The organism is Bacillus sp. F56 (assembly GCF_001748205.1).
GTDB lineage: Bacteria > Bacillota > Bacilli > Bacillales > Bacillaceae > Bacillus > Bacillus stercoris.
This window is the reverse complement of the sequence record NZ_BDFC01000009.1, coordinates 173,014-230,684: the sequence shown is the minus strand read 5'-3', so window position 1 is coordinate 230,684 and position 57,671 is coordinate 173,014. Positions and strand designations below refer to the sequence as shown.

The 57,671-nt window shown below is 43.0% G+C and carries 39 protein-coding genes and 3 pseudogenes (2 of these 42 only partly in view); 37 read left to right on the top strand and 5 right to left on the bottom strand.

Annotated features, from left to right (window positions below; genetic code table 11):
- The 5 genes in view from BFW96_RS16560 to BFW96_RS16540 are tightly spaced (at most 17 nt apart) and all read left to right on the top strand, a layout consistent with a single transcriptional unit that may run on beyond the window.
- Positions 1–2,477: the 3' portion of a non-ribosomal peptide synthetase gene (locus BFW96_RS16560; RefSeq protein ID WP_069840050.1), read on the top strand. 193 nt of this gene lie to the left of the window's left edge; 2,477 of the gene's 2,670 nt are visible here — the last part of the coding sequence; the start codon falls outside the window, past its left edge; the stop codon is at positions 2,475–2,477.
- The gene (locus BFW96_RS16555; RefSeq protein WP_069840049.1) at positions 2,470–6,993 is read left to right on the top strand and encodes a type I polyketide synthase; all 4,524 of its coding nucleotides are present in this window, start codon (positions 2,470–2,472) and stop codon (positions 6,991–6,993) included. The genes BFW96_RS16560 and BFW96_RS16555 overlap by 8 nt, the downstream gene beginning before the upstream one ends.
- A gap of 17 nt (positions 6,994–7,010) precedes the next feature.
- Positions 7,011–14,564: a type I polyketide synthase gene (locus BFW96_RS16550; RefSeq protein ID WP_069840048.1), complete on the top strand. Its 7,554-nt coding sequence runs from the start codon at positions 7,011–7,013 to the stop codon at positions 14,562–14,564.
- A 1-nt stretch (position 14,565) separates the two neighbouring features.
- On the top strand, positions 14,566–20,994 hold the full coding sequence (locus tag BFW96_RS16545; RefSeq protein WP_069840047.1) for a type I polyketide synthase: 6,429 nt from the start codon (positions 14,566–14,568) through the stop codon (positions 20,992–20,994).
- Positions 20,987–21,988 carry a phosphotransferase enzyme family protein gene (locus tag BFW96_RS16540; protein WP_069149109.1) on the top strand — a complete coding sequence of 334 codons (1,002 nt, stop codon included), beginning with the start codon at positions 20,987–20,989 and terminating at the stop codon, positions 21,986–21,988. Before BFW96_RS16545 ends, BFW96_RS16540 begins: the two co-directional genes overlap by 8 nt.
- Positions 21,989–22,058: 70 nt before the next feature.
- On the opposite strand, the gene BFW96_RS16535 is transcribed toward BFW96_RS16540, so the two are convergent.
- From BFW96_RS16535 to putP, 3 genes are all read right to left on the bottom strand, one after another.
- Positions 22,059–23,438: an alkaline phosphatase gene (locus BFW96_RS16535; protein WP_069840046.1), complete on the bottom strand. Its 1,380-nt coding sequence runs from the start codon at positions 23,436–23,438 to the stop codon at positions 22,059–22,061.
- Positions 23,439–23,549: 111 nt separating this feature from the next.
- Positions 23,550–24,248: an MgtC/SapB family protein gene (locus BFW96_RS16530; protein WP_014663093.1), complete on the bottom strand. Its 699-nt coding sequence runs from the start codon at positions 24,246–24,248 to the stop codon at positions 23,550–23,552.
- Between the two features lie 106 nt (positions 24,249–24,354).
- Positions 24,355–25,833, bottom strand: a complete 1,479-nt coding sequence (gene putP / locus BFW96_RS16525; RefSeq protein ID WP_069840045.1) for a sodium/proline symporter PutP — start codon at positions 25,831–25,833, stop codon at positions 24,355–24,357.
- 413 nt (positions 25,834–26,246) lie between these two features.
- On the opposite strand from putP, the gene gatC reads away from it, so the two are divergent.
- The 3 genes from gatC to gatB are packed head-to-tail and all read left to right on the top strand — an operon-like array spanning position 26,247 to position 29,454.
- A complete protein-coding gene (gene gatC, locus BFW96_RS16520; RefSeq protein ID WP_003219442.1) occupies positions 26,247–26,537 on the top strand; it encodes an Asp-tRNA(Asn)/Glu-tRNA(Gln) amidotransferase subunit GatC in 291 nt (96 codons plus the stop codon).
- Positions 26,538–26,552: 15 nt separating this feature from the next.
- A complete protein-coding gene (gatA, locus tag BFW96_RS16515; protein ID WP_003233901.1) occupies positions 26,553–28,010 on the top strand; it encodes an Asp-tRNA(Asn)/Glu-tRNA(Gln) amidotransferase subunit GatA in 1,458 nt (485 codons plus the stop codon).
- A 13-nt stretch (positions 28,011–28,023) separates the two neighbouring features.
- Complete coding sequence (gene gatB / locus BFW96_RS16510) at positions 28,024–29,454, top strand: Asp-tRNA(Asn)/Glu-tRNA(Gln) amidotransferase subunit GatB (RefSeq protein WP_003219444.1); 1,431 nt, start codon at positions 28,024–28,026, stop codon at positions 29,452–29,454.
- Here gatB and BFW96_RS16505 read toward each other — a convergent pair.
- Positions 29,441–30,338: pseudogene (locus BFW96_RS16505) on the bottom strand (TetR/AcrR family transcriptional regulator). The gene gatB and the pseudogene BFW96_RS16505 overlap by 14 nt on opposite strands.
- Positions 30,339–30,469: 131 nt before the next feature.
- Here BFW96_RS16505 and srfP point away from each other — a divergent pair.
- The 16 genes and pseudogenes from srfP to BFW96_RS16425 all read left to right on the top strand — a co-directional run bounded on the left by srfP (position 30,470) and on the right by BFW96_RS16425 (position 49,378).
- A complete protein-coding gene (srfP, locus tag BFW96_RS16500) occupies positions 30,470–33,628 on the top strand; it encodes a surfactin resistance protein SrfP (protein WP_069840043.1) in 3,159 nt (1,052 codons plus the stop codon).
- Between the two features lie 151 nt (positions 33,629–33,779).
- Positions 33,780–34,691 carry a diacylglycerol kinase gene (locus tag BFW96_RS16495; protein ID WP_003233894.1) on the top strand — a complete coding sequence of 304 codons (912 nt, stop codon included), beginning with the start codon at positions 33,780–33,782 and terminating at the stop codon, positions 34,689–34,691.
- A gap of 256 nt (positions 34,692–34,947) precedes the next feature.
- Positions 34,948–36,324, top strand: coding sequence for a 23S rRNA (uracil(1939)-C(5))-methyltransferase RlmD (rlmD, locus tag BFW96_RS16490; protein WP_069840042.1), 1,377 nt, complete (start codon positions 34,948–34,950; stop codon positions 36,322–36,324).
- A 790-nt stretch (positions 36,325–37,114) separates the two neighbouring features.
- Positions 37,115–37,378: a PqqD family protein gene (locus BFW96_RS16485; protein WP_032726714.1), complete on the top strand. Its 264-nt coding sequence runs from the start codon at positions 37,115–37,117 to the stop codon at positions 37,376–37,378.
- Entirely contained in the window at positions 37,371–37,808 is a 438-nt protein-coding gene (locus BFW96_RS16480; protein ID WP_069840041.1) for a lasso peptide biosynthesis B2 protein, read from the top strand. The genes BFW96_RS16485 and BFW96_RS16480 overlap by 8 nt, the downstream gene beginning before the upstream one ends.
- Positions 37,805–39,601 carry an asparagine synthase-related protein gene (locus BFW96_RS16475; protein ID WP_234698043.1) on the top strand — a complete coding sequence of 599 codons (1,797 nt, stop codon included), beginning with the start codon at positions 37,805–37,807 and terminating at the stop codon, positions 39,599–39,601. The genes BFW96_RS16480 and BFW96_RS16475 overlap by 4 nt, the downstream gene beginning before the upstream one ends.
- Before the next feature lie 47 nt (positions 39,602–39,648).
- Positions 39,649–39,870: a hypothetical protein gene (locus tag BFW96_RS16470; RefSeq protein ID WP_032726712.1), complete on the top strand. Its 222-nt coding sequence runs from the start codon at positions 39,649–39,651 to the stop codon at positions 39,868–39,870.
- A gap of 209 nt (positions 39,871–40,079) precedes the next feature.
- Entirely contained in the window at positions 40,080–40,460 is a 381-nt protein-coding gene (locus tag BFW96_RS16465) for a hypothetical protein (protein WP_139123545.1), read from the top strand.
- Positions 40,450–40,878: a MauE/DoxX family redox-associated membrane protein gene (locus tag BFW96_RS16460; protein ID WP_353884534.1), complete on the top strand. Its 429-nt coding sequence runs from the start codon at positions 40,450–40,452 to the stop codon at positions 40,876–40,878. The genes BFW96_RS16465 and BFW96_RS16460 overlap by 11 nt, the downstream gene beginning before the upstream one ends.
- A 12-nt stretch (positions 40,879–40,890) precedes the next feature.
- Positions 40,891–41,424, top strand: a complete 534-nt coding sequence (locus BFW96_RS16455) for a MauE/DoxX family redox-associated membrane protein (RefSeq protein ID WP_083252913.1) — start codon at positions 40,891–40,893, stop codon at positions 41,422–41,424.
- A 16-nt stretch (positions 41,425–41,440) separates the two neighbouring features.
- Entirely contained in the window at positions 41,441–41,935 is a 495-nt protein-coding gene (locus BFW96_RS16450) for a hypothetical protein (RefSeq protein ID WP_069840039.1), read from the top strand.
- A gap of 15 nt (positions 41,936–41,950) precedes the next feature.
- Entirely contained in the window at positions 41,951–43,786 is a 1,836-nt protein-coding gene (locus tag BFW96_RS16445; protein WP_083252912.1) for an ABC transporter ATP-binding protein, read from the top strand.
- 1 nt (position 43,787) lies between these two features.
- On the top strand, positions 43,788–44,543 hold the full coding sequence (locus BFW96_RS16440; RefSeq protein ID WP_069840038.1) for an ABC transporter ATP-binding protein: 756 nt from the start codon (positions 43,788–43,790) through the stop codon (positions 44,541–44,543).
- Positions 44,540–47,032 (top strand): FtsX-like permease family protein, encoded by a 2,493-nt coding sequence (locus tag BFW96_RS16435; RefSeq protein WP_069840037.1) that lies wholly within the window; start codon positions 44,540–44,542, stop codon positions 47,030–47,032. Before BFW96_RS16440 ends, BFW96_RS16435 begins: the two co-directional genes overlap by 4 nt.
- A 651-nt stretch (positions 47,033–47,683) precedes the next feature.
- Positions 47,684–48,109: pseudogene (locus BFW96_RS16430) on the top strand (hypothetical protein); the annotation flags it as partial.
- Positions 48,110–48,217: 108 nt separating this feature from the next.
- Entirely contained in the window at positions 48,218–49,378 is a 1,161-nt protein-coding gene (locus BFW96_RS16425; RefSeq protein ID WP_069840036.1) for a lysozyme inhibitor LprI family protein, read from the top strand.
- Positions 49,379–49,422: 44 nt separating this feature from the next.
- Here BFW96_RS16425 and BFW96_RS16420 read toward each other — a convergent pair whose 3' ends face one another.
- A complete protein-coding gene (locus BFW96_RS16420) occupies positions 49,423–50,121 on the bottom strand; it encodes a YetF domain-containing protein (protein WP_069840035.1) in 699 nt (232 codons plus the stop codon).
- 194 nt (positions 50,122–50,315) lie between these two features.
- On the opposite strand from BFW96_RS16420, the gene rapH reads away from it, so the two are divergent.
- The 13 genes and pseudogenes from rapH to BFW96_RS16355 all read left to right on the top strand — a co-directional run.
- Positions 50,316–51,446 carry a response regulator aspartate phosphatase RapH gene (rapH, locus tag BFW96_RS16415; RefSeq protein WP_069840034.1) on the top strand — a complete coding sequence of 377 codons (1,131 nt, stop codon included), beginning with the start codon at positions 50,316–50,318 and terminating at the stop codon, positions 51,444–51,446.
- A complete protein-coding gene (phrH, locus tag BFW96_RS16410) occupies positions 51,436–51,609 on the top strand; it encodes a phosphatase RapH inhibitor PhrH (RefSeq protein ID WP_014663108.1) in 174 nt (57 codons plus the stop codon). The genes rapH and phrH overlap by 11 nt, the downstream gene beginning before the upstream one ends.
- 158 nt (positions 51,610–51,767) lie before the next feature.
- Positions 51,768–52,487, top strand: a complete 720-nt coding sequence (locus BFW96_RS16405) for a YebC/PmpR family DNA-binding transcriptional regulator (protein WP_069840033.1) — start codon at positions 51,768–51,770, stop codon at positions 52,485–52,487.
- Between the two features lie 137 nt (positions 52,488–52,624).
- On the top strand, positions 52,625–53,134 hold the full coding sequence (locus tag BFW96_RS16400; RefSeq protein WP_069840032.1) for a spore coat protein: 510 nt from the start codon (positions 52,625–52,627) through the stop codon (positions 53,132–53,134).
- A 113-nt stretch (positions 53,135–53,247) separates the two neighbouring features.
- Positions 53,248–53,832, top strand: coding sequence for a TetR/AcrR family transcriptional regulator (locus BFW96_RS16395; RefSeq protein WP_069840031.1), 585 nt, complete (start codon positions 53,248–53,250; stop codon positions 53,830–53,832).
- 79 nt (positions 53,833–53,911) lie between these two features.
- Complete coding sequence (locus BFW96_RS16390) at positions 53,912–54,355, top strand: nuclear transport factor 2 family protein (protein WP_069840030.1); 444 nt, start codon at positions 53,912–53,914, stop codon at positions 54,353–54,355.
- Positions 54,352–55,197, top strand: a complete 846-nt coding sequence (locus BFW96_RS16385) for an NmrA family NAD(P)-binding protein (RefSeq protein ID WP_069840029.1) — start codon at positions 54,352–54,354, stop codon at positions 55,195–55,197. The genes BFW96_RS16390 and BFW96_RS16385 overlap by 4 nt, the downstream gene beginning before the upstream one ends.
- Positions 55,198–55,343: 146 nt before the next feature.
- A complete protein-coding gene (cotJA, locus tag BFW96_RS16380) occupies positions 55,344–55,592 on the top strand; it encodes a spore coat-associated protein CotJA (RefSeq protein WP_003219489.1) in 249 nt (82 codons plus the stop codon).
- The gene (cotJB, locus tag BFW96_RS16375; RefSeq protein WP_014663114.1) at positions 55,576–55,839 is read left to right on the top strand and encodes a spore coat protein CotJB; all 264 of its coding nucleotides are present in this window, start codon (positions 55,576–55,578) and stop codon (positions 55,837–55,839) included. Before cotJA ends, cotJB begins: the two co-directional genes overlap by 17 nt.
- A 14-nt stretch (positions 55,840–55,853) precedes the next feature.
- Positions 55,854–56,423 (top strand): spore coat protein CotJC, encoded by a 570-nt coding sequence (cotJC, locus tag BFW96_RS16370; RefSeq protein ID WP_014663115.1) that lies wholly within the window; start codon positions 55,854–55,856, stop codon positions 56,421–56,423.
- 124 nt (positions 56,424–56,547) lie between these two features.
- Positions 56,548–57,090 carry a GNAT family N-acetyltransferase gene (locus BFW96_RS16365; protein WP_069840028.1) on the top strand — a complete coding sequence of 181 codons (543 nt, stop codon included), beginning with the start codon at positions 56,548–56,550 and terminating at the stop codon, positions 57,088–57,090.
- A gap of 22 nt (positions 57,091–57,112) precedes the next feature.
- Positions 57,113–57,417, top strand: a pseudogene (locus tag BFW96_RS16360) (YesK-like family protein).
- A gap of 114 nt (positions 57,418–57,531) precedes the next feature.
- Positions 57,532–57,671, top strand: the 5' portion of a protein-coding gene (locus tag BFW96_RS16355; RefSeq protein WP_083252911.1) for a YesL family protein. It continues 490 nt past the right edge of the window; the window shows 140 of its 630 coding nt (coding positions 1–140); the start codon lies at positions 57,532–57,534; its stop codon lies beyond the right edge, outside the window.

Sequence of the window (57,671 nt, the reverse complement as noted above, 5' to 3'; positions counted from 1 at the left end):
TAAAGGCATCCGGAGCTTCAGATTTGCGTATGTTTATGATTTTGATGACTGCGGCAGTCACATTGCTGCACAGGTACGATGGAAGAACGGATATCATGGCGTCGGCCCCTGTGTTGAGACAGCGGGAAACACAGCCGGTGATCAATGATCTTCTTCCGCTGCTGGTGAAAATCAATCCTTCTATGAGTTTCAGAGACTGTCTAGAGCATGTGAAACAAGCTTTTCAAGAAGTGTATGCCCATCAAAATTATCCTGTGAAAATCCTATTGGATGAGCTTCATCCTTTGCATAAAAAAGGGGAGCCCCGCTTCGGCATCTCCCTTGCTGTGAATGATCTTCAGCAGCCGGTGTCATTGAAAGCGCTGGACACGAATCTATTTTTCTCCATTCAGTGTGATGAAGGGAGATTGACTGGAAAGCTGAGCTGGAATTTGAAACATTACACATTCGATACTGCTGAACGGATAGCCGGCCATTTTTGCATGCTGGCAGATCAGGCTTTGTCGGCGCCTGAGACTCTGGTCTCTGAGCTGCAGTTACTTTCTCATGAGGAGAGAGAGAGAGTCATCACGACATTTAATCACACAAATCAACCATACCCGAAGGAAAAATCGATTGTCGATCTCTTCAAAGAACAGGCAGCTCTCAAACCTGATCAGCCTGCAATCGTGTATGAAGATGTCAGCTTCACATACGGTGAGGCTGATGAATTGTCAGATCGGATTGCTGCTTTTTTGACAAAAGAAGGCGTTTGTCATGAGGAGCCTGTGGGGCTGATGGTTCATCGCTCGGCAGAAATGGTTATCGGCATATTAGGCATATTGAAAGCAGGTTGTCCTTATTTGCCGATAGATGTAAATATGCCGTCCGAACGGATGGATTATATGCTGACAAACAGCGGGTCGCGGTTTGTGATCACGAACAAGGGTTATGGCACTTCTGCTGAGGATCAAAAAAGCTTATGTATAGAGGAAATGATGAAATTTGAAGGTGCGGCGGAGCATGGGCGCCTGCCGTCTCCTGAAAATCTCGCTTATGTGCTGTATACATCAGGGACAACAGGAAAACCGAAAGGCGTGATGGTGGAGCATCGTCAAGTCATCAATTTAGTATATGGCATAGACAGCCTTCATTTTCAGCCATTTTCACAAGAGCACCTCCGTATCGGCATGCTTGCTTCACATATTTTTGACGCATCCGTGCAAACGATATTTCCGGCAGTGCTTCTTGGACACACCTTATATATTGCGCCAGATCATGCAAGGATGGATGGAAAGCAGCTGTGGTCTTTTTATGAGGAGAACCGCATTCATATTTCAGATGCGACACCCTCTCATTTGCGCCTCATGATCAAAGCCGCTGAGAAAGAGCCGCATCACGTTGACGAATTGAAGTTAATAATGGCTGGCGGCGAAATGCTGCCGCCCCAATTGGTTCAGCAATATTTACAAACGTTTCGTGCGGGTAAGCCGGTGATGACAAATAATTACGGTCCGACGGAATGCGCTGTGCAGTCAGCGGCTTTTACCATACCTGAGTCTTGGAATGAACCCGTCGTACCGATTGGCAGGCCGATGCCGAATGAACAGATTTATATTTTGGATCATTGCGGACAGCCTGTGCCCATCGGCGTATACGGAGAACTGTGCATTGCCGGAGACGGGGTGGCAAGAGGATATATCCGTCAGCCAGAGCTGACGGCAGAAAAATTTACAGAACCGCAGCATATTCCTGCCGGCAAGCTTTATCATACCGGCGACTTGGCGAGATGGCGTAGTGACGGCTTCATCGAATTTTTTGGCAGGTATGATGATCAAGTAAAAATAAGAGGATTCAGAATAGAGCTTGATGAGATTAGAAAAGCCTTGCTTGATTACCGGGAGCCGGGACAAATCGTTCATGATGCGGTGATTATTCCAGTTCAAAAGGAATCAGATGATCCGTTTCTTGTGGCGTATCTCATTTCCGACCAAAAACTGAAAACTCGAAAAATGAGAGGGTTTTTAGGAGAAAAGCTGCCGGGTTATATGATTCCGAGACGTTTCATCCGCGTGGACTCATTTCCAATGAACCTGTCAGGGAAGCTTGATCTCAAGGCACTCCCAGACCCCTTTGAAGAGCCTGAATCTGACGAGCAGGTCATAAAACCGCACAATGAAACCGAAAAAAAGCTGGTTTCCATTTTTGCCGGCATTCTGAATATACCTGAATCTGATATCAGCATGGAAGATAACTTCTTTGATATCGGCGGAAACTCATTTCATATCGTAGAACTATCGAACAAATTGAAAGAGCAGTTTGGACAAGAGCTGTCTGTTGTTCAGCTGTTTCAGTATACATCTGTATCGGCAATAGCTGCCCAGCTCAGCCGGCAAGCGGAGTCTGAGGGTTGTCAGGCAAATGCAGAAAGTGAGGAAGAGGCAGCGGAAGATTTAGAAAATGTCGCACAACTGTTAGGCGGGATTTCTGATGAGTAAAACAACAGGCTTAGAAATAGCGGTTATCGGAATGGCTTGCCGTTTCCCCGGAGCCAAAAATATTGAAGAGTTTTGGGAGAACATGAAAACGGGCACGGAATCCATCACATTTTTCTCAAAAGAAGAGCTTATGGAAGCCGGTGTGCCTAAAGAACAGCTCGATCATGAGAATTATGTCAGAGCCAAAGGAAAAGTAGACCGGCATGACCACTTTGACGCGGCGTTTTTCGGCTACTCACAGCGAGAAGCTGAGGTAATGGACCCGCAAGTGCGCATGTTTCATGAAGTTGCGTGGGAATCTCTTGAAAACGCCGGCTACAATCCCGAAACCTATTCACAGCCTATCGGCTTATTCGGCGCTGCGTCTGCGAATTTGTACTGGCAGGCAAGTTCAATGCTGCTGAGAAATAGCAGTTCTTCTGAACAGTTTGCTGCTGTTCAGTTGACGGACAAGGATTTTATGAATACACAAGTTTCTTATAAATTAAATTTGAAAGGGCCGAGTATCGCGGTGGATACAGCCTGTTCATCTTCTCTGACGGCGGTGCATCTCGCGTCCAGAGCTTTGCTTACCGGCGACTGCAAAATGGCGCTGGCCGGAGGTGTAACGGTGACTTGCCCCCACAAAAAGGGCTATATGTATCAAGAAGGAATGATTATGTCGCCGGACGGCCGCTGCCGCGCATTTGACGCGGAAGCCAATGGGACAGTCGGGGGAGAGGGCTGCGGTGTTGTAGTGCTGAAAACCTTAAAGCAGGCGCTGAAGGATCAAGATCATATTTACGCTGTCATTAAAGGTTCCGCATATAACAATGACGGCAGCCGTAAAGTCGGTTACACCGCGCCAAGTATCGAAGGGCAGGCCGATGTCATTAGAAAAGCGCTGAACATCAGCCGTGTAGAGCCCGAAAGTATTTCTTATGTCGAAGCGCACGGCACGGGCACCTCGTTAGGAGACCCGGTTGAAATAGAGGCGCTTACACAAGCGTTTCAAACTGAAAAGAAGCAATACTGCGCAATCGGCTCTGTTAAAACAAATATCGGTCATTTGGATTCCGCCGCGGGTATTGCGGGGTTTATTAAAACGGCGCTGAGTCTCAAAGCGAGAACTCTGCCGCCAAGCCTTCATTACAAAAAGCCTAATCCTAAAATTGATTTTGAAAATAGTCCTTTTTATGTCAGCACATCAGCAAAGCAATGGACAGTAGCTGACCGGGTGTTTCGAGCGGGCGTCAGTTCCTTTGGGATCGGCGGCACGAATGTTCATGTTGTGATGGAAGAGCCGCCGATGAAGGAAAGACGTCATCAAGAGGATTATGAAGACTGCCTTATGCTTATTTCTGCCCGTTCTGAAAAAGCGGCAAAGAAGGCCGCGGATCAGGTCAAGCGATTTATAAAAGAGAATGAAGAGGTGCCGCTCCAAGACGTTTCATACACACTGCAAGAGGGCCGCAGGCATTTTCAATATCGTCAGGCGTTTACGGCTGGCCCTTTAGGGATAACAAGCGATATGGCAAGTACTTCAAAAGCGCTGGAGAAGCCGGCCGTTGTCTTTATGTTTTCCGGCCAAGGCTCTCAATACGTCAATATGGGGAAACAATTGTATGAACAAGAACCCATATTCCAGGAGGAGCTGCGCCGCTGTTTTGACATTCTGCAAGCTGAGGAAGGACTCAATATTAGAAGCATTATGTTTCCGAATAATGAGGCAGAAAGCGAGGAAGCTGAACAGCTTATCCATGAAACCTCGTATACGCAGCCTATTTTATTTTCTTTTGAATATGCGCTGGCGTCCTTCTTAATCAAAAAGGGGTTAAAACCGCAATACATGATTGGCCACAGCATAGGGGAATTAACGGCAGCCTGTCTGTCAGGCATTTGTTCATTGGAAGACGCGCTTCATATGGTTGTGATGAGAGGCCGATTGATGCAGGAAATGCCGGAGGGAGAAATGTTGAGCGTCAGACTGCCCGGCGTAGAGACAGAAATGGAATTGACAGAAGGGGTTGAGCTATCGGCTTCAAACAGCTCTGATTTATCGGTTGTATCAGGCCTTATGGAGCCAATCAATGCTTTTGCCGCGCGCCTTCAGTCGAAAGGAGTGGCCATTCAGCACTTAAAAACGTCCCATGCGTTTCATTCAAGCATGATGAAGCCGGCAGCATCTCGTTTTGCTGATATTCTGCAGGAGATAGAATTCCAAGCACCAGACCTTCCGTTTATTTCAAATGTGACAGGCGATTGGATACAAGCAGATCAGGCCGCAGATCCGAAATACTGGGCTTCGCAAATCACGGAAAAGGTTGATTTTCATTCAGGGCTGAGCACGCTTTTACAAATGAGTAATGTTGTATTTGTTGAGATCGGGCCAGGGAACACGTTGACGCAGTTTGTGAGAAAACATGAGGGTTTTATGGCGGAGCAACATGCTGCGGTTAATATCATCAGGCATCCAAAGGAAGTATCGTCTGATCGTGTCTATCTGTTAAACCGCATCGGCAGGCTTTGGACGCATGGTGTAAACATGAACTGGGAGCACTTTCGCCAGGGGGGCTCATATGAAAGGGTCCCGCTTCCGACTTATCCTTTTGAGCATCAAGTATTTCCCGATCCGCAACCAGCTCAGGGCGGCATGGAAGAAAAGATCAAAAACGAATTGAAATTAAACATTGCCTCCAGTGAAGAACAGCTTCCTTTTGATAAGTGGTTTTCCGTCCCGCATTGGGAACGAATGGAACCAGCCAATGAGACATTCACTCATCAAGGAAAAAGGATACTTGTCTTTGAAGAAAACAATAATGTCAGCCAATATCTCCTAAAGCAGCAAGCGGAAGCCGTGTCTGTCCTCCCAGGTGATTGCTTTGCGGAAATGGACAAAAACACGTTTACGGTAAACCATCGGGATACGGCCCACTTTCGGAAGCTGCTGGATGAACTGAATGCAAGGGGGTTTATCCCTGATGAAATCATCTGGATGCGGCTGCAAGACTGTGATTGTTGTGATGGAGATCTTGCAGAGCGCACAATAGCCGGTTATCTTCCCCTCCTTGATCTTGTCCGTTTACTTGGAACAGAGAGCAACAAAAGATTCAGCATGACCGTAGTGACCAATCAAGCTCACGATGTGACGGGAATGGAGGAGCTTCAGCCTCATCAGGCTGCGCTGACCGGAGTCTGTTTAACCATTCCGCAAGAGTATCAGCAGATCAGCTGTAAAGCTGTTGATCTTTGTCCGGACCCGCGGCACGGTCAATCAAACTGGCCTGAAATGATTTCTTATGAACTTAAAAAAGAGGATGATCAGCCTATTGTGGCTTATCGCGGAAACAGCAGATGGATTCGGCAGGCGAAGCAGCCGGGCAAGCAAGATGAGATTGATATGGCCGGCAATCTCAGGCATAAAGGAGTTTATATCATTACAGGCGGCCTTGGCGGGATCGGATTATCTCTTGCATCTCATTTAGCTGAAACAGTTCAAGCAAAGCTTGTGCTGCTAAGCCGGACAGGACTGCCCGATAAACTAAGAGCAAATGACGATGCAATCAAAAAACTCAAAGCTGTTGAAGAGCTCGAGAAGGCTGGAGCCGAGGTGTTGGTATTACAGGCGGATATTTCAGATGAGGCAGAGCTTCAAAAAGCCTTGCAAACGGCAGAATCTCGTTTTGGACAAGCCATTCACGGCGTTATTCATGCAGCGGGCATTCCTGATGGCAAAGTGATTCACGCAAGGACACTAGACGATGAGAGGCAGATGGCAAAAGCCAAAATAACAGGAACCGCTCTGTTAAGAAAAGCGCTTAAAAACAAACAGCCGGACTTCTTCATCATTTGTTCCTCTCTTGTTTCATTTTTAGGAGCGGGAGGCCAAGTCGGCTACGCTGCATCAAACGCATTCTTGGACAGCTATGCTCACGCATGCCGAAAAGAAGGCGAAAACATGGTGTCGGTTAACTGGGACCGTTGGGAACAAGTAGGGATGGCATATGAATCAGAAACGGCAGCCATTCTTTCGAAGATAGCGGACAAGGGAGAGCAACAAGGAATCCTGCCGGCTCAAGGTGCGAAAGCATTTATGAGAGCTTTGCAGCTGCGCTACCCGCAAGTCCTGATTTCGCTGCAGGACGTAAACAAACGAATAAAAGACAGCTATGTGAAAGAGGACAGACAAACCGCTGCGCATGTGCTGACAAAAGACCGCTTGGATACACTTGAAGAAAGATTAATGAATATTTTTAAGGATTATTTTCATGCTGAGACAGATGTAAATATGAATTTCTTTGAATTAGGAGCCTCTTCACTTGATCTGCTTCAGGTGAGCGGGAGAATCAAAAACGAGCTCGGTGTGGATATCCCGGTTGTGATGATGTATGCACACCCGACGGTTGCAGCATTAACCGAAGCCGTCAAAGCACAGCAAAGCGGTGATGACTTACACATAAAAGGAATAGAGCCAGATCGCCAAAAAGCCATAAATGAAGGGAAAAACCGGCGAAAACAGCGAATGAGACGAAAATAGATGGGAGGCTGATTTCCATGGCTGACGAGAAACAATGGACAGAAACAGGACTGGAAATAGCGGTCGTCGGTATGGCGGGCAAGTTTCCAGGCGCGGCAAATATTGATGAGTATTGGAGCAACATTTCAAAAGGAATAGAATCGGTCACTCAATTTTCCGATGAAGAATTAAAAGAAGCCGGGGTTGATGAGACGCTGCTTCGGCAAGAGGCATATGTAAAAGCAAAGCCGATCATTGATGAGGTTTCTGACTTCGACGCGGCGTTTTTCGGCTATTCACCGAGAGAAGCTGCCTTGATGGATCCGCAAATCAGGCTCATGCATGAATGCACCTGGGAAGCGCTGGAGCATGCGGGCTGTGACGCTGAACGGTTTAACGGGCTGATCGGGCTGTATGCTGGTGCTTCCAGCAATTTGTCTTGGATGGGCCGTCATATGTCTTCTCTTCATAAGAATGAAGACGCATTTCAAATCATGCATTTAAATGATTCATCGTTTGCATCACGAATCGCTTATAAACTTAATTTGAAAGGGCCGAGTGTATCAGTTCAAACTGCTTGCTCGACTTCTCTTGTCGCGATACATATGGCGTGCCAGGGCTTAATTGGGGGAGAATGTGACCTTGCATTAGCCGGAGGTGTTACCCTGAGCCTGCCGCATATATCTGGGTACCTTTATCAGGAAGGAATGATCTATTCAGCAGATGGTCATTGCCGTCCGTTTGACGAAAAGGCGAACGGAACCATTTTTGGTGAAGGAGCCGGAGTGGTGGCGTTAAAGCGATTGAAAGACGCACAAGCTGACGGTGATGTGATTTATGCGGTCATCAAGGGCTCTGCAATAAATAATGATGGAAACAATAAGGCAGGGTATACGGCTCCCAGTGCTGAAGGCCAGGCGAATGTCATTGCCACAGCTATGGAGATGGCGGAAACGGAACCGGAAACCATTGGTTATGTTGAGGCTCACGGGACGGGAACGCCTGTTGGAGATCCGATTGAAATTGAGGCGCTGACCCGTGCTTTCAATACAGATAAAAAAGCATATTGCCGCATTGGTTCTGTCAAAGCGAATATCGGGCATTTGGACGCCGCTTCGGGGGTATCGGGATTTATAAAAACCGTTATGATGCTCCATCATAAAATGCTCCCTCCCGCTTTTCACTATCAAAAATCGAATCCGCGCATCAAGTTTGAGAACACGCCGTTTTTTGTCAATACAGAGCTGGCTGAATGGGAATCTCAGCAAGGGCCGAGAAGAGCCGGCGTGAGCGCCTTTGGAATCGGAGGCGCGAATGCTCACGTTGTCCTTGAAGAGCCCCCATCTCATACTGATGAAATGCCAGTCGGCGGTCCTGAGCTTGTTGTTCTTTCTGCGAGAACAAGGCAGGAGCTTATCCGTTCAATGGATCAATTGGCTGATTTTCTTCGCCGCAACCCGGAAGCACCGCTGCCAGCCATAGCCCGTACTCTACAGCTTGGCAGAAAGCAATTCCAGTACAGAATCTCCTTTGTAGCTTCACATCAAAAGGATCTGCTTGATCAGCTTTCTGATCATCGGAGTAAAAAACAAATCAGAGAATCGGCGGTTGTTCCAAGCAGCACCATGTTTGTATTTGCGGGAGACGTTCAAGAGGGCTTTGGCCGATATACGCAGCTGTACCGCACGGAAAGCCTGTTCAAAAAAGAAGTCGATGCTTGTCTTGAAAAGGTGCAAAATGTGTTTCAGCAGGATGTACTCAGCTTCTTTAAAGCATGTATTTCTGCTCCAGAAACGTACCAGGAAGAGGAAAACCTGGGATTGGCCCATATGTTGTCGTTCATCATGGAATACGCCACAGTCCGTTTCTTACAGCACACAGGCATAACACCAGACCGCTTTATCGGGCGGGGGTTCGGGGAGTTTACGGCGGCCTGTGCGGCAGGAATGTTTTCCTTTGAAGAAGGGGCAGCAGCTGCATATAAACGCGGAGAGTTAATCAGCATGTCGCCGGCAGGAAAAATGCTCGGTGTCAGCCTGTCAGAGCCGGATATCGTTCAATACTTAGAGAAATCATTATCCCTTGCGCTGATTGATGAGCGGTATTGTGCCGTCTCCGGTTTGCCAGAGGATGTCTATCAGCTGAAGGCGCGGCTTGAACAAGAAGGGATAGCTGCTGAGTTACTTGATGGGGATATTGCGTATCAATCGGATCTGCTGGCTGACGCAGCGCAAGAATTCATGCACTTCCTTGGCACGCTGAACATGAAGTCACCAGACATTCCAGTCGTTTCATCTGTCACTGGAAAAGTGATAACAGATGACGGAGCAGCGGGTGCCAGTTATTGGGCCGGCCAAATCTGCAAGCCGATACGGTTTTTTGAACACATCTCGTCTTGTTTGCGGGAGGAACCTGCTATTTGCATAGACCTGCGTTTGAATCAGGGGGCATCAGTGTTTACAGAGCGCCAATCAATTGGCATGACAGGTGAACTCGGCACACAAGGACACACAGACGTTTTAAAGTTACATATATACGGAGCGTTGTGGAGTCTCGGGTCTGAGGTTGATTTCAGTATCCTGCATGAACCTCAGCTTAATAAAAGGTTAGCTCTGCCGACTTACCCTTTTACAAAGCAGCATTTCCCGTTGCCTGACAGCTTGGCACCGGCTGAACTTGAAAAAGATGAGCCTCACCAGCCGGCAGAACCGCTTCGTGCAATGCCGTTATCTGCTATTGAAAAGACAGTCAGAGAAATTGTCATTAAGCATTTTGGATTCAATGAGCTTAACGATGATGCACCGTTTTTTGAGCTGGGGGCTACGTCGCTTGATATCTCTCAATTAGCGGCAAAAGTAACAGATCAATTGAATTGGAAGGTGGAACCAGTTCTGCTTTATCAATTTGCCGCAGTTCGCAGCCTGGCGAAGCATCTTCATCAACAGGTTCAAACGAAGGCCGGGCAGCTGGAAATGACGCAGCATCAAAAGGTGTCGCAAAGCCGTCCGAACGGCCAGGGAACTGATATCGCGATTATCGGTATGGCAGGGCGTTTTCCTGGAGCCGGCAATTTGGATGAGTTTTGGAATAATCTCGTAAACGGCAAAGAATCTATCAGCTTCTTTACGGATGAAGAACTAAAAGCGTCAGGCATTGATGATCAGCTCTTGAAGCATCCTGATTATGTAAAAGCGAAGGGGATCATTAAGGACTCTGATATGTTTGATGCAGATTTTTTCCAATATTCCTCAAGAGAAGCGGAATTGATGGATCCGCAATTCAGGCTTTTACATGAATGTGCCTGGGAGGCCTTAGAAGATGCGGGCTGCGACCCGGAGCGGACAACAGGGAAAATCGGCGTCTACACTGGGACAAGTCCAAACCTCGAGTGGATTACACGTTTCGCAGGGAAATTGGATGGGACTGAACAGTTCAGCTCCATGCTGTTAAATGACAGAGAATTTTTCAGTACCCAGCTTGCTTATAAATTAAACCTGCACGGGCCAAGCATCACAATGCAAACAGCCTGCTCTACTTCTTTAGTCAACATTGGAGCGGCATGTCAAGCGCTGCAAAACGGAGCATGTGACGCGGCGCTTGCTGGAGGCGTAACTGTCAGCACCCCTTTAAGGTCAGGCTATGTTTATCAGGATGGCATGATTCAATCACCTGATGGGCATTGCCGTCCATTTGATGAGGACGCAGGCGGTACCGTTTTTGGCGATGGCGCGGGGATTGTCGTTTTAAAAAGATATGAGGACGCCGTTAAAGAAGGGCACTCCATTTATGCGGTCATAAAAGGGGTCGGAATGAATAATGATGGAAGCCGAAAAGTCGGTTTTACCGCTCCGAGTGTAGAAGGCCAGGCCGAAGTGTTAAAACATGCATACGAGAATGCAAGAATTGATCCGAACACCGTAGGGTATATCGAAGCTCACGGAACCGGTACAAAAATGGGCGATCCAATCGAAATGGAAGCGCTGAGCCAGGTTTTTAAAAGTGACAGGCCAATGTCAATTCCAATCGGGTCAGTGAAAAGCAATGTCGGACATTTAAACAACGCTGCCGGGATTGCCGGACTCTTTAAGGCCGTTTTATCGCTAAAACATAAAACCATTTTGCCAAGCTTGAATTACACAACACCTAATCCGCATATTCATTTTGACCAGACGCCATTTTATGTCAATACCGAAGCGACATACTGGAAGGAATCCGCTGATCCAAGGCGGGCGGGTGTCAGCTCCTTCGGAATAGGCGGCACCAATGCGCACATTGTGCTGGAAGAAGAGCGGGAGTCAGGCAGAGAAGCTGACGAGAGTCAGCGGCATTTGCTAGTACTGTCAGCAAAAACAGACACAGCCTTAGAGCGGATGACAAATCGATTGAAAGAGTTTCTTCGAACGCATCCGAACGTTCCGTTAGAGGATGTGGCATACACCTTACAAGTCGGCAGAAAACAATTTTCATACCGAAAATCGGTCGTGCTGTCAAAATCAACGGAATGGGAAAGCGGTGCAGAGCTCACAGCCTATCAAAAACACAGCGGGCGCCCGACTGCTTTTATGTTCTCAGGGCAAGGCTCTCAGTATATCGATATGATGAAAGATTTATATGAAGCTGAACCGGTATTTCAGAGTGAAGCGGACCGCTGTTTTGCCTTCGTGCAGAGGTCACATCAAATTGATTTGAAGGCGATCGTCTTCCCCGAATCAAATGATGGGGCGAAGCTGACAGAGACCGCTGTTGTACAGCCGCTGCTGTTCATCTTTGAATACGCGCTCGCAAAGCTGCTGCAAAGTGCAGGCATCTCACCAGATTACATGATTGGGCACAGCATTGGTGAATACACTGCTGCATGCCTGTCAGGCGTGTTTTCATTAGAGGCAGCTTTAACGCTCGTAATGGAGCGGGGAAGGCTGATGCAGCAGCTGGAGTCTGGGGCAATGATCAGTGTTCAGCTATCAGAGAAAGAGCTGGAGCCGCTGCTTACGGACAGTTTGTCACTTGCGGCTGTTAATGCTCATGACTTATGCGTAGTATCCGGAAAAAGCGAAGACATTGAGACGTTTGCGGTTCTCCTTGAAGAAAAGGGCATTGCAGGCCGCCGGCTGCATACTTCTCACGCCTTTCATTCTTATATGATGGAGCCCATTCTTGAGGATTTTGCCGCGATTGTAAAGCAACAGGATATGAACACCCCTCGGATTCCATTTGTTTCGAATGTAACGGGAACATGGATAACACCGGAACAAGCAGCAGACCCGGCTTATTGGTCTCAGCACTTAAGAGGCACAGTCCGCTTCCATGAAGGATTGGAACAGATTTTGAGTGATGACAACGTTCTGTTAATAGAAGTCGGGCCGGGCAGCACATTAAGCACATTTGCCAGAAGGCACAAGAAGAGATCTAGCCAGCATGACATTGTCAACCTCGTCAGACATGTTCAGGAACCAGCGCATGATCATTCCTATTTCTTAAAGAAATTAGGGCAGCTTTGGGTCTGCGGATGTGAAATTGACTGGAGGCAGTATGGCGGTGGTAAGCCTAAGCGTCTGATATCGCTTCCGCCTTATCCTTTTGAGAAAAAACGCTATTGGATAGAAGCGGCTGACAATGCGGCTGCTTTCACCGCAGTTGATGCATGGAATAAAAAGAAACCGATGGATCAATGGTTCTATCTGCCGTCATGGGAAAGGAAAATCAAGTCCGCTGACAGCCGAAAGAAAGAGCAGCCAGCTGAAAGCGGAAAAACACTGGTTTTCCATGAAGGAACAGCCTTTGGAGATCGGCTTGTGCAAGCGATGCGCCGTCAAGGACATGAGACCGTAATTGTCACGAGAGACCGACAATTCAAAAAAATAAACAGCGGATTGTATGTCATTAATCCATCTGATGGAACACATTATGAGCGTTTATTTTCTTCGCTTGCTTCAGACGGGCTTCTTCCAAACTGTGTGATGCATCTATGGAGCGTTTCGGAGCAAGAGGAATCCTATAAAACGTTCAGCACGTACAGTGAAAACGGCTATTATAGTTTGATTTTTACTGCACAGGCGGCATCTAATCAAAAACAAATGAACGAATGTAACATGTTTGTGCTGACAAGCGGGATTCATGAGGTGACTGGAGAAGAACAAATCAATCCTGAAAAATCGACCATTTTGGGGCCGTTGAAAGTTATCCCGCAGGAATATAACCATTTGAAATGCTGGAACATCGACATTCCTCCTTTACCGGATACATTGACATGGAAAGAAGAGGAGTTGATTGACCAAATCCTGACGGAAACTGATGCTGCGGGAGAGGATCAAATGATCGCATACCGAAACCGCCGCCGATGGGTGCAGATGTATCAGCCTGTTCAGTTAAATAAAGCGTCCGGCTTGCCGAATATGATCCGCCCGAAAGGTGTTTATCTTATTACGGGAGGGCTTGGCGGAATCGGATTTGTGTTATCAAAGCTGCTTGCACAAGAAGGAAACGTCCGTCTGATTCTGACAGGAAGAAGTGAACTTCCGCAGCGCAGCCAATGGGAAAGCTGGTGCGAGAAGCATGAGGACGATGATCCGACTACGGTTAAGATTCTGAAAATAAAAGAATTGGAACGGTTAGGCGCAAAGGTGACAGCTCTTCAGGCAGATGCGGGAAGCCTGTCGGATATGCAGGCTGTTATGAGAAAAATTCATACTGAGTTTGGAGAGCTAAACGGTGTCTTTCACGCTGCCGGACTTCCGGGGAGCTCGTCTTTCAGGGCGATTACAGATATACCTGTAACGATTGAAGGCGGAGAAGACCAGTTCCAGTCTAAAGTCAGAGGATTGAAAGTGCTTGAATCTCTATTAGAAAACGAGAATATAGATTTTTGTTTCTTATTTTCATCGATTAGTGCTTTGCTCGGAGGTCTCGGTTTCTCAGCGTACTCCGCAGCGAATATTTATATGGATGCTTTTGCGGCGAGGGTGAATCAGCGCAGCAAGACGCCTTGGGTTTGCGTGAATTGGGATGCATGGAACTTCTGGGGCCAGCTTGAATCAACTATCGGAGAATCTATTGCTGAACTTGCCATTTTGCCTGAAGAAGGAGCAGCTCTATTTCAATATGTGCTGTCAGATATCAACAATCGCCATTTATTAGTTTCAACGGGTGATTTGGGACACAGAATGAAGCAATGGATATCCATGAATGCCGATAGCATAGCGAAAGAGGAGAAAAAGGCAGGCGCCTTACACACCAGGCCAGAATTGAATAATCCGTATGTCGCTCCCCGCAACAAAACAGAGCAGGTCATATGCGGCATTTGGCAAGATTTCATGGGCCTGGAGCAAGTCGGCATACATGATAACTTTTTTGATTTGGGAGCCAGCTCGTTAGATATTGTACAAGTGACAAATCGTTTAAATAAAGAATTGGGAACCAATGAGGCTGTGGTGACTTTATTCACATACCCATCTGTAGCTGCTTTAGCGCAATTTATCAGTCCAGATCAAGAGGAAAGTGAAGAGGAGAAGGAAGAAATGGCGGCTGTATCCAAGGGACGGAGAAAAACGCGGATACGTAATCAGCGAGATAAAAGATTGAGAGGCGGCGAATAGAATGAGTAATTCTCATTATGCGAATCATGGAGCTGAAATTGCGGTAATCGGCATGGCAGGCCGATTTCCGGGAGCAAAAAACGTGCAGGAGTTTTGGAGCAATTTAAAAAATGCGAAAGAAACGATTTCTTTTTTCACTGATGAGGAGCTGAGAGAAGAGGGCGTTAATGAAGAGCTGCTTAATGATCCGCGATTTGTCAAAGCAAAAGGAATTGTGGAGGATGTAGATCTGTTTGATGCCGGCTTCTTTGATTATACGCCGAAGGAAGCTGCCATGATGGATCCGCAGTTCCGTATCTTTCATGAATGCGTGTGGACTGCCTTGGAAGATGCCGGCTACGATCCTTTCACTTACAAAGGGCAGATCGGCCTTTATACCGGAGCGGGCCTCAATGCAGAATGGGTGCTGAGGGCTCTTCAGGGAGCAAAGACCGGAGAAGACTCAAAGACGCTGGAAACAGCGGTTTTGAATATGAGAGATTACATGGCAACACTTATTTCTTATAAGCTTAACCTGAAAGGGCCGAGCATGATGGTGCAGACCGCTTGCTCAACCTCGATGGTCTCTATTCACCTTGCTGCTCAGGCTTTGTTAAATGGGGACTGCCATATGGCGGTTGCAGGCGGAGTCTCTATCCGCCTCCCGCAGAAGTCCGGGTATCTCTACCAAGAAGGTATGATCCATTCTCCGGACGGACATTGCCGCGTCTTTGATGATGAGGCGGCAGGCACAGTATTTGGAGACGGAGCGGGAGCGGTCATTTTGAAAACGCTAGAAGATGCTGAAGCAGACGGAGACCATATTTATGCTGTCATTAAAGGTACTGCAATCAATAATGACGGCAGCAGAAAGGTTGGATATACAGCGCCGAGCACCAAAGGCCAGGTAACCGCGATCAAAACAGCCCTGCACATGGCCGAGGTGGAGCCTGAAACCATTACCTATGTCGAGGCTCACGGAACAGGGACGACACTCGGTGATCCGATAGAAATTGAAGCATTAAAACAAGCTTACCAAACAGACCGTCGCGGCTACTGCAGAATTGGTTCTGTCAAATCCAACATCGGTCATTTAAATGATGCGTCTGGTGTAGCTGGATTTATGAAAGCAGTTCTAAGCTTAAAGCATAAAGTGATTCCGCCGACTCTGAATTTCGAAAAGCCAAACGCCAAAATCGATTTTGAACAATCGCCATTTGTCGTCAATACGGAACTCACCCCTTGGGAAGAAAGTGAATTTCCGCGCAGAGCGGGCGTTAGCTCATTTGGCATTGGGGGAACAAATGCCCATGTCATATTAGAGGAAGCGCCGGCGCAGCACAAGGCAGCGGAAAGACATGACGCTGAACTCTTATTGCTGTCAGCCAAAACACCGGCCGCTTTAAACAGCATGACAGAACGGCTGTCAAACTATTTTGTGCAAAATCCGCAGACCGATTTTGCAGCCGCGGCATATACCCTCAAAGCAGGGCGCCATTCATTTCCATATAAAAAAGCGATTGTGGCAGCGGATGTGCCTGAGTTTCTTCAGGTTATTCATGAAAATGACTATGAATCTGTTAAAACCGGAAGTTCTCAATCTGCAAGCCGGCCCGTTGTCTTTCTTTTTCCGGGACAGGGGGCGCAGTATGTTGATATGGCTAAAGGGCTTTACGATACTGTACCGGTTTTCAAGGAGGAGCTCGACGCCTGTTTTGACATATTAAAAAATCATATGGACATAGATCCGCGCACGGTGGTTTTCTCTGACAATCAAAAGCATGACGCGAATCTGATTAACCAAACTGAATATACACAGCCCCTTTTGTTCTGTATCGAATATGCACTTGCAAAAATGCTGATCCACTGGGGAATCAAGCCGAAAGCAATGGCGGGACACAGCATCGGTGAGTATACGGCTGCAGCCATTTCAGGTGTGCTCTCATTGGAAGATGCTCTTGACATCGTCAGCTATCGAGGGGCAGCGCTCCAAAATCTGCCGTCCGGTTCTATGCTTAGCGTTTCCTTAAGCGAAGCAGACATTAAACCGTATATAGACGGAACCATTTCAATCGCTGCCGTGAATGCATCGGATTCATGTGTTGTATCGGGAGAATCAAGTGCGATTGATGCATTGGAAAGGAAGCTGAACGCCGAAGGGCACAGCTGCAGAAAGCTTCATACATCACATGCCTTCCATTCGTATATGATGGAACCGGTTTTAGAAAGCATGAAACATAAGCTCTCAGCCTATCAATTTAAAAAACAAAAGATCCCGTTTGTCTCAAATGTAACCGGAGACTGGATCACTGACGAGGAAGCTAAAGACCCGGCATATTGGGCTGATCATTTGCGGGGAACCGTCAGATTTATGAACTGCGCAAAACGCTTAAAAGAAGAACTGGATCCAATTTTTATAGAGGTCGGCCCTGGAAATGCGCTGCGTTCGTTTGTCAGCAAATTGTATCAGGCAGAGGGCAAGCAGCATATTGCAATCCAGCTGATGAGGCATCCAAAGGAGACGGCTTCTGATTACCGTTATTTGCTGAGCAGGCTGGGTGATATGTGGCTCCACGGGGTGCCGGTCGATTGGACAGCCTTTTATGACCAGGACCAATGCCAGCTTATTCCGCTTCCAACATATCCTTTTGAAAGAGAAAGATATTGGATTGGCCGGACAAATGAACAGCCGGGAACATCGGCGGCAGAACATTTTCAGCTTTTAGTGCCTGAGCAAGCAAATGACGGGCAGACAGCTGATACAGAAGCGGATATTCAATTTAATGAGACAGAGGCGGTCTTGGCTGCTATGTGGAAGGACATTCTCGGAGTCAAACATGTCACATTAGATACCCATTTCTTTGAAACAGGCGGGCATTCATTAAACGCCACTGGTCTGATTTCCCGCATTCATAAGGAATTTGGAGCGGAGCTGACGTTAAGCGATGTATTCCAGCACCCGACAATCCGTGCGCTTGCCGCGCTTATTGATCGCTCTGACCGACAACAATATACATCCATCCTGCCTTCAGAGAAAAAAGACGTATACAGGCTGTCAGCTGCACAGCGGAGAACGTATTTGATTCATCAAAGAATTGGGCAAGTCACCACATATAACATGCCGATGGCTCTTTTATGCTTCGGGAAAATTGATGCCGTCCGCTTCGAGGACACATTCAAAAAGCTGATTGAAAGGCATGAAACACTGCGTACAACGTTTGAAATTAAGGATGGAGAACCTGTGCAGCGAATCCATCAAAACTTTGAATTTTCGATTGAACAAACCGAAGCGAAAATGGATGAGCTTGATGACGAAATCCGTTCATTTATACGGCCGTTTGATCTTAAGGTTTCTCCATTAATTCGGGTGAAATTCGTCAAAATCGAGGAAGAAAAACATGCGTTGCTTGTTGATATGCATAATATTGTGGCGGACGGCGCCTCAATGAATATTTTTATAAAAGAATTTACCCAATTATATAGAGGGGAACAGCTCCCCGAAAACATCATTCAGTATAAAGATTATGCGGAGTGGCAGCAGACATTTTTTAATAGTGATATGTTTAAACGCCAAAAAGAGTATTGGCTGAAGCAGCTTGAGGGTGAAGTGCCTGTGCTGAATATGCCTCTTGATTACGAACGAAAAGAACAAAGCTTTTTAGGCAGGGCGATCAAGTTTACAATCCCGCCGCGCGTTTTAGAAAAGCTTGAGAAAATCGGAGAGGCGCAGCAGCTGACAAACAATGTCATGCTGTTTCAGCTCTATGCCATGCTTTTGTCCAGTTATACAAAACAGCAGGAGCTGATGATTGGGTCATTGGTGGCAGGCCGGCGTCATGCGGATATTGAGAATACGATCGGTATGTTTACAAACTTTTTGCCGATCAAAATTCATTTGAATCCTGAAGAGTCGTTTGTCGGTAACCTTCAGCACACAAAACAAACTCTGCTTGAAGCTTATGACCATCAGGATTATCCATACGATCAAATGGCAGAAGCGCTGCAGCCGGTGATCAAGCCGAACCGCAACCCTTTCTTTGACACCATGCTGATCTATCATAATGAGTATGACCCGAATATAAAAATAGAGGCTGGCGGATTAACATTTGAAACATACGAATTCGCAAAGGGCATTTCAAAGCTTGATATGAAAATGGACGTCGTGAAGGAAGTGACAGGAGAGCTTAAATGTGTGCTTCAATACAACCGGTCGCTTTTCACTCATGAATCCATGCAGGCATTTGTTTCTCATTTTATCTCTCTTGCTGAAAAAGCTGCAGAAGAGCCTGAAAAATGCATTAAGGACATTCCGGTGCTGAGCCAAAAAGAGCAGGAAGAGGCTGAGCGGAAAAGGGAGAGAGAGTCAAACCGAGTCATCTCGTGCCCATTAACCATTTGTTCCAATTTTACAGCTGATCCGATTGTGCCTTACCTAAAATGGTGGGGCGAACAGTTTGATATCAATTTAGATATAAAGCTGTCTCCTTACGGCCAGGTGTTTCAAGAATTGCTTAATGAAGAAAGCTTGCTGTCAAGGCAAAAAAACGGTGCCAACCTGCTGTTGATTCGCCTTGAGGATATGGCGGGGGATGCGGGTCTCTCTTTGGAAGAAAGAATAGCTCACGTTCAATATAATTCAGATGAACTGCTCGCCATCATGAAACAGAAGAAAAAGGAAGTGCCTTATTTCATTGGATTGCTGCCGCTGGAAAATGTGAAAGAGCAGGAGCTCCGGGACATCCTTGTGCAATGCCAGCAGAATTGGATCGCGCAGCTTGCTAAAGAAACGGATGTACATTTGATTGATCTTCGCCAGCTGCATCAAACATACCAGCTTGATGCCATATTTGACCCGCACAGTGAAAGAGCGGCAAGAATACCGTTTACTGAAGAATTTTACGCGGCGATGGGAACACGGGTGGCGCGTGAGTTGACGGCATGGCTCAAACCGCCATTTAAAGCGGCCGCCATCGATTGTGACGGCACTTTGTGGAGCGGTACCGTGTCTGAAGCTGGGGCGGAAGGAGTCATTATTACTCCTGCCCATCGAGCGCTGCAGCAATTTTTAAAGAAAAAACAAGAAGAGGGTCTGCTCCTTGTGCTTTCAAGCAGGAATAATGAAGAAGACGTCTGGAATGTGTTTGAACGTCATCCAGATATGATTTTAAAGAAAGAGGACTTTGTCCTGTCACGCATTAATTGGGATGAGAAAGCCAGAAACATGAAAGAAATGGCCGACGAGCTGAACATTTCAGTGGACCGGTTCATATTCTTAGATGATGATCCGGCTCAATGCCTTGAAATGAACGAACGCCTGCCAGAGGTTCTGACCTTGCTTCTGCCGTCAGATATAGATTCTATTCCAATGTTCTTAGAACATGTCTGGGCATTTGACAGGTTCAGGGTGACAGAAGCTGATCAAAAGCGCACGGAACGATACTTGGCAGCACAAGAAAGAAAAATAGATTTGAATACGTCCCGTTCTCTTGAAGAGTTTCTTTCCGGTTTACACCTGCGTATAGCCTTGACTGAGATGACAGAAGAGCATTTGCCGCGAGTTGCTCAAATGAGTGCGAGAATTAATCAGTTCAATATGAATCCGTCAGTCTATCGTGAGGAGCAGCTTGCCCAGCGGCTCAATACGGACGGCCATATCGGCTGGGTCGTTGAAGCGGCGGACAGATTCAGTGATGAAGGCATCGTCGGTGCAATCATGGGAATCCAAAAAGAAGATTCATTAAAGATAGATACTTTTCTGCTCAGCTGCCGCGCACTAGGCAAAGGAATTGAACATAAGGTGCTATCCGGCCTTGCTTCATATGCAAGGGATAAACAGCTTGCGACGTTGTCGTTGAAGTATAAAAAATCAGGGAAAAACCGGGCTTTTTCTGAGTTTTTGGCTGAGCATCGTTTTATGGAAGAGGCTGATCCGTTAAATACGGTTTATCACATATCCGTCAATGAGGTAGAGGATCAAAGCGGCCATATCGAATGGGTGTCCTCGTTAGAGTCAGCGCCTCGCAAAAAGGCGAAAGCGATTGCCGATGGCGTATTGCAATCCGCTTTAATGGAAAACACAAACGCTCATTGGGAAGTGCTGCATGCTGAGAAATCCTTGCATTCTCCATATTTAATGGCCTTAGATACCAATCAGCCGGAGCATTTGCGTGCTCTGTTAGTAAAGGAACATTTAGGAGCCGAAACAGAAGATAGCGGACCGGAGACAGAACAGCAAAAAATTCTCTCGGATATCTGGAAGCAAATTCTCCACTTGGATTTTGTAGGAATTGACAACGATTTCTTTGATTTGGGAGGAAATTCGCTGCTCGCTGTCAAAATGGAAGTAGAGATGGAAAAGAAAGGCTGGTATGTTGATGATTTGAATCTTGCGAAAAAACACACGATAAGGGAATTATCTAAATATATGAAGAGGGAGAATCAGCATGCATAAAGACATTAAAGCAATATTTGATGAAGAAAAGGTTTTGGCAGAAGCTGCCGTTATATATGGATTTAGTAGAGATCAAGTGCAGTTTTTAGCGGATGCGGAAAACTATGTGTATGAGTTTGCTAAAGACAATGAATCCTATATTTTAAAGATTACCCACACGATTCGCCGGTCGCCGGATTATATTATGGGAGAGATGGAATGGCTCCATCATCTTGCTGAAGGCGGTCTTTCAGTGGCCAAACCAATCCCGTCGTTAAACGGTAAGGATGTTGAGGAAGTGCCGGACGGAAAGGGCGGAGCATTTTTATTGAGAGTGTATGAAAAGGCGCCGGGCCATAAAGTAGACGAATCTGATTGGAACGAAACCCTATTTTTCGAGCTTGGCAGATACACAGGGAAGATGCACAGCCTGACAAAAAGCTATAAACTGAGCAATCCTACATTTAAAAGACAGGAGTGGGATGAAGAAGAGCAGTTGAAGCTCAGAAAATATGTTCCTGAAGATCAGACAAAGGTTTTTCAGCAGGCGGACGATTTAATGAATGAGTTGCGCCAGCTGCCAAAAAACCGTGACAGCTACGGCCTTGTTCACGCAGATCTTCATCATGGTAATTTTAACTGGGATCATGGGAAGATCACTACATTTGATTTTGATGATATCGGATACAACTGGTTTGTGAATGATATCAGCATTCTTCTCTACAATGTACTATGGTATCCGGTCATTCCTTATGAAAATAAAGCAGCCTTTACAGAAGAATTCATGACGCATTTTATGAAAGGGTACAGGGAGGAAAATGAAATTGACGCCGAATGGCTCAAGAAAATTCCAGATTTCCTTCGCCTGCGCCATATGCTGATTTATGGATTGCTTCATCAAATGTTTGATCTTGATCAAATAGGAGAAGAAGAAAAAGAAATGCTGAAAGGATTCAGAAACGATATCGAAAATCAAACGCCGATAACCGAATTTGACTTTTCGAAGTTAGCTTAAGAAAATTGCGCCGATCCCTTTTGGGACGGCGCTCCTTAATCAAAAAACGCCGGCAGTGAGCCGGCGTTTTTTATTTTTTTTCAAAAATAGCAAAAATGTTTTTTGCCTGCTGCGTATTGTCAATAAGCCCCTTCCATTTTTCCTTTCCCGGACCGTAAGCATAAACCGGTACGTCTTCCCCGGTGTGGGCTAATGTCGTCCAGCCTGAAAAAGACCGTTTATCAAAAATCAATTGAATGCTTTTTTGGATCTCAGCTGTATTCGATTGTGAGGCTGCATTTTTAACCTGATTTATCTCGTTTTCCGTCAGCTTCATATCAACATAAGTGCTGAGCACCTTTTCGGCATCTTGGCCTTCAGCGATCTTTTCTGCCATATAGCCCGGCGTTTTTTTAGCGGCGATGATTGGGGAAGGGTCCCATTTATAGCCGGTCTCGCGCGTCATTCCCTCTGCGCCGTAAGAGAACCCGCCTGTAGAGTGATCAGCTGTAATAATAACCAGCGTTTCTTGATCTTTTTTCGCAAAATCCAGAGCAGCTTGAACGCCTTTCTCGAAATCTTCCATTTCGCTCAAAGCGCCCACCACGTCATTTTCATGGGCTGCATTGTCAATATTGCTTCCTTCCATAAGCATGAAAAAACCGTTTTCGTTCTTCTGTAACTGGGTGAGTGCCGCTTCCGTCATGTCTTTTAGAGAGGGTGTGCTGTTCTCTCTGTCAATCGCTTTATCTAATTCAACTTCTCCAAACAGTCCGAGCAGTTTTTCGTGCTGATTTTTTTTTAGGTCTTGCTTCGTGGTCACATAATGATAGCCGTCTTTTCGGAACTCTTCAGCAAGATTTCGGTCATTGCGAATGAAATATTTCGCTCCGCCTCCAAGTAAAACATCAACCTTATGAGATCCATTAATACGTTCATCATAGTATTGGTCAGCAATTTCAGTGTAGTTTTTCCGTGAGACGTTATGTACGCCGAAAGCAGCGGGAGTGGCATCGGTTAAGTCCGAAGTCACGACGATGCCGACGGATTTCTTTTTCTCTTTTGCAGCTTCTGTTACGCTTTTGAGCCGCTGATGATTGTTGTCTACAGCAATGGCGTCATTATATGTTTTCGTTCCGGTTGCCATGGCAGTTGCAGCCGCCGAGGAATCAGTGATATTGTCTCTGGGATCGTTAGGTTTTGTCATCTGCATTCCTGTTAAATAAGAGTCCCATGCTGTTTGAACGGGAGTGTTCAGTTTTTCGCTTTTTAATGTCCTATAGCTGTTAATCATCGGCATACCCATTCCGTCTCCGATGATTAGGATAATATTTTTAGGATTCTTGCTGCTGCTCTTGGATGATTGAGAATGAGGAGGGGATATGAATTCAGTTATGGCAAAAATACTTAAGAAAGCAGTCAAAATGAGGGTGACAGTTACTGTAAACCGTGATTTGGTAATGAGGAACATCTCCTTTTATTATATTTATTTACTAATATGTATTTTATTTGAAAATAATAGAGACTTCAATGTTTTTTTCGATGACAGCAAAAAGCCAATGGGATTCCGCCCCATTGGCTTTTATAATGTATCACACTTCACGCCGACTACGCCTTCAATGGCTTTAATGTCATAGTAGACATCGGTCGTGTATCTGTTTTTATGGACGCGGACCTTCACTTCCATAATTGGAAAATCCTTTTCGCCCAGGTCGTCGATCCGGACGGAGTGTGTTTTGATATCTTTTCTTTTCATTTCTTTTAAAATCTCTGTCATTTTGTCTTTATCAGAAAGTGACATTCTGATGCGGATGTCTTTTTCCTGCAGGCGGTCGGGACCGATTTTTCTGACCGCCCATGGGAGAAATTCCACGCTGATCAGGATGAACAGAAGACTGGCAAACGCTTCTTTATAAAATCCGGCTCCCGTTGCCAGCCCGAGTCCCGCTGCACCCCAGATCATGGCCGATGTCGTCAGGCCGGAAATGACATCATTGCTTTTTCGCAGGATGACACCGGCTCCGATAAATCCGACGCCGGAGATGATTTGTGCCGGCAGACGCAGCGGATCCATCATGATGCGGTAGTATTTAGGGAAATGATATGCCGCATTAATACTGACGATCGTCAGCATGCATGAGCTGACGGCGATGACGATACAGGTTTTTAATCCGAGCGGCTTATTTTTTAATTCGCGTTCAAGCCCGATGACCATGCCAATCAATGTGGCAATGCCCAATTTTAATAAAATATCAGGATCAATATACCAGCTCAACAGCAAACTTCCCCCTTTTCTAAGGTGTTTTTAAATAAATATGATTTTCTCACAGTATTTATAGCAAAACAAGAGCACAAAAGCCACCAAGCTGCGCTTGATGGCTTATTGTTTACTTTTTGCGTTTTAACAGCTTTTCCATGACACCGAATAATCGGTAAGAGGCTTTTGCAGGACGTTTTGTGATCAAGCTTCCAATAATACCTGCAATCATACTCAAGAAAAATCCTGGAATCATTTCATAGATGCCTGTAGAGTCAGCTAAACCAGTTGTAATCCAAATTAATACTGTCGCAGCCCCAACAACCATGGCTGAAAGGGCGCCCCATTCAGTCATCCGTTTCCAATACAGGCTCAGCAGAATGGCAGGCCCAAAAGCAGAACCGAATCCGGCCCATGCATAACCAACCAAATCAAGAATCGTGCTGCTTGGATTCAAGGACATCAGAATCGCAATGACCGCGATAATCAATACTGACAGCCGGCCGGCCAAGACCAATTCTTTATCTGATGCTTCACGTCTGAAAAATGTCCGGTATAAGTCTTCTGTCATTGCGCTTGCTGTTACCAAGAGCTGAGAAGAGATCGAACTCATAATGGCTGCTAAAATAGCAGACAGCAAAAATCCAGTAATCAATGGATGAAACAATATTTTAGAAAAAATAATGAAAATCGTTTCAGGATCACTTACAGCAACTCCGAATTTATGGGCGTAAGCCACACCGACTAAACCCGTTACGGTTGAACCAAGAATGGAGATAATCATCCAGCTCATACCGATTCTGCGCGCAGGTTTTAAATCCTTGATATGCTTAATCGCCATAAAACGGACGATGATATGAGGCTGACCATAGTAGCCTAAGCCCCAAGCCAAATAAGAAATAATGCTAATGACGCTCGCGCCTTTAAAAATATCCAATAGCTTTGGGTTTACAGCTGTAATCTCATGTAAAGCAGGAGAAACGCCGCCCAGCTGGGTAAAAGCAACGATCGGCACAAGCACTAGTGCTGCAAACATGATCGCACCCTGTACAAAGTCAGTCAGACTGACAGCAAGGAAACCGCCAAACAGTGTATATAACACGACAACGCCTGCAGTCAGCAGGAGTCCAAGTGTATAATCGGCTCCAAAAGCAGATTCAAATAATCTTCCGCCTGATACCATACCTGAAGAAGTATACAGTGTGAAAAAGATCATAATGATTAAAGCTGATACAATTTTCAGCACTGACGAAGAATGCTGGAATCGTTTATCAAAAAAATCGGGAATCGTAATCGCGTCATCCGCCGCTTCCGTATACGCTCTAAGACGTGGAGCCAAAAGAAGATAGTTCGAATACGCGCCGATTGTCAAACCGAGTGCAAGCCATAGTGTCGACAAGCCTGTCGCAAACATTGCCCCTGGAATTCCCATCAGCATCCATCCGCTCATATCGGCCGCACCGGCAGACAAAGCAGTAACGAATGGTCCGAGGCCTCTTCCTCCAAGCATGTAATCATTGATGTCAGTGGTTTTCTTGAATGCATACCAGCCGATTAACAGCATGGCAGTAAAGTAAATTCCTAAAGATATAATAATTTCAATACTCACGATTTACCCTCTCTTCATTTCTAATAATGTTGCATCACCTCTCAAATTGATGGTGCCAGTTAAGCAACCTGGCGTAAGTGCGAAACAAAAGAAATTCTTTTGGGGGTGCACTTGGTAACTTAACCTAACAAAGTATTCCCGGCCATTCAAGCAATGAAACCTTGCTCATGAGCGGGAAATACCGCCGCAAACCTAGAAGGGAATAAAGAATAAAACGCTTTCAAAAAATAATAAAAGTAAAAATATTCGGAAAAATATTTCGTTTCTCCTTCGTCTCATTTTAGTATAAAATATATAGGGTATTGTTTCGAAAACACAGGCCTGTCTTAAGGCGTTTTGTTGCTTTAAAGGGCTTGTTTTTGATATGATCAGTATTATATGACTTAACGGAGAAATATGTGGAGGTGGATCATATGTCACGAATTTCAATAGAAGAAGTAAAGCACGTTGCGCACCTTGCACGACTTGCGATTACTGAAGAAGAAGCAAAGATGTTCACTGAACAGCTCGACAGCATCATTTCCTTTGCCGAGGAGCTGAATGAGGTCAACACAGACAATGTGGAGCCTACAACTCACGTGCTGAAAATGAAAAATGTCATGAGAGAAGATGAAGCGGGTAAAGGTCTTCCGGTTGAGGATGTCATGAAAAATGCGCCTGACCATAAAGACGGCTATATTCGTGTGCCATCAATTCTGGACTAAAGGAGGGACACAAGAATGTCATTGTTTGATCATAAAATCACAGAATTAAAACAGCTGATACATAAAAAAGAGATTAAGATTTCTGATCTGGTTGATGAATCTTATAAACGCATCCAAGCGGTTGATGATAAGGTACAAGCCTTTTTGGCATTAGATGAAGAAAGAGCGCGCGCATACGCGAAGGAGCTTGATGAGGCGGTTGACGGCCGTTCTGAGCATGGTCTTCTATTCGGTATGCCGATCGGCGTAAAAGATAATATCGTAACAAAAGGGCTGCGCACAACATGCTCCAGCAAAATTCTTGAAAACTTTGATCCGATCTACGACGCTACTGTCGTTCAGCGCCTTCAAGACGCTGAAGCAGTCACAATCGGAAAACTGAACATGGACGAATTCGCCATGGGATCATCTACCGAAAACTCAGCTTACAAGCTGACGAAAAACCCTTGGAACTTAGAAACAGTTCCCGGCGGTTCAAGCGGCGGTTCTGCGGCTGCGGTTGCTGCGGGAGAAGTTCCGTTTTCTCTTGGATCTGACACAGGCGGCTCCATCCGTCAGCCGGCATCTTTCTGCGGCGTAGTCGGATTAAAGCCTACATACGGACGTGTATCTCGTTACGGACTGGTCGCATTTGCGTCTTCATTAGACCAAATTGGTCCGATTACCCGTACGGTTGAGGATAACGCATTTTTACTTCAAGCGATTTCCGGTGTAGACAAAATGGACTCTACGAGTGCCAATGTGGACGTGCCTGATTTTCTTTCTTCATTAACTGGCGACATCAAAGGACTGAAAATCGCCGTTCCGAAAGAATACCTTGGTGAAGGTGTCGGCAAAGAAGCGAGAGAATCTGTCCTGGCAGCCCTAAAAGTCCTTGAAGGCCTCGGCGCTACATGGGAAGAAGTGTCTCTTCCGCACAGTAAATACGCGCTTGCGACATATTACCTGCTGTCATCTTCTGAGGCATCAGCGAACCTTGCACGCTTTGACGGCATCCGCTACGGCTACCGCACAGACAACGCGGATAACCTGATCGACCTTTACAAGCAAACGCGCGCTGAAGGTTTCGGTAATGAAGTCAAACGCCGCATTATGCTAGGAACGTTCGCTTTAAGCTCAGGCTACTACGATGCGTACTACAAAAAAGCGCAAAAAGTGCGTACGTTGATTAAGAAAGATTTCGAAGACGTATTTGAGAAATATGATGTCATTGTCGGACCGACTACACCGACACCTGCGTTTAAAATCGGTGAAAACACGAAAGATCCGCTCACAATGTACGCAAACGATATCTTAACGATTCCGGTCAACCTTGCCGGCGTACCGGGAATCAGTGTGCCATGCGGATTAGCAGACGGACTTCCGCTCGGCCTGCAAATCATCGGAAAACACTTTGATGAAAGCACTGTATACCGTGTTGCTCATGCATTTGAACAAGCGACAGACCATCATAAAGCAAAACCTGAACTGTAAGGGGTGAAAAGAATTGAACTTTGAAACGGTAATCGGACTTGAAGTCCACGTTGAGTTAAAAACAAAATCAAAAATTTTCTCAAGTTCTCCAACGCCATTCGGCGCTGAGGCGAATACGCAGACAAGCGTCATTGACCTCGGATACCCGGGTGTCCTGCCTGTCCTGAACAAAGAAGCCGTTGAATTCGCAATGAAAGCCGCTATGGCGCTCAACTGTGAGATCGCAACGGATACGAAGTTCGACCGCAAAAACTATTTCTATCCTGACAACCCGAAAGCGTATCAGATTTCTCAATTTGATAAGCCGATCGGCGAAAACGGCTGGATCGAAATTGAAGTTGGCGGAAAAACAAAACGCATCGGCATCACACGCCTTCACCTTGAAGAGGATGCCGGAAAACTGACGCATACAGGCGACGGCTATTCTCTTGTTGACTTTAACCGCCAGGGAACGCCGCTTGTTGAGATCGTATCTGAACCGGATATCCGCACGCCGGAAGAAGCGTACGCGTATCTTGAAAAGCTGAAATCCATCATCCAATATACAGGCGTTTCCGACTGTAAAATGGAAGAAGGCTCACTTCGCTGTGATGCCAATATCTCTCTTCGTCCGATCGGCCAAGAGGAATTCGGCACAAAAACAGAATTGAAAAACTTGAACTCCTTTGCGTTTGTTCAAAAAGGCCTTGAGCATGAAGAAAAACGCCAAGAGCAGGTTCTTCTTTCCGGCGGCGTCATCCAGCAGGAAACGCGCCGTTATGATGAAGCAACGAAGAAAACCATTCTCATGCGTGTCAAAGAGGGATCTGACGACTATCGTTACTTCCCAGAGCCAGACCTTGTCGAGCTATACATTGATGATGAATGGAAGGAACGCGTAAAAGCAAGCATTCCTGAGCTTCCGGATGAGCGCCGCAAGCGTTATATCGAAGAGCTTGGCTTGCCTGCATATGACGCGATGGTTCTGACGCTGACAAAAGAAATGGCTGATTTCTTCGAAGAAACCGTTCAAAAAGGCGCTGAAGCCAAACAAGCGTCTAACTGGCTGATGGGTGAAGTGTCAGCTTACCTAAACGCTGAGCAAAAAGAGCTTGCCGACGTTGCCCTGACACCTGAAGGCCTTGCCGGCATGATCAAATTGATTGAAAAAGGCACCATTTCTTCTAAGATCGCGAAGAAAGTGTTTAAAGAATTGATTGAAAAAGGCGGCGACGCTGAGAAGATTGTGAAAGAGAAAGGCCTTGTTCAGATTTCTGACGAAGGCGTGCTTCTGAAGCTTGTAACAGAAGCGCTTGACAACAATCCTCAATCAATCGAAGACTTTAAAAACGGAAAAGACCGTGCGATCGGCTTCCTGGTCGGACAGATTATGAAAGCGTCCAAAGGACAAGCCAACCCGCCGATGGTCAACAAAATTCTGCTTGAAGAAATTAAAAAACGCTAATAAAAAAGCAGCCCTTAGAGGCTGCTTTTTTATGGTTAAATGGAGATAAAGACAGAGATCAGAGCCCGAAGCTTTTCAACTTCTTCGTTATTGGTTCCGGTCAAATTGGACAGCATGCCTTTTATAATCGGCTTGCGCGGTTTATCCTGAGCCAGTTCTTCCTCGATCACATCGAGTGACACTGTGATATCCTCGGGCAGCGTGCTGTTTTCTTTCACTTTCTGAATGTCCTCAAGCAGCTGGTCTTTCCCCGCAGGCATCGGATTGAAAATTTCTTTTGGCACGATCGGATTGAGGTTTGAACGGCTCAGCCCCTGTACAAGATCATCCAGTCTCTCGATGATAAAGGCTGAGATTTCCTCTGCACCGATATTAAGCTCACTGTTAAATACCATCACATTCATATAGGAATGCACGATGCCTCTTGCCATGATAGACAGATCCGCGACGTACCGCTCGATTCCTTCGCCATAGGATACCAGCAAGGCGTTCCGGTACAGCTTATCCGTCTCCATGGTTACTTTGTAAAAGTATTGCTTGATTTCTTGATTTTCCGGAATGATATTTTCGGTAAGCAAAAGAACGATAAAATCTTTATGATCGCGAAAATCTTCAAATTGAGCGCCAATTTGCTTTTTTAACACTTCCTTAGGCGGCTTTCCGGCGAGATCTTCTTCTATATCTTTCATTTTGGTCATAGACATACCGATGTAATATTCACAGGCAGATAACAGCAGCGCTTCTTTCGATTTGAAGTGCAAATAAAAAGCGCCCTTTGAAATGCCGCATTCACTGGCGATTTCCTGGATCGTCGTAGCTGCGAATCCTTTTTTCGCAAATAAACGAATGCTGGCTTTTATGATTTTCTCTTTTTTTTCATTCATGACGTGCTTCCCCTTAATCCTTGAAAAATTTAGTAAAATTTTCTGGTATATGAGTTGACGTTGTTGCGTTATAACGTTTAGTATTATATAGAATGACCAGTCAGTCAATAAAAAATGTAATGGAGGATATGATGAATCACGTTATTAATTTCGTTCTGAAAAACAAATTCGCCGTATGGCTGATGACGATTATTGTAACGGCAGCCGGCTTGTATGCGGGTATGAATATGAAGCAAGAGTCTATTCCTGACGTGAACATGCCTTACTTGACGATCAGCACGACATATCCGGGTGCGACACCAAGCCAAGTGGCTGATGAAGTGACCAAACCGGTTGAACAAGCCGTTCAGAACTTGGACGGTGTCAGCGTTGTGACGTCGACGTCCTATGAAAACGCATCGTCGGTCATGATTGAATATGATTATGAGAAAGACATGGACAAAGCAAAAACAGAAGCGGCTGAAGCGTTAGAAAACGTCAGTCTGCCTGATGACGCGAAGGATCCGGAGATTTCACGCTACAGCTTGAACTCATTCCCGATTCTGACGCTGAGCGTGTCCAGTGATAAAGATAACCTGCAAGAGCTGACGAAAAAAGTGGAGGACAGCCTCGTTTCTAAGCTTGAAAGCATAGAAGGCGTTGCGTCCGTCCAAGTATCAGGCCAGCAGGTGGAAGAGGTTGAATTCTCTTTCAAAGAAGACAAACTGAAAGAATACGGCCTTGATGAAGATACTGTGAAGAAAGTGATTCAAGGTTCAGATGTGACAACCCCGCTTGGCTTGTACACATTCGGAAATGAAGAAAAATCTGTCGTCGTCAGCGGCGATATTGAAACAATTAAAGATTTGAAGAATATGAGAATTCCTACGGCATCTGCTTCAAGTGCAGGCAGCAGCGCAGCATCTCAAGCGGCGGCGCAAAGTGCACAAGCAGCTCAGAGCGCACAAGCTGCAGCACAGGCACAGCAAAGCGCAAGCACAGCAGTGCCGACGGTCAAGCTTTCTGACATTGCTACAATTAAAGATGTGAAAAAAGCTGAATCCGTTTCACGCACAAATGGCAAAGACAGCATCGGCATCAACATCGTTAAAGCAAACGATGCGAATACGGTAGAGGTTGCCGACAATGTCAAAGCTGAGCTGAAGAAGTTCAAAGAAGACCATAAAGGCTTCAACTACAGCGCAACTCTCGACATGGCGGAGCCGATCACACAGTCAGTTGACACGATGTTAAGCAAAGCCATCTTCGGTGCTATTTTTGCGATTGTGATTATTCTCTTATTCTTAAGAGATATCAAATCTACATTAATTTCGGTAGTTTCAATTCCATTATCATTGCTGATCGCACTCCTTGTGCTGCAGCAGCTTGATATCACACTGAATATTATGACGCTCGGCGCAATGACCGTCGCCATCGGACGTGTCGTCGATGACTCCATCGTTGTGATCGAGAACATTTACCGCCGCATGAGACTCAAAGATGAGCCGCTCCGCGGAAAAGCCTTGGTTCGTGAAGCGACGAAGGAAATGTTTAAGCCGATCATGTCATCAACGATTGTGACCATCGCGGTATTCCTGCCGCTCGCACTTGTAGGCGGACAAATCGGTGAATTGTTTATTCCATTTGCCTTAACGATTGTTTTTGCGCTTGCCGCATCACTGTTGATTTCGATCACGCTTGTGCCGATGCTCGCACACAGCCTGTTCAAAAAATCATTAACCGGTGCGCCGATGAAAGCAAAAGAACACAAACCAGGCAGACTTGCAAACATCTATAAAAAAGTATTGAACTGGGCGCTGAGCCATAAATGGATCACGTCTATCATCGCTGTTCTAATGCTCCTTGGAAGCTTGTTCCTTGTACCGTTAATCGGTGCCAGCTACCTGCCGTCCGAGGAAGAAAAAACGATGCAGCTCACATACAGCCCAGAACCGGGTGAAACGAAAAAAGAAGCCGAAAAAGAAGCTGAAAAAGCGGAAAAAATCCTGCTTGACCGCAAGCATGTCGATACGGTTCAGTATTCATTAGGCTCTGGCAGCCCGCTTGCCGGAGGAGATTCTAACGGTGCGTTATTCTATATCAAATATGAAAGCGACACGCCTGACTTTGATAAAGAAAAAGACAACGTGCTGAAGGAAATTCAAAAGCAATCTGACCGCGGAGAATGGAAGTCACAGGACTTCAGCTCTTCAGGCAATAACAACGAATTAACATACTATGTGTATGGCGATTCTGAAAACGACATTAAAGACACAGTCAAAGACATTGAAAAAATCATGAAAGATGAAAAGGATCTGAAGAACGTAAATTCAGGCCTTTCCAGCACATATGATGAGTACACATTTGTCGCTGACCAAGAAAAATTAAGCAAGCTCGGTTTAACCGCGTCTCAAATTTCTCAAGCCTTAATGTCACAAACATCACAAGAACCGCTCACAACTGTGAAAAAAGACGGCAAAGAGCTTGATGTGAACATTAAGACAGAAAAAGACGAGTATAAGAGTGTGAAAGATTTAGAGAATAAAAAGATCACTTCCGCGACTGGCCAGGAAGTCAAAATCGGCGATGTGGCAAAAGTGAAAGAAGGATCAACATCAGATACCGTGTCAAAACGTGACGGAAAAGTCTATGCGGATGTCACAGGTGAGGTTACATCTGACAACGTCACAGCCGTATCAGCTGCTGTACAGAAGAAAATCGATAAGCTAGACCATCCTGATAACGTATCGATTGACACAGGCGGTGTATCCGCGGATATCGCTGATTCCTTCACGAAGCTCGGTTTAGCGATGCTGGCAGCAATAGCGATCGTTTACCTTGTGCTCGTGATTACCTTCGGCGGAGCATTAGCGCCATTTGCGATCCTGTTCTCATTGCCGTTCACAATCATCGGTGCCCTGGTTGGACTTTACGTATCAGGTGAAACGATCAGCCTGAACGCAATGATCGGTATGCTCATGCTGATCGGTATCGTTGTCACGAATGCGATTGTCTTAATTGACCGCGTGATTCATAAGGAAGCGGAAGGCCTGTCTACGAGAGAAGCGCTTCTGGAAGCCGGCTCTACACGACTCCGTCCGATCCTGATGACAGCCATCGCGACAATCGGCGCCTTGATTCCATTAGCACTCGGCTTCGAAGGCGGAAGCCAGGTCATTTCAAAAGGACTCGGCGTCACGGTTATCGGCGGTTTAATCAGTTCAACGCTTCTGACGCTCTTGATCGTGCCAATCGTATATGAAGTATTGGCGAAGTTCCGTAAGAAAAAACCGGGAACGGAAGAAGAGTAAAAAAACAAAAAGCCTCAGCTCTGCTGGGGCTTTTGTGCGTTTTCACCTGTAAGATTATGTACATTTTGTTGCGATTTTTTTAACTCATAGTATAATTAAAGGTTGTTAGTGTAAAAATGGATCGGATACTCTTAAGTAGGATGATGAGATAATGAAACGTGCACGCATAATATACAATCCGACTTCAGGACGGGAGATCTTTAAAAAGCATCTTGCCCAGGTCCTGCAAAAATTTGAACAAGCCGGCTATGAAACCTCCACCCATGCCACGACATGCGCAGGAGACGCTACACACGCTGCCAAGGAAGCGGCATTGCGTGAGTTTGACCTGATCATTGCGGCAGGCGGAGACGGAACGATCAACGAGGTCGTCAACGGGCTTGCGCCTTTAGACAACCGTCCGACACTCGGTGTGATTCCAGTCGGCACAACAAACGACTTCGCCAGAGCGCTCGGCATTCCGCGAGAGGATATTTTAAAAGCGGCAGATACGGTCATTAACGGCGTTGCCCGCCCGATTGATATCGGACAGGTCAACGGCCAGTATTTTATCAATATCGCCGGAGGAGGCCGTCTGACGGAGCTGACGTACGACGTGCCAAGCAAACTCAAAACAATGCTAGGCCAGCTTGCTTATTATTTAAAAGGAATGGAAATGCTGCCTTCACTTCGTCCGACAGAAGTCGAGATTGAATATGACGGCAAGCTGTTTCAAGGTGAAATCATGCTGTTTTTGGTCACGCTGACAAACTCCGTCGGCGGGTTCGAAAAACTCGCGCCGGATTCCAGCCTGAATGACGGCATGTTTGATTTGATGATACTAAAGAAAGCAAACCTTGCTGAATTTATCAGGGTCGCCACGATGGCGCTTCGCGGCGAACACATCAACGACCAGCATATTATTTATACAAAAGCGAACCGCGTGAAAGTCAATGTATCAGAAAAGATGCAGCTGAACCTGGACGGCGAGTACGGCGGCATGCTGCCGGGCGAATTCGTGAATCTGTACCGACACATTCACGTCGTCATGCCGAAGGAGAAAGCGGAACAGCTGGATGACTAAAACTTGGCTTTGTAAGCCAAGCTCAGAATGTTGACAAAATCCTAAAACAGTTTTCGTTTTAGGATTTTGTCATCTTTTCAGCGTGATTGAAAACCTTTGAAGTCTAGGAAGGACGAGCATTGGAGCGGAGCGAATGTTGAATTCGTGAGCACCGAAGCACAGGACTGACAACGAATGCGAAGGTTTGCCTACACGCTGAAACTTGGCTTGAATAGGCCAAGTTTTTCTTTATGCTTAAAACAAGAGGTGAACATAGATGAAAATGAAACCCCCAGTAGAAAAAAACGAATACTACGACGTGACATTTGAGGATTTGACCCACGAAGGAGCGGGCGTCGCAAAGGTTCAAGGATTCCCGATCTTTGTGCCGAATGCCCTGCCCGAGGAAAAAGCGCAAATCAAAGTGACACGCGTCAAAAAAGGTTTTGCTTTCGGACGCTTGATTGAGCTGAAGGAAGAAAGCCCGCACAGAACGGATGCCCCGTGCCCGATCTACAAGCAATGCGGCGGCTGCCAGCTTCAGCACATGACCTACGAAGGCCAGCTCTTGTTTAAACAGAAACAAGTCAAAGACGTCTTAGAACGCATCGGCAAGCTGGACCTTTCCAACGTGACCGTGCACCCGACACTCGGCATGGAAGACCCGTGGAACTACAGAAACAAAGCGCAGGTGCCGGTAGGAGAACGGGAAGGCGGACTCGTCGCCGGATTCTATCAGCAAAGAAGCCATGACATCATCGACATGAGCGCCTGCCTGATCCAGCAATCCAAAAACGACGAAGCCGTCCAAGCCGTCAAAGACATTTGCGCAAACTACGGTGTCAAAGCCTACAACGAAGAACGCCACAAAGGCTGGCTCCGCCATATCATGGTCAGATACGGCGTGGTTACCGGCGAAATGATGATCGTCTTCATCACAAGAACAAACGATTTCCCGCACAAAGCGAAGATCATCGAAGACATTACAGCGCAATTCCCGCACGTCAAATCCATCGTGCAAAACATCAACCCGAACAAAACAAACGTCATTTTTGGGAACGAAACAAACGTTATCTGGGGCGAAGAATACATCTACGACCTCATCGGAGACGTCAAATTCGCCATCTCCGCCAGATCGTTCTACCAGGTCAACCCGGAGCAAACCAAAGTGCTCTATGACAAAGCGCTTGAGTACGCGGAGCTTCAAGGCGAAGAAACCGTCATTGACGCTTACTGCGGCATCGGAACGATTTCTCTCTTCCTGGCAAAGCAGGCGAAAAAAGTGTACGGCGTAGAGATTGTGCCGGAAGCGATTGAAGACGCCAAACGAAATGCCGAATTAAACGGCATCACAAACGCTGAGTTCGCGGTCGGTGAAGCGGAAACCGTGATTCCAAAGTGGTATGAGGAAGGCATCACGGCCGATACGCTAGTTGTAGACCCGCCAAGAAAAGGCTGCGACGAAGCCCTCCTGCGGACAATTGTGGAGATGAAACCGAAGCGGGTTGTGTACGTGTCCTGTAATCCTGGCACGCTTGCGAGAGACCTGCGGGTGCTTGAGGATGGCGGGTATGAGACGCGCGAAGTGCAGCCTGTGGATATGTTTCCGCATACGAATCATGTGGAGTGTGTTGCTCAAATAGTCTTAATTTAAGTAAGCGTACTTTTTAATTCCAATATCCTATATATATAGGAGTAAAATATTTGTGTTGTATTGGATGGCAGTTGTGTTACTTGTAGAGTAATTTCTGCCATCATTTTTTTGTTTGTATAGCTTTCGTTGTGGAAGATTCACCTGATTATGTACTTCAGAAGTAATTGAAGTAATTACGATTAGTATTACCAATAAACGGGATGTGCACAGAAAGATTATTATTGGTCATTATTGAATCAAGCTCCGTTTATCTTGGCAGTTTATTATTGATTTTTCTAAAAGTTATAATAGAAAACATAAGACTGCTTCCAATAAAAGGTGTACATTTAAAAATCAAAATTTTTGATATTTTTATTTTTTTGATAATAATATACTGTTTTTATTATTTATATTAATATAGTATTTTAAATGAAATTTTCATTCAATCCTTAGAATGCGGAAATTTTTTGAATTAACACGTTTGTTCACAAAATTTTCACATTTATTTCATTCCAAAGGAATAAATTTCATGTTAATATTACTAAAGTATGTAACTAAACCAATTATTTTACATATACGGGATATGAGTTCTAGATTATAGACTCATATTTTATCTTTAAGATTGAAAGTAGAGAAGGGATGTGAAAAGGTGGATATTTTCACATTTTGTAAAAATTAATTATTCTTAAGAGCTTATGGAGTTTTGTAATTAAGTACTTCAATAAAGATAATGTATCTAGACGGAATTATCTCCTTAATCTAATAATGTTTATGCTTTATCTTAAAATTCTAAGAATTCGAGGTGACTAAATTGAAGGTAAAGGTACATAAGGATGTTATTGTATACGAGGAAGATGGTGAAATCATATTAGTAAATATGATAAAAAATAAATTTTACACTTTAGATAACTTTAGTTCTTATATTTGGACTAAATTCAGTGAATTTAACGATATTGCTAAATTGATAGATTTTATAAGCGGAGAATATAAAGTAGATAAAATAACTGTAAAAAAAGATATTCGTGATTTTATATATGATTTAGCAAGGGTAGGAATCGTAAAAGTTTATGAATAAAAAAGGTAGCATTATTTTATATATTTATTTATTAATTCAACTAATATTATTTGACATCGAACTATCAATGACGGGATTTAATAAAACATTTAATCGCTATACACACAGATACTATAAAGTAAAATCAACTGCATTAAACGAGGAGAACTACCAAGAGGTATTTAATCATATTGAGGGGTTATTTTATATATTCGATGTGGTTTGTGCATGGTATCCAAGAAAAGCAGATTGTATCCATAAGACATTACTAGGATATAAATTTCTTAGAAAAAAATATTCACTCCCTGTTGACATGGTTGTTGGCGTGCGAAAATTCCCATTTGAAGCACATGCTTGGCTTCAAATTAATAATCAAAACTTCTTTAGCGATAATGATGAGACTTTTCGATATAACATTATTTTAAATTCAAAAAATTTAAGTGAAGGGTGATTAGAATTAATTGGTTTTTAGCTTCATTTTCAGTTACGAACAACATAGCGCCACCACAAATCAAAATTGAAAACTCTATTTTTAATCAATATAAGATTTTTACAAAATCGAATAGTGTTTCTATAAATAACTGTGCTTTTTACATAGCATCAAATAAAGATTTAAAACCTATTTGTACATTTGAAAATATAACAGTACTCGGTGATATTGATTTACACAATAAAGAACACTTATTTAATAAATACAATATAACTAAAAATTTTAATATTTCAGATGAAAAACTAATATGTATCTTATATAAGAAAATAGGTATAGGACTTATTAAAGAATTATTAGGAACTTTTTCATTTATTTTATATGATCAGAATAATAATAAGTTTTATGCAGTTAGAGATCAATTAGGAATAAGAACATTATTTTGGACAAAGCTAAAAGATGAAATTGTTATTGCCAGTGATATTTTTTTGCTTGCTGATCAGAAATTAAGAAGAGATCTTAATAGAGAATATTTTAGAGAATTTTATCAAAGAAATGGGATTATTGACTCTGAATTGACTCCATATAAGCATATGTTCAGAATTTCAAGTGGCAGCTATCTTGAAGTATTGAATGGCAAAGGGAGGGTCAGTAAATACTGGGACTTAGCAAGTAATAAGGGTAATATAAAGTATTCTAACGAAACTGAATATTTTGATCATTTCGTTGAATTGTTAAAACTTTCTACAAAAGATCGATTACAAAAAGGGACAACCAACTCCATAATGCTTAGTGGCGGTCTAGATTCTACCTCTATTTATGCACTGGCTAAAAAATTAGAAGATATAGAAAATTTTAAGATAAAACCTGTAAGCGCGGTATTTGATGAATTAAAGGAATGCGATGAAAGGGATCTTATTAATGGATTGATCGAAAAATATAACGATAGAGCAATTTACTTAAATTTTGATAATACACTAATGTTTGAGGATTTTCCTAATAGTATTCCGTTTTCAGACGAACCAAATGTAAATTGCATTTCATTTAATTTCACATATCAAATTGTCAAAGAGTCTGTCGAGTATGGTTATGACAATATCTTAAGTGGCTATGCGGGAGATCACTTATTAAACGGATCTTTGCATATTGCACGGGATATGATAAAAAATGGACAATTTAGAAAAGCTTTTTCATACATAACAAACTACTCTATAGTTACAAATACATCGGCTTTTCAAAATTTTGTTGAATTTGCCTTATTTCCAAATATACCAAAGCATTTTGTGTCTGATACAAATTGTGAATACTATTCATCTCTTACAAAGAAACTAAAAAAAATCAACAATAAAAATCAAGAGGAGCTTTATTATCAAATAAGTAATGCAAAATCACATTTATATACGGATCGTGTAATTGGAGCGTTGACAGGATCAGATATACACCATCCATTCCTGGATAGAAGACTAGTAGAATTTATGTACAAGATTCCTGGCCACATGAGGTTTTCTGATGTGAACCCAAAATACATTTTAAGAAAATCAATGGAAAAATATCTTACGAGTGATATAACATCCAAGACAAATAAAACAACTCACATCGCTTATACGTATAAAAGTATCCGGAGCAATTGGAATAATATCTATCAATTTATGAAGGACTCAATTTCAGCAGAAGAGCTAAAACTAATTTCTGCTGATTATTGGACAGAGGAACTTGAAAGATGGAGAAATGGAGTAAAAGTTAGTGATTACTTTTGGACACTTTTCTCTATCGAACTTTGGCTCAAACAACACTATAGCATGATAAACAGTAATTAGTATAAGAATATTGTGTTATTTAATAGGGATAGATAGGAGAGAATGAAATGGAAAATTATATTAAGCCGTCTTTGGTAGAATGCGGAAAAAGTGAGAGTTTAATTAAAGGAGCATGTGGTTGGGGCAGTGAAAACTGGACATTAGATAAAACAGGTGCTTATAAAACTACAAGACGAAAGATGGTAAGTGTTGGTTGGTTGCCAGGTTTTACAGAGGTATTCAAATGTAAATCTGTATCGGCATGTAGTAGTGATAAGAATCAATGCTAATTGCAGTTAAATAAAAAACTAGCTTAAACTAAAAAAAAATAAAGTATCCCTATTAAATACACAATATTGTTATATTGCATATAAGCATTTCATAATAATTATGGGATAGCTTCTAATTACTTAAACTTTATTGGCGTTGGTGAAAATATATGAATTTTTTGAATTTGATATATATAATAGTTTTTTGTCTCATATATTGGATTACAAGAGTGAAAATTATCAAAAATAGTTTTTTTTTGAAGAAGAAAATAAGTGCATCTTCATTCAGAAAAATAAGAGAAAATTATGAAGGCTATGTAATGTGTATAGAAGAAGATTTCCTTAAAGAAGAAGTTGAAATGATGAGGAGTATTTTTGAATTTATTGAGGTAGATAAGAAATGTATTCTATTAGACCTAACAATTAACTCCCGAAAAGAACTAAATTTTGAATTAATAAAGGATATTGGAATTCAAACTATCCCTTCAATAATTAAAATAGACCAAGAAGGTATAAAAGAGGTTGCTAACTTTAGTGATTTTCCAGTTCATTTTACAAACAAACAGATTATAAGTGAAATAAAAAAGTTATTAAATAGGGATGATATTTAAAATGAGTGCTTCACTAATAATAATAAAAGTGTTTTATGTTATAATAGGGGTTATTTTCCTTAAAAGCAGCTTGTCTAAAATCAAAAGACCAATGAACTTTTATTATGCAATCATGGATTACAAAATAATCACTAAGAAAAGGATTGCCGACCTAGTAGTTCCTTTCCTCGTTTCGCTCGAGTTTCTATTAGCTTGTTTATTAATTACTGCTGCATCTGTCTCATCATTAATAATTGGAATATCACTACAGTTATTTTACGTTTTTCTTATTCTTTCCAACATAAATAAAGAATTTAAGAACAATTGTGGATGCTTTGGTTTTAACACACCGAGAGTTCCAACGTTAAAGCATTTTAGCATGAATATTTTCCTGCTAATATCAATAATTATCCTTTATGGGCTACAAGAAAGAATTTAGGAGGAACTGTCAATGATAACCTTAGTATTCAGTACAGGAATAGGTATCCTCTTCTTATTATCCGGCTTTTCAAAAGTAGTTGCTTTAAGAGAATCAGTAGCTTCAATAAAAAAATTAAAACTCTTTTCTGATATTATATCAACTTTTCTTGGACTGACTTTTCCTTTTTTTGAAGTGGCTTTGGCAATACTGATTATTTTATATAAATCAAGTTTGATAGTTAATTTAGTTGCTTTATGTATAACTGTTGTGTTCATGCTGATTAATTATAAGATGATCAGTGATAGGAAAAAGATTAGTTGTTTTTGTTTTGGAAATATAATAAAAACCGAACTAGGTTATGGTGGTCTTACTCAATCCTTCCTGATGTTAGGATGTTTTCTTCTCAATATTATAATTACCTCCCAAAACAGTTTGTTATTAATTAAAGATATCGAGCTGAAACTTTTAATTTTATATATTGTAACATCCATTCTATGGACAATTACCTTGCTCTTAATCAGATCAACAATAGACCTATTATATCGTATACCTGTTAGGGATTAATATTGGAGGTGAAAGAATGAATGAGGTAATAGAATTAACACTTTGTCTAATTATAATACTGGTAATGAATATATCTGTAATAGTATTCATGAATAAAAGACTATCTAGAGGTATAACTGTTAAAGAAGGTGTTGAATTAGGCAGTAATTTTCCTGAAGTCATGGCTGAGAATATTGAAGGTGATTATATTAGCGTCAAGGGAGAAAAAGCTCGATTATTTATTTTTATTGATTTGGAGTGTACCGAATGTATGAAGTTATTTACTTCCCTTAAAGTTTATCAACAGAATTACTTGCAGGGGATTATTTTTATCTTGATAAAAAATAATTTGAATAAAAACCGCATTTCAAAGAGTTTAATCAAAAAACAGACCTTATTTATAGAAGAAAAAGATGTTTTTGAAACATTTAACGTGAGCAGTTTCCCGTTTTTTATTGGGGTGGATACCAATGGAGTTGTTATTCAAAGAGGTTATATATCAAAACACAATTTAATCGATTTTATCGCTTAAGGATGGATAATTGAAATGATGGAAAAGGTCCACAAGAATAATAAAAATCCTTTTAAAAATTTTTTATATTCTCAGAAGTATTTTTTAAAATTGATTTACAAAGAGCATCCAAAGAGCTTAATTTTCTTTTTTTTATTTTCACTTTTATCTGCACTCATATCACCAAGTCTTATTACTTTAAATAAATATACAATTGATTCTATTACCGAAATTAAGAGTAACCCAGACATATTAAAAAATGTTATTCTCCTTTTGATAATAACATTTTTACTTCAGTATTTATCTGCTGTGCTTGATAATCTAGATATATATATATTTACTAGAATTACACAAACAGTTAATTACGTTTTGAAGAAGATTACTATAGAAAAATTGATAAAAATGCCTTTGGAGAAATTTGAAAATAACAGATTTTTTGATACAATAAATTTAGCTAATACAGCAATTAGTGGAAATGGAGTAAAGGTCATAAGCAGTGTTATTGGGATTATAACCAACTTGGTATCACTGATTGGTATTTTTGGTATTCTTCTCTCCATCCATTGGTCAATGCCAATTGCTTTATTTTTATCCACTTTACCCGGAATTATACTGATATTCATTGCTAAATCGAAAAATTATAAAATGAATGTAAATACTTCTCCAATAGAGAGAGAATTAGGCTTTACAGATAGTCTGTTTATTAACAAAAGTTCTATAAAAGAAATTAAAATTTATAATCTAGGAACTTATTTGATCAATAGATGGTCTGGTCTTTATAAACGTATACAGAAGCAAAATCTTGATCTTGCTGGGTGGGAAGCTAGAACAAAGTCTTTAGCAGCTGTGTTTTTACAGATAACTAGTTTAGGTGTTTCTTTGCTTCTCATAAATCAGATTTCACATAATGTTTTGTCTATTGGTGATTATGTAGCTTTGTTAGGTGCGGTGACTACTGTTCAAATCCTTTTTTCTTCAATAGGAGGGAATTTAGGTTCTATTTTTGAAACAGCTATATTTAATAACGCTTTAATGGAGTTGCTTGAATATGAAGTTAAAAATGAAACAGGATATGAAAAGGTTAGAGTGGAAGAAGTTGAGGGTTTAAGACTAGAAAATGTTTCGTTCTCCTATCCAGGAACCGATACAATGGTGTTGGATAATATTTGTATGGAAATTAATAAGGGTGAGAACATTTCTATTGTAGGGTACAATGGATCAGGTAAAACTACTCTTATAAAATGTCTTATTGGATTATATGAAGTAAACCAAGGAGATGTTTATATTAACGAAATTAATTTAAAGGAGATAAATAAAGAAAGTTTTTATCAAAGAGTTTCTGCTATATTTCAGGATTTTTTTAAGTATAAATATAGTGTACGAGAAAATGTAGCTTTTGGAGACTTAGAGAAATTACAGAATGACAAGGAGATTTATAGGCTGCTAGAGAATGTTGGTCTTTCTGAGAAAATAAAAAATTTCGAAAGTAAACTGGAAACATATTTAACCCGGGAAATACCTGATGGCAGTGACTTATCGGGAGGGGAGTGGCAGAGAATAGCAATTGCACGTGGTTTTTTAAAAGATTGCGACCTAATCATCCTAGACGAGCCAACAGCGGCAGTTGATCCTATTATGGAATTGGAAATTTTCGAACTATTCAATAGTTTATCTAAAAATAAAACAACGCTCACTATATCACACAGACTGGGGCCAACTAAATTTTCTGATCGGATTATTGTGATGGATAAAGGAAGAATTGTTGAAGAAGGCTCTTTTCATTCCTTGATGGAGCAAAAGGGGTTGTATTATCAAATGTATCAATCCCAATCTAACTGGTATAAAGAAGAAAACAAGTTATTTGAGGTGTGAAATGGCCAAAAAAGTACTGGAAGTTAAAAGCCTATCCAAGGTCTATAAAGGAATTGGTTATCAAGTAACAGCTTTAGATAAGGTTTCTTTTGAACTGAATCATGGAGAACTTCTCGCTATTATGGGTACAAGCGGTTCAGGCAAAAGCACTCTTTTAAATATACTGGGAGCTCTTGATGATCCATCAAGCGGTAAAGTAATCCTTAATGGGAAAGAAACAAACGACTTTTTTAAAGAGCCTAAAGCTACAGTTTATAGAAGAGATAAAATTGGTTTTATATTTCAATCCTTCAATCTTTTAAAGGATTTGACGGTGAAGGAGAATGTGGAATTACCGCTTGTTTTGAAAGGAAAAAATAAGAAGGAATCAGATCAGAAAGTAGAGGAAATGCTAGAACTTGTTGGCCTGACAAAATGGAAAAAACATCGGCCTATTCAACTTTCTGGGGGACAGCAGCAAAGAGTTGCCATTGCGAGAGCACTGATTACCTCACCACCGATCGTATTAGCGGATGAGCTTACAGGGAATTTGGATTTCAATACAACTAAGGATATTTTAAATGTTCTTGTAGATATGAAGAAGCGCCTTAATAAGAGTATGATCATAGTCACTCACGATCCTAATGTAGCGCTGTATTCAGACAGAGTTTTATTTTTCCATGATGGACATATCGTTGATGAATACAAGAGTCTGGGACAAGGAGATTTACCGAGAATATTAAATAAATTTCAAAAAATAATGGAGAGAGACCAATGAAAAAATCTATTCTTGGTCTATCCATGCGCTTTTTCAGAGCCAATAAATTTATTACCCTAACATCCATCATTGGTGTGATTCTATCAGTTTCTTTAATTATATCTATGACATTGTTTGCCGTTAATGCAAAACAGACATTAAAAAATGAAGTTTCAAAGATGTATGGCGAAATGGATTTATCTGTTGGTTATGAGTATGGAAGTAAAAATGTCATCGATAAAGACTTTGTCAAAAAGTTAAAATCAAATAAAAACATAGAACATAGCTCAAGTGTTTTAGTTACACAGGTAAAACTGAATACCTCTGATTCACAGACTAGTTTTTACACGGTTGGAGTAAAAAATGATGCTTTATCAAAAAGTAGATATCACTTCAAGAATAACATAACGAAAAATGAAATTATCGTAAACAAAGGATTAGCTGAATCATTGGGAGCGAAGATTGGTGATCGCTTACAGGCTGAAGGAAAAAGTTTGAAACTGGTGGAAACGATAGAAGATCTTAATTCTACAGGAATTGCTCCAAATATTCTCTTGGTTTCCCATGATAACTTGCAAAACATCATTTCGAAGAAAACCGGAAAGAATATAGAAGCTACTTACATATTGGTTAAAGCGAAAAAAGGTATAGACAAATTTTCTTTAGCTAACGAGATTAAGAAGAATGAAAAAGACTTAAGGATAGATATTGCAGAAGAAGATCCATTCTTGAAAAGCAATATAGAATCATTAAGTATATTTATAGTAGTCCTATCTTTTTTAATTATAATCGTGACTTCATTGCTCATCATTTCGAATTTTGAAATCTTTCTGTACAAATACAAGAATCAATTTGCGATTATGCGATCCATAGGTGCTACTGGAAGGCAACTGTTTTCAATTGTTCTGCTGCAGAGCTTTTTCATTACTGCTATTGGTTCTATTCTTGGACTTGGATTTGCCATGTTTAGTAATAAATATCTCCATATTTGGCTTGAGAAAATATTCTCGTTCAATGCTTCTACTGTTACTTTTAATTTAAAGCTAGCATTTTCGATAACGGTAATATGTATGGTTATCATTCAACTGTTTTTGTTACTGCCAGCTATTAAAATTACAAAAGTACTTCCGCTTAAGGTAATACAAGATAACGAGGAAGTTAATTTTAAATCATTCAAATATAATAGATTTTGGGGAAAATCATTTATTATCCTTAGCACCATTATTATTTTATTTGGGAAGATTATACCTAAAGAAGAAGGTGGACAAGTATTTTGTCTGTTGCTAGCTTCTATTTTATTGATGGCAGGTATTTTTATATTATTTCCGATCTATTTAGGGCCGCTATTAATATGTCTCGCTCCGTTTATAAGAAAAATTTTAGGTGTTAATTCTTATGTTGCTATTAAAAATGTTATCCCTCAGGTCAAAAAAAACTCTTTTGTTATATTAACCATCAGTACGATGATGATTATAACGGTGTTTGGTTCTGTAATGCTTAACACAATACAAAAAAATGAGCAGAACTCATTAAAAGAGCAGTACCCTACCAGTATTGTTTTAACGAGCCGACTCGGTGATAACTCAACAATTGACGCTATTGAACTGGAAAGAAAAGTAGAAGAAATAAAAGGAATCAGTAATACAAGCTCGATTAGCACTCAATCTTCTGGAGAATTAATTAATGGCAACCATAATATCACATTTGATTATTCGTTAAGTGACCTAGGACGAATGGAGAAATTGGGTATTTTTACGAAACTACCAACTGATAAAAAGAATATCATTGTCATTTCAGAGGAATTTTCAAATAAGCACAGTTTAAAAACAGGCGATACTGTTGAGCTAGGGAAATACTCGGATGCAGATCAAAAAGTAATTAGTACTGGAAGGTATAAAATAGGGGCAATTACAGCGAAATTGAAAGATTCTGATGTTTATATGGATTGGAAAGAAAAAAAATACAAAACGGACTTCACTGTATTCTCTAAATTGTTTGTCAAATCAAACCATGTAAAGCAGACAACTGCCAAACTTAAGAGAATTAAGGGGCAGTTTCCTGAAATCCAAATCAATAGCTACATGGATTCTGTAAAAAAATCAAAAGGTATGTTTTACCAAAGATGGTCTATCTTCATTGTTGTTATATCAGTTATGCTGATCAGTATCATCATCGGTGTATTCAGTTCACTGATTAATAATATCAATTCGAAAAGAAAAGAATTTGCCATTTTACGGACGATTTCTTTAAGCAGAAGCGGTATCATCAACGTTATACTTACACAAATCACACTTTATCTTCTTATTGGCTTGCTATTAGGCGTATTTTCAGGTGGTTTATTAACTATTGTTATCTCTTTGATAGATCCCGGAAAGATTTATATTAATTTTTCAATTATAGGGTTAATCTCAGGATTTATGCTTATAATGGGTCTCATTATTTTCTTCCCGTATGCAGCAAGATTAGGGAATAAGAAAATAACTTTGGAACTTACTCAAGATAATAAGTAAAGAAATGTAGCTGCATCCGTTGTATTGTTTTATTATGGCATGATGTTGCTAATAATGAAAAAACAACACAATAGGATATATATAACAATGCTTTCGGTGTTAGATGTTTTATTATTAAAGAGTTCTAGTTTAACGGCGGTGGAACAGAAGTTTTTGTAATGAGATTTAAAATCAAGAGATATATGACGTACATGTTAGTGACGAATGATAATGGTGCGGAGAATTAAAGCATTATATAGTATAACGATAATTGTTTAGAAAAACATAGAGAGACTTCTTTCAAAATGATGAAAGAAGTCTTTTCTCTTTTACTATACCTCTTAAGGTGAAAGACAACCAAGACAATCGCACGTCTATAGGTGAAATTAAGATCGTATACTATATTCATTCCTGTTCAAATATGTAAAAGTCCTTGTTTAATTTCGTTGACAACTGCACCCGATCCTTATATTTAATTTGGACAGGGACTTCTATATGCACGGCTGGGGGATTGGAAAAAGTACAAACGCAATATTCGGTCATTCTCTTTCAATGTTTAATTGTTAATTATTTACAACTAGAACGAAAATAATAGTTCTTTATGTAAGGAACATGATGTGATATCCTGATGGGAATTATGATATTTATAGACAGTATATATTTTTTAGCCTCTCATCTACAGATAAATTCGCAAACTACGAGAATTTTATTGTCCAAGCTCGGAGCATGAATTGACTGTGATTGAAAAAGGGACATGGAAGACGACATATATTGCGTATCCTGAAGATCTTGAATATGCAGATACTGTGTATTATGACAAAGAAAGCGGCAGTTTTTACGTGGCATACGAGGACAAAGAGGGAGGAGCGAACTTACTGGAATATGGGGAGGATTTTTCTTTTCACACATACAGCTTGAAGTTTCCTTATATGGAGGCGAAGTTTAAGGGGAATCTATTGTATATAGTTGCCCAGGAAGAGCATAAAAAGGGCATTGGCGGGTATGGGTGTGTTTGATATCCATTCTAAGAAGATGCTTTATCAGTTTGATTTGCCTGAGGAACAGGTGAAGGTACAGGATTTTGTGGTGGTTGAGTAGGCTCATTTCAGTCTCTTTCTGCTTCTGTAAAAATGAAATGTACAAAGCGACAAAAGACCTATAAAATAAGAAAGCTACCATGAGAGAACAGAAGGGTGAGAAGAGACAATGAGTTATAAATTGGGTGCGCTGCTTTTATCTGTTTTATTCCTATTATCGGCGTGTTCTGATAGCGGAGCTTCTGATAAGGATCAGGAAAAGCAAGCTGTGAAGAAAGCGAGCGTTGCGAAGCTGACGGAGCAGGAAGTAAAATCAGCTTTGAAAAACGATATTGATGCGATCTTCAACGCATTTGATAAAGCGGGAACAGAAAATGGCTGGAGCACAGCGAATAAGGCAGATTTCAGCAAGTTGCGGCCTAGTGTGCTGCCTTATGCAACGGAGACGTTTGCAGATCAGACCTTAAAGGATTTGGCTGGAAAGTATTATTGCGAGTGTGATGCTCCTTTTCAACCGGGCACTGATTTCGATGTGCGTTTTACATATAAACAGAACAAGAATAAGATAGAGGCTTCATCAATAGATCCGGCAACAGAATTAAACAACATGGGCACGTTATGGACGTTTGAATTGGTGAAGGAAGATGGCGATTGGAAGATCAACAAATGGGACAGCAAGTCGCTCCAAGGGGATGATATCAAGCTGACAAAAGAAGAAGCGAAAACGATTCTGTCGAGAAACGGTGAAACGGCGGAATTTGTGAAGTCCTATGAATCGAAGGCTGCCCGTGGAACAGCTTATCTTTTCAATGTGAAAAATTCAAATGGGGAAAGACAGGCGGCGATCAGCTCAAAGGATACCAGTCTGGTAAGTGATAATGAAAACGAGACTGAGGCTGCGGAGCAAGAGACAGCTCAGACGACTGCGAAAACCGCATCGCCTGATACAGCGGATACACAGAGCAGTGAGCAGACAACGGGAAGCACAAAAACAGATTATGTTGCGAAATTGTCTGCGGCAGAAAAGAAAGAAAAGCACAATGACTATCAAAGTGATTATCAGATGATTGAGGATTACGGTTATAATTATCAAATGTGGGACGGATTGCTGAACGAGATATACGGCGTGCTGCAAAATCAGCTTTCTGCTTCAGACATCGCGGCATTAAAAGGGAAACAGCGCCAATGGATAAAGGATAGGGATGCTGCGGCCCAGAAACGATATGATGAGGAGGGCGGCGGTTCATTATCCCGAGTCGTCCAAACGGAAGAGCTTGCCAAACAGACGAAAGAGCGCTGTTACGAGCTGGTGAATACGTATATGAAATAAGTGAAGGGTCTGTGCCGCAACAATGTTGCAGGCACAGGTCTTTTTTATTCAGGTAATGAATCCTCTTTTTGATCGATATACAGCGTGCCGTCTGTTTGAACTTCTGCATAAAATACTTCTTTAGGATTTTGGATGCCTGCCTCTTTTAGCCGATCCATCAGCCATTGCCTGTTCAGATGCAATTTTTTTAAATTGTCTTCTCTCACTTTTCCATCAGCTATGACTGAAGCGGAATGAGATACTTTCGCGTTTGCTGCTTGTACGTTCATATCCTTTTTTGTCACGCTTTGGTGTGCTTCCTTTTTCAACACAGATACAGTGCCGTCCGATTCGAAAATAGCATAATCCACTTCGGCAATTGAAAATATATTTTTTTTGCGAAGCGAAGTTTGCAAAGTATCGATATCAATTCGGGCTTTTCTAAGCTCCTTCTCCATGATCTTCCCTTTTTTAATCAGAATGACCGGCTGTCCTACAACTGCATACCGAAAAGCGGGGAATGTAATATCCAGAAACCCGATGATGATTGTAAAAGCGCTCCACACCAACAAGGCGATGAATCCATTTCTCATACTGATTGTTGAGTCAATGGCAAGCGAGGCCCCGATCGTTCCAATGGATATGGCTGAAACAAAGTTAAAAAAGGTCATTTGGGAGATTTCTTTTCTGCCCATCAGTCTTGTTAACACCAGCAATGTGATAAAGGCGATGAAAAGTCTAATGATCAGTTGCGTGATTGGCATCGGCCATTCTCCTTTACATAGGATCTTTTCATAGTGTTCCCATGCTTTTGTTTTTTTATTTTCATTAAAGGCTTTTGAAAAAGGGGTTTTGAATGCTTTTGCCAGGATGAAAAAGAAAATTCTTCCTTTCGTATTGTTTTCAAAATTTGGGATTGATAGAATATGACATATCTCACAGAGAAGGAGGGAAGCCGTTGAGTCAAGCCATACCGTCTTCGCGTGTTGGTGTTAAGATTAATGAATGGTATAAAATGATTCGCCAATTCAGTGTTCCGGATGCTGAGGTTCTGAAAGCGGAGGTTGAGCAGGACATTCAGCAGATGGAAGAGGATCAGGATTTGCTGATCTATTATTCTCTGATGTGTTTTCGGCACCAGCTGATGCTGGATTATTTGGAGCCGGGACAGCCTTACGGGAATCGCCCTACCGTGACAGAGCTTCTTGAAACGATTGAGACCCCTCAGAAAAAACTCACAGGCCTTTTGAAATACTACTCTTTGTTTTTCCGCGGCATGTATGAATTTGATCAAAAAGAATATGTTGAAGCAATCGGGTTTTATCGCGAGGCGGAGAAAGAACTGCCGGTTGTGTCTGATGAAATTGAGAAAGCGGAATTCCATTTTAAATTGGCGGAAGCGTATTATCACATGAAACAAACCCATGTGTCGATGCATCATATTCTTCAAGCCTTAGACATTTATCAAAACCATCCCTTATACAGCATTAGAACGATACAAAGCTTGTTTGTGATCGCTGGAAACTATGATGATTTCAAACACTATGGCAAAGCGCTCCCGCATTTAGAAGCGGCGCTGAAATTGGCAATGGACATTCAAAACGATCGGTTTATCGCCATTTCTCTATTGAACATCGCGAACAGCTATGACAGATCAGGAGACGATCAGATGGCTGTAGAACATTTCCAAAAAGCGGCGAAAGTGAGCAGAGAGAAAGTGCCTGATCTGCTTCCGAAAGTCTTGTTTGGGTTAAGCTGGACATTATGTAAAGCGGGCCAGACACAGGAAGCGTTTCATTTCATAGAAGAAGGGCTGAACCGTATCACAGCACGTTCTCACAAATGTTATAAAGAATTGTTTCTGTTCTTAGAGGCCGTGTACAAGGAGACTGTTGATGAACGGAAAATTCATGATCTTTTAAGCTATTTCGAAAAAAAGAACCTGCACGCGTACATTGAAGCATGTGCCCGGAGTGCTGCCGCTGTGTTTGAAAGCAGCTGTCACTTTGAACAAGCTGCTGCGTTTTATCGGAAAGTGCTGAAAGCTCAAGAAGATATTCTAAAAGGAGAGTGTTTATATGCCTATTAAGAAAAAAGTGATGATGTGTCTGGCTGTTACTCTAGTTTTCGGAAGCATGTCGTTTCCATTCCTGACAAACTCGGGCGGCGTTAAGGAATCAACAGATCGAAATACGACGTATATTGATCATTCCCCTTACAAACTCAGTGATCAGAAGAAAGCCCTTAGCTAGGGCTTTTTCTTGCTTTACTGAAGACATTCGATTTTCCCACCGCGGCATTCCTTCTATTTCTAACGCAAGACACTCGAAACAACCAAACCATTTGAGGTATAATGGATAAAGTGAATAACAGCATTTAGATTGATATATATGAAAGAGAGTGGAACATCATGGGCCGTAAGTGGAACAATATTAAAGAGAAGAAGGCGTCTAAGGACGCGAATACGAGTCGGATTTATGCGAAGTTTGGCCGTGAGATTTACGTGGCGGCGAAGCAGGGCGAACCTGATCCGGAATCTAACCAGGCGCTGAAGGTTGTGCTTGAGCGCGCGAAGACTTACAGCGTACCGAAAAACATCATTGAACGGGCGATCGAGAAGGCGAAGGGCGGAGCGGAAGAGAATTACGATGAGCTTCGTTATGAGGGCTTCGGGCCGAACGGATCAATGATTATCGTTGATGCGCTGACGAATAATGTAAACCGTACGGCGCCGGAAGTGCGTGCGGCGTTCGGGAAAAACGGCGGAAACATGGGTGTGAGCGGATCTGTTGCTTACATGTTTGACGCAACGGCTGTTATTGGTGTGGAAGGCAAAACGGCTGATGAAGCGCTTGAAATCCTGATGGAAGCGGATGTCGATGTCCGTGACATTTTGGAAGAGGATGACAGTGTGATCGTCTATGCGGAGCCGGATCAATTCCATGCAGTGCAGGAGGCGTTTAAAAACGCGGGCGTTGAGGAATTTACAGTAGCGGAGCTGACAATGCTTGCGCAAAGCGAAGTCACGCTTCCGGATGATGCGAAGGAACAGTTTGAAAAATTGATTGATGCCTTAGAGGATTTGGAAGACGTTCAGCAGGTGTATCATAACGTTGATTTAGCCGAGTAAGGAGTGAGCAGGCTGTTATAGCCTGCTTTCTTTTTTTGTCCTAGAAATTGTTTTAGCTGTATGTAGGCGGCCGCCTATACGATCTGTAAGATATTCTCATACTCTGGACTGTAACCTAAGTGAAGGAGAGAGTGAATATGACTGATACTGATACAAGACAGATCTATGGCGGACCTGGTTTTGGCGCTTTTCCAGGCTACGGCATTGGCCGTCCCGGGTTTGGCATGTATGGAGGACTAGGCTATCCGGGCTATGGGATGTACGGAGGCTACCCAGGCTACGGCGGCATGTATGGGGGTTACCCAGGTTATGGGATGTCTGGAGGCTACCCGGGCTACGGCATGTCTGGGGGGTATCCGGGCTATGGCATGCATGGAGGAGTCGGCGGCTATCCGGGATATGGCGCGTACGGCGGCGGTTACCCAAGCGGCGGTTATGGAGGCTCTCCGGGAGCTGTAAGCTATCCGGGCATGCACCATGAAAACGATGGACATCATCACTATTATCACCATCACCATGATGGAAAAGATAATCTTCATCACCACCATCATCATGTTGGTAAGGATAATCACCACCATCATCATGATGGTCATTATGGCCACCATCACCACCATATGGGCCAATGGGGAAAAGACGGCTTTAAATAAAAAAGATGATGGTGAAAAGAGGACACTCTTGCAGATCAAGAGTGTTTTTTTTATTTTTTCTTGACTGTTCAGTCCGGAAAATGGTAACATTTGTTTCAGGAGGTGATCGTTTTTTGGGGAGGAATAAAGAATTTGATACGGCGCTTGTTCTTCACAGGGCGATAGAGGTTTTCGGAGAGTATGGCTACGAAGGAACGTCTCTTCAGGAACTGCTTTCTCATTTAGGCATTGCCCGCCAGAGCTTGTATGATACGTATGGAACGAAACGTGATTTGTTTTTGTCCGCTGTGAAATCGTATCTTGAAGGAAAAAACACTGCCGTTATGGAAAGGCTTGAAGCGCCAGGATCTGTAATGGAAGCCATTCGTGAAATTTTTCAGGAGGGTGTCAATGCCCTGAGGGATCCGGAACGGGCGAAGGCGTGCTATATCATTAACAGCGCGATTGAACAGATCCCGCATGACCCTGAGCTTGCCCGGTATTTTGAAAGACAATCCAAGCAACTTGAGGACGCTTTTTATCAGGCGCTTTTAAGGGCGAAGGATCAAGGAGAATTGAATGGCGAAGATCCTGATATATCTGCGCTTGCCCGGTACCTGAATCAAAGCAGGCTGTCACTGACATTTATTGCGAAAGTGACGGCAGATATGGATCGTCTTCAGGACCATGTTGACGTGAGTTTATCAGTGCTTGATTAACATGTGGTAAAGAATTCTTTGCCCATGTGTGCATTTTTTGGACTGAATGGTCTGGAAATAAAAAAAGAGGTGATGATGAATGTTGATGAATGAATTTGAAAAAGCATGTGAAACATTGAGAAAGTTTATGGCTTATATGCTTGAGAAGGACATGAAGAGCTGGGTGGAGCTTTGGGATGAGAATGCTGTATTTGAGTTTCCTTATGCGCCGGAGGGATCACCAAAAAGAATAGAAGGGAAAGCGGCTATTTACGATTATATTAAGGATTATCCTAAACAGATCCATCTTTCTTCATTTACGGCTCCGACAGTGTACCGTTCAGCGGACTCGAATACGATGATTGCGGAGTTTCAATGTGACGGGCATGTGATTGAGACTGGACTGCCTTATCGCCAAAGCTATATCAGTGTCATCGAAACGAGAGACGGCCGCATTGTGCGGTATAGGGATTATTGGAATCCGCTTGTTGTAAAAGAGGCCTTTGGAGGATCATTATTGCAAACAGAGGAGAGTGGAAAATGATGAAACAGAATCCGATTTTAATCACGGGCGGGACCGGCACAGTCGGCAGCCGAATCGCCAGCCGTTTAATCAAGCTGGGATACAGGGTGCGTATTGCAAGCCGAAAAAAGGGCGCGCTTGCAAATGCAGAGTATGTGTATTTTGATTGGAAGGACGCCTCCAGTTATACACCTGCCCTAGAACAAGTAAAAGACATCTATCTTGTTGCTCCGGTCGGTGTGCTTGATCCGGCTCCCTATGTGCTTCCCTTTTTAAAGGAAGCAAAGCGTCTTGGTGTAAAGCGGGTAGTGATGCAAAGTGCGTCTGTTGTCTCCGAGAATGGCCCTGTGTTTGGCGCGCTTCACCAAGCAGTGCGCGAGTTTCCAGAATGGACGGTGCTGCGGCCCTCATACTTTATGCAAAATTTCATCAATGTCCAGCATCAAATGTCGATTCAAAATGAGGGACGCATCGTCACGGCTTCAGGGGAGGGAAAACTAGGATTCATTGATGCTGATGACATCGCAGAAACAGCTGTCCGTGCTTTGACTGATGCCGTCCCTCATCAAACACATCATATCCTGACAGGACCCGAGGCGCTGAGCTATGCCGAAGCGGCAGAGATCATCGGTGCTGCGGCGGGACGCCGGGTGAAGCATGTCAGCATTTCTCGTTCTGAGCTGCAAAATAGGATGGCGGCAGCTGGTTTGCCGGCGGATTATGCCAGTTTTATGGCGGGGCTAGATGAAGCAATCAGCCATGGTGCGGAACATCGGGTAACGGATACAGTGAAGCGTGTGACAGGAAAAGAACCTCGTTCGCTCTCAGAGTTTGCAGCTGCTCATGCTGCGTATTGGAACTGACCTTATTTTGGACTGAATAGTCTAGAAAGACCTTCGGCAGAGCCGAAGGTCTTCTTATTGAAAAAGCTAAGTCGTGTTTCAGTCATAATCATGCCTCCTGCCTCATACCTATTAAGGTCATTGTTTTTGAGAAAGGAGGAGCCGGAATGAAGGATATGCAGCCGTTTACGCCTGTCAAATCATATACGCCCTTTCACAGCCGTTTTGATCCCTGTCCGCCCATAGGGAAGAAATATTACAGAACGCCCCCTAACCTTTATATGACCTTTCAGCCTGAGCACATGGAGCAGTTTTCGCCGATGGAGGCTTTAAGGAAAGGCACCCTTTGGAAGGATCTCTATGATTTTTATGAAAACCCTTATCGAGGGGGAGACGCACATGGCAAAAAAGGTTGACGCCGAGTATTATCGTCAGCTTGAGCAAATACAGGCCGCGGATTTTGTGCTTGTTGAGCTGAGTCTTTATTTAAATACACATCCTCATGATGAAGATGCGCTGAAGCAATTCAATCAATATTCCGGCTATTCAAGGCACTTAAAAAGACAGTTCGAATCCTCTTACGGGCCGCTTCTGCAGTTCGGCAACAGCCCCGCGGGCGAGGATTGGGATTGGGGCAAAGGGCCATGGCCGTGGCAAGTATAAGGAGGAATGCCTGAATGTGGGTGTATGAAAAGAAGCTGCAATACCCTGTCAAAGTAAGTACGTGCAACCCGACGCTGGCGAAATATTTGATTGAGCAGTATGGCGGAGCGGACGGCGAGCTGGCCGCGGCTCTCCGGTATTTGAACCAGCGTTATACAATTCCAGATAAGGTCATCGGCCTTTTAACAGATATCGGTACGGAGGAATTCGCCCATTTGGAAATGATTGCGACCATGGTCTATAAGCTGACGAAAGACGCCACACCGGAGCAGCTGCGTGAAGCTGGCCTCGGCGATCATTACGTCAATCATGACAGCGCGCTATTTTACCACAATGCGGCGGGTGCGCCGTTTACAGCGACTTATATTCAGGCGAAGGGCGATCCGATTGCCGATTTATATGAAGACATTGCGGCAGAGGAAAAAGCGCGGGCGACGTATCAATGGCTGATTGATATCTCGGATGATCCTGATTTAAACGATTCCCTGCGCTTTTTGCGTGAGCGTGAAATTGTGCACTCCATGCGCTTCAGGGAAGCGGTTGAAATTTTAAAAGAAGAACGGGATAAAAAGAAGATTTTCTAATAGGCAGATTGGCCTCTCTTTCATACACCCTTTTACATACAGAGAAAATGGTCTGTTTTTGCGGTTTGGTCTGCATTATAATCAAGGTGTGTGTGCAAGCTTACTTTTTGATTGGGAGGCCTTTATGTCAGCTTTTAAGATTGAGAACGAAACGATTGCAGATGGATTTTACGCGTGTCCGGCCGTCTATGAGGATGCAGAATCGATTACCGGGTTGCTCGTCCGAACAGCTGAATGGCTCCGGGATCGGGGTTCTAACCAATGGAGCGGACTGCTGGAAGGCCACGATACACATGATATCACGGGTTCAATTGCAGATGGGCATGTGTTTGTGTTTAAAAAGGATGAAGTGCTTGCGGCTGTCGTGCTGCTGCTGCCTGAACCGAGCGAGTGGGACCGGACGCTTTGGGGAGACGATGGGCATGAGGAGTCTATTTATTTGCACCGCCTCGCAGTAAGCCGCCGGTTTGCGGGACAAGGGCTTGGAGCACGCGTCCTTCAATGGGCGGAGACGGGCATACACTTTCCTGGGAAAACGCGGATTCGGCTTGACTGTGTCGCTGATAACGACGCCCTGCATTCCTTTTATCGGCGTATGGGATATGAATTCATGGGTGCTGATGCATCCGGATATCATTTGTTTGAGAAAGAGATTACGACAGAATAAGCGTCCTTTCAAGGAGGCTTTTTTGTCTTTTTCTAAAAGGGAGGGCAGGCGATGTTGTGGCCAATTTTATTTATGACAGGGATCGTGACGGCTTGTTTGTTCACTGGCGTATCTGCTTTGATACGGATGAAGTTTCCTGACAAAAGCCGGCCGGAATGGATATTGGCCGGGCTGATCGTCCTTGGTGTGTTTCTGATCTGGTACAGCCTCGTGTATGTACGCGGCTGGGAAGGGGCTGCGCTCGGAGTGCTTGGATTCAATGTCATTTGCGGAGCCATTGCCGGATATTTGATCGATAAGGCCATCCGGCGTTACAGGAAAAGATAAGGCGGCGGATATCTCTCATCATATCGAATTTTTCACAGAATGGCAGGAATTTTCTTTCGAAAGGAGAAATACATAGTACTTTAAAATGAAAGCGTTTTCCAGAGCAGGAAGGTGATGTTGATGATACACAGTGTGACGAATGGGCTGAATCGTTTTTGTACGTGGGTGATGAGACTGGCCTATTTGAATGTGCTTTGGATTTTGTTTTCTCTTGTTGGCCTGGTTGTGTTTGGGCTGATGCCCGCTACTGCCGC

Coding starts and splice junctions, on each gene's coding strand:
- BFW96_RS16555 (WP_069840049.1), top strand. CDS start 2,470: ATGAGTAAAACAACAGGCTTAGAAATAGCGGTTATCGGAATGGCTTGC.
- BFW96_RS16550 (WP_069840048.1), top strand. CDS start 7,011: ATGGCTGACGAGAAACAATGGACAGAAACAGGACTGGAAATAGCGGTC.
- BFW96_RS16545 (WP_069840047.1), top strand. CDS start 14,566: ATGAGTAATTCTCATTATGCGAATCATGGAGCTGAAATTGCGGTAATC.
- BFW96_RS16540 (WP_069149109.1), top strand. CDS start 20,987: ATGCATAAAGACATTAAAGCAATATTTGATGAAGAAAAGGTTTTGGCA.
- BFW96_RS16535 (WP_069840046.1), bottom strand. CDS start 23,438: ATGTTCCTCATTACCAAATCACGGTTTACAGTAACTGTCACCCTCATT.
- gatC (WP_003219442.1), top strand. CDS start 26,247: ATGTCACGAATTTCAATAGAAGAAGTAAAGCACGTTGCGCACCTTGCA.
- gatA (WP_003233901.1), top strand. CDS start 26,553: ATGTCATTGTTTGATCATAAAATCACAGAATTAAAACAGCTGATACAT.
- srfP (WP_069840043.1), top strand. CDS start 30,470: ATGAATCACGTTATTAATTTCGTTCTGAAAAACAAATTCGCCGTATGG.
- BFW96_RS16495 (WP_003233894.1), top strand. CDS start 33,780: ATGAAACGTGCACGCATAATATACAATCCGACTTCAGGACGGGAGATC.
- rlmD (WP_069840042.1), top strand. CDS start 34,948: ATGAAAATGAAACCCCCAGTAGAAAAAAACGAATACTACGACGTGACA.
- BFW96_RS16480 (WP_069840041.1), top strand. CDS start 37,371: ATGAATAAAAAAGGTAGCATTATTTTATATATTTATTTATTAATTCAA.
- BFW96_RS16470 (WP_032726712.1), top strand. CDS start 39,649: ATGGAAAATTATATTAAGCCGTCTTTGGTAGAATGCGGAAAAAGTGAG.
- BFW96_RS16460 (WP_353884534.1), top strand. CDS start 40,450: ATGATATTTAAAATGAGTGCTTCACTAATAATAATAAAAGTGTTTTAT.
- BFW96_RS16455 (WP_083252913.1), top strand. CDS start 40,891: ATGATAACCTTAGTATTCAGTACAGGAATAGGTATCCTCTTCTTATTA.
- BFW96_RS16450 (WP_069840039.1), top strand. CDS start 41,441: ATGAATGAGGTAATAGAATTAACACTTTGTCTAATTATAATACTGGTA.
- BFW96_RS16445 (WP_083252912.1), top strand. CDS start 41,951: ATGATGGAAAAGGTCCACAAGAATAATAAAAATCCTTTTAAAAATTTT.
- BFW96_RS16440 (WP_069840038.1), top strand. CDS start 43,788: ATGGCCAAAAAAGTACTGGAAGTTAAAAGCCTATCCAAGGTCTATAAA.
- BFW96_RS16435 (WP_069840037.1), top strand. CDS start 44,540: ATGAAAAAATCTATTCTTGGTCTATCCATGCGCTTTTTCAGAGCCAAT.
- BFW96_RS16425 (WP_069840036.1), top strand. CDS start 48,218: ATGAGTTATAAATTGGGTGCGCTGCTTTTATCTGTTTTATTCCTATTA.
- BFW96_RS16420 (WP_069840035.1), bottom strand. CDS start 50,121: ATGCCAATCACGCAACTGATCATTAGACTTTTCATCGCCTTTATCACA.
- phrH (WP_014663108.1), top strand. CDS start 51,436: ATGCCTATTAAGAAAAAAGTGATGATGTGTCTGGCTGTTACTCTAGTT.
- BFW96_RS16405 (WP_069840033.1), top strand. CDS start 51,768: ATGGGCCGTAAGTGGAACAATATTAAAGAGAAGAAGGCGTCTAAGGAC.
- BFW96_RS16400 (WP_069840032.1), top strand. CDS start 52,625: ATGACTGATACTGATACAAGACAGATCTATGGCGGACCTGGTTTTGGC.
- BFW96_RS16390 (WP_069840030.1), top strand. CDS start 53,912: ATGTTGATGAATGAATTTGAAAAAGCATGTGAAACATTGAGAAAGTTT.
- BFW96_RS16385 (WP_069840029.1), top strand. CDS start 54,352: ATGATGAAACAGAATCCGATTTTAATCACGGGCGGGACCGGCACAGTC.
- cotJA (WP_003219489.1), top strand. CDS start 55,344: ATGAAGGATATGCAGCCGTTTACGCCTGTCAAATCATATACGCCCTTT.
- cotJB (WP_014663114.1), top strand. CDS start 55,576: ATGGCAAAAAAGGTTGACGCCGAGTATTATCGTCAGCTTGAGCAAATA.
- cotJC (WP_014663115.1), top strand. CDS start 55,854: ATGTGGGTGTATGAAAAGAAGCTGCAATACCCTGTCAAAGTAAGTACG.
- BFW96_RS16365 (WP_069840028.1), top strand. CDS start 56,548: ATGTCAGCTTTTAAGATTGAGAACGAAACGATTGCAGATGGATTTTAC.